The 57,671-nt window shown below is 59.0% G+C and carries 43 protein-coding genes and 2 pseudogenes (1 of these 45 running past the window's edge); 28 read left to right on the top strand and 17 right to left on the bottom strand.

Features of this window, described 5'->3' with window-relative positions:
* Positions 1-332: the 5' end (the start) of an alpha/beta fold hydrolase gene (locus FFS64_RS23270; protein ID WP_137807306.1), read on the bottom strand. 481 nt of this gene lie to the left of the window's left edge; 332 of the gene's 813 nt are visible here — the first part of the coding sequence; its start codon is at positions 330-332; its stop codon lies beyond the left edge, outside the window.
* Positions 333-698: 366 nt separating this feature from the next.
* Between FFS64_RS23270 and FFS64_RS23265 the strand changes: the two genes are divergently transcribed.
* The 5 genes from FFS64_RS23265 (at position 699) to FFS64_RS23245 (ending at position 7,385) form a co-directional block, all read left to right on the top strand.
* Complete coding sequence (locus FFS64_RS23265) at positions 699-2,741, top strand: type VI secretion system tip protein VgrG (RefSeq protein WP_137807305.1); 2,043 nt, start codon at positions 699-701, stop codon at positions 2,739-2,741.
* Positions 2,738-3,589, top strand: a complete 852-nt coding sequence (locus tag FFS64_RS23260; RefSeq protein ID WP_137807304.1) for a DUF4123 domain-containing protein — start codon at positions 2,738-2,740, stop codon at positions 3,587-3,589. The genes FFS64_RS23265 and FFS64_RS23260 overlap by 4 nt, the downstream gene beginning before the upstream one ends.
* Positions 3,571-4,356: a hypothetical protein gene (locus tag FFS64_RS23255; RefSeq protein WP_372242183.1), complete on the top strand. Its 786-nt coding sequence runs from the start codon at positions 3,571-3,573 to the stop codon at positions 4,354-4,356. Before FFS64_RS23260 ends, FFS64_RS23255 begins: the two co-directional genes overlap by 19 nt.
* A 75-nt stretch (positions 4,357-4,431) precedes the next feature.
* Entirely contained in the window at positions 4,432-5,226 is a 795-nt protein-coding gene (locus FFS64_RS23250) for a hypothetical protein (protein WP_137807303.1), read from the top strand.
* Positions 5,227-5,237: 11 nt separating this feature from the next.
* Positions 5,238-7,385: a lipase family protein gene (locus tag FFS64_RS23245; protein WP_137807302.1), complete on the top strand. Its 2,148-nt coding sequence runs from the start codon at positions 5,238-5,240 to the stop codon at positions 7,383-7,385.
* A 126-nt stretch (positions 7,386-7,511) separates the two neighbouring features.
* On the opposite strand, the gene FFS64_RS23240 is transcribed toward FFS64_RS23245, so the two are convergent.
* The gene (locus FFS64_RS23240) at positions 7,512-20,522 is read right to left on the bottom strand and encodes a non-ribosomal peptide synthetase (protein WP_137807301.1); all 13,011 of its coding nucleotides are present in this window, start codon (positions 20,520-20,522) and stop codon (positions 7,512-7,514) included.
* 417 nt (positions 20,523-20,939) lie between these two features.
* Between FFS64_RS23240 and FFS64_RS23235 the strand changes: the two genes are divergently transcribed.
* Positions 20,940-21,488, top strand: a complete 549-nt coding sequence (locus FFS64_RS23235) for an RNA polymerase factor sigma-70 (RefSeq protein ID WP_137807300.1) — start codon at positions 20,940-20,942, stop codon at positions 21,486-21,488.
* 82 nt (positions 21,489-21,570) lie between these two features.
* On the opposite strand, the gene FFS64_RS23230 is transcribed toward FFS64_RS23235, so the two are convergent.
* From FFS64_RS23230 to FFS64_RS23215, 4 genes are all read right to left on the bottom strand, one after another.
* Positions 21,571-22,584: a GNAT family N-acetyltransferase gene (locus tag FFS64_RS23230; RefSeq protein ID WP_137807299.1), complete on the bottom strand. Its 1,014-nt coding sequence runs from the start codon at positions 22,582-22,584 to the stop codon at positions 21,571-21,573.
* 171 nt (positions 22,585-22,755) lie between these two features.
* The gene (locus FFS64_RS23225; RefSeq protein ID WP_137807298.1) at positions 22,756-25,428 is read right to left on the bottom strand and encodes a hypothetical protein; all 2,673 of its coding nucleotides are present in this window, start codon (positions 25,426-25,428) and stop codon (positions 22,756-22,758) included.
* Positions 25,429-25,602: 174 nt separating this feature from the next.
* Positions 25,603-26,409, bottom strand: a complete 807-nt coding sequence (locus tag FFS64_RS23220) for an ABC transporter substrate-binding protein (RefSeq protein WP_137807297.1) — start codon at positions 26,407-26,409, stop codon at positions 25,603-25,605.
* A gap of 95 nt (positions 26,410-26,504) precedes the next feature.
* On the bottom strand, positions 26,505-27,128 hold the full coding sequence (locus FFS64_RS23215; protein ID WP_137807296.1) for a TetR/AcrR family transcriptional regulator: 624 nt from the start codon (positions 27,126-27,128) through the stop codon (positions 26,505-26,507).
* 163 nt (positions 27,129-27,291) lie between these two features.
* On the opposite strand from FFS64_RS23215, the gene FFS64_RS23210 reads away from it, so the two are divergent.
* The 8 genes from FFS64_RS23210 (at position 27,292) to FFS64_RS23175 (ending at position 36,637) form a co-directional block, all read left to right on the top strand.
* Complete coding sequence (locus FFS64_RS23210; RefSeq protein ID WP_137807295.1) at positions 27,292-29,094, top strand: acyclic terpene utilization AtuA family protein; 1,803 nt, start codon at positions 27,292-27,294, stop codon at positions 29,092-29,094.
* Between the two features lie 12 nt (positions 29,095-29,106).
* A complete protein-coding gene (locus tag FFS64_RS23205; protein ID WP_137807294.1) occupies positions 29,107-29,991 on the top strand; it encodes an SDR family oxidoreductase in 885 nt (294 codons plus the stop codon).
* Positions 29,992-29,994: 3 nt separating this feature from the next.
* A complete protein-coding gene (atuC, locus tag FFS64_RS23200; protein ID WP_137807293.1) occupies positions 29,995-31,611 on the top strand; it encodes a geranyl-CoA carboxylase subunit beta in 1,617 nt (538 codons plus the stop codon).
* A 26-nt stretch (positions 31,612-31,637) separates the two neighbouring features.
* Positions 31,638-32,795: a citronellyl-CoA dehydrogenase gene (gene atuD, locus FFS64_RS23195; RefSeq protein WP_137807292.1), complete on the top strand. Its 1,158-nt coding sequence runs from the start codon at positions 31,638-31,640 to the stop codon at positions 32,793-32,795.
* Positions 32,792-33,589, top strand: coding sequence for an enoyl-CoA hydratase/isomerase family protein (locus tag FFS64_RS23190; RefSeq protein ID WP_137807291.1), 798 nt, complete (start codon positions 32,792-32,794; stop codon positions 33,587-33,589). Before atuD ends, FFS64_RS23190 begins: the two co-directional genes overlap by 4 nt.
* Before the next feature lie 117 nt (positions 33,590-33,706).
* On the top strand, positions 33,707-35,668 hold the full coding sequence (locus FFS64_RS23185) for an acetyl/propionyl/methylcrotonyl-CoA carboxylase subunit alpha (RefSeq protein ID WP_137807290.1): 1,962 nt from the start codon (positions 33,707-33,709) through the stop codon (positions 35,666-35,668).
* A gap of 71 nt (positions 35,669-35,739) precedes the next feature.
* Positions 35,740-36,291, top strand: coding sequence for an exonuclease domain-containing protein (locus FFS64_RS23180; protein WP_137807289.1), 552 nt, complete (start codon positions 35,740-35,742; stop codon positions 36,289-36,291).
* A 61-nt stretch (positions 36,292-36,352) separates the two neighbouring features.
* The gene (locus FFS64_RS23175; protein WP_007940055.1) at positions 36,353-36,637 is read left to right on the top strand and encodes a pyrimidine/purine nucleoside phosphorylase; all 285 of its coding nucleotides are present in this window, start codon (positions 36,353-36,355) and stop codon (positions 36,635-36,637) included.
* A gap of 68 nt (positions 36,638-36,705) precedes the next feature.
* Here FFS64_RS23175 and FFS64_RS23170 read toward each other — a convergent pair whose 3' ends face one another.
* Together FFS64_RS23170 and FFS64_RS23165 are read right to left on the bottom strand one after the other, a co-directional pair.
* Positions 36,706-37,512, bottom strand: a complete 807-nt coding sequence (locus FFS64_RS23170) for an MOSC domain-containing protein (RefSeq protein ID WP_137807288.1) — start codon at positions 37,510-37,512, stop codon at positions 36,706-36,708.
* Positions 37,513-37,841: 329 nt separating this feature from the next.
* Positions 37,842-38,777, bottom strand: coding sequence for a chemotaxis protein CheV (locus FFS64_RS23165; protein ID WP_095196741.1), 936 nt, complete (start codon positions 38,775-38,777; stop codon positions 37,842-37,844).
* A gap of 465 nt (positions 38,778-39,242) precedes the next feature.
* On the opposite strand from FFS64_RS23165, the gene FFS64_RS23160 reads away from it, so the two are divergent.
* The 3 genes from FFS64_RS23160 (at position 39,243) to FFS64_RS23150 (ending at position 41,768) form a co-directional block, all read left to right on the top strand.
* Positions 39,243-39,713, top strand: a complete 471-nt coding sequence (locus tag FFS64_RS23160) for a hypothetical protein (protein ID WP_137807287.1) — start codon at positions 39,243-39,245, stop codon at positions 39,711-39,713.
* A 508-nt stretch (positions 39,714-40,221) separates the two neighbouring features.
* The gene (locus FFS64_RS23155; protein WP_137807340.1) at positions 40,222-41,115 is read left to right on the top strand and encodes a sensor histidine kinase; all 894 of its coding nucleotides are present in this window, start codon (positions 40,222-40,224) and stop codon (positions 41,113-41,115) included.
* Entirely contained in the window at positions 41,112-41,768 is a 657-nt protein-coding gene (locus FFS64_RS23150; RefSeq protein WP_137807286.1) for a response regulator transcription factor, read from the top strand. Before FFS64_RS23155 ends, FFS64_RS23150 begins: the two co-directional genes overlap by 4 nt.
* Here FFS64_RS23150 and yegS read toward each other — a convergent pair.
* Positions 41,752-42,669 (bottom strand): lipid kinase YegS, encoded by a 918-nt coding sequence (gene yegS / locus FFS64_RS23145; RefSeq protein ID WP_137807285.1) that lies wholly within the window; start codon positions 42,667-42,669, stop codon positions 41,752-41,754. The two genes, FFS64_RS23150 and yegS, sit on opposite strands and share 17 nt — an antisense overlap.
* 227 nt (positions 42,670-42,896) lie before the next feature.
* Here yegS and FFS64_RS31340 point away from each other — a divergent pair, with 227 nt between their 5' ends.
* Positions 42,897-43,211 (top strand): hypothetical protein, encoded by a 315-nt coding sequence (locus tag FFS64_RS31340; RefSeq protein WP_171017121.1) that lies wholly within the window; start codon positions 42,897-42,899, stop codon positions 43,209-43,211.
* A 61-nt stretch (positions 43,212-43,272) separates the two neighbouring features.
* Here the strand turns inward: FFS64_RS31340 and glp are convergent, their stop codons facing one another.
* Positions 43,273-44,499, bottom strand: coding sequence for a gephyrin-like molybdotransferase Glp (gene glp, locus FFS64_RS23135; protein WP_137807284.1), 1,227 nt, complete (start codon positions 44,497-44,499; stop codon positions 43,273-43,275).
* Positions 44,483-45,022, bottom strand: a complete 540-nt coding sequence (gene moaB / locus FFS64_RS23130) for a molybdenum cofactor biosynthesis protein B (protein WP_020796825.1) — start codon at positions 45,020-45,022, stop codon at positions 44,483-44,485. The genes glp and moaB overlap by 17 nt, the downstream gene beginning before the upstream one ends.
* 81 nt (positions 45,023-45,103) lie before the next feature.
* Here moaB and mobA point away from each other — a divergent pair, with 81 nt between their 5' ends.
* Both mobA and FFS64_RS23120 read left to right on the top strand, forming a co-directional pair.
* A complete protein-coding gene (mobA, locus tag FFS64_RS23125) occupies positions 45,104-45,706 on the top strand; it encodes a molybdenum cofactor guanylyltransferase MobA (protein WP_137807283.1) in 603 nt (200 codons plus the stop codon).
* A 78-nt stretch (positions 45,707-45,784) separates the two neighbouring features.
* Positions 45,785-46,006 (top strand): YgdI/YgdR family lipoprotein, encoded by a 222-nt coding sequence (locus FFS64_RS23120; protein WP_137807282.1) that lies wholly within the window; start codon positions 45,785-45,787, stop codon positions 46,004-46,006.
* Positions 46,007-46,076: 70 nt separating this feature from the next.
* Here the strand turns inward: FFS64_RS23120 and FFS64_RS23115 are convergent, their stop codons facing one another.
* The 5 genes from FFS64_RS23115 to FFS64_RS23095 all read right to left on the bottom strand — a co-directional run bounded on the left by FFS64_RS23115 (position 46,077) and on the right by FFS64_RS23095 (position 49,523).
* A complete protein-coding gene (locus FFS64_RS23115) occupies positions 46,077-46,358 on the bottom strand; it encodes a hypothetical protein (RefSeq protein WP_137807281.1) in 282 nt (93 codons plus the stop codon).
* A gap of 162 nt (positions 46,359-46,520) precedes the next feature.
* The gene (locus FFS64_RS23110) at positions 46,521-47,411 is read right to left on the bottom strand and encodes a pseudouridine synthase (protein ID WP_137807280.1); all 891 of its coding nucleotides are present in this window, start codon (positions 47,409-47,411) and stop codon (positions 46,521-46,523) included.
* A 72-nt stretch (positions 47,412-47,483) separates the two neighbouring features.
* Positions 47,484-47,801, bottom strand: a complete 318-nt coding sequence (locus FFS64_RS23105; RefSeq protein ID WP_137807279.1) for a transcriptional regulator — start codon at positions 47,799-47,801, stop codon at positions 47,484-47,486.
* Between the two features lie 168 nt (positions 47,802-47,969).
* Positions 47,970-48,206, bottom strand: a complete 237-nt coding sequence (locus FFS64_RS23100) for a glutaredoxin family protein (protein ID WP_137807278.1) — start codon at positions 48,204-48,206, stop codon at positions 47,970-47,972.
* Between the two features lie 108 nt (positions 48,207-48,314).
* A complete protein-coding gene (locus FFS64_RS23095; RefSeq protein WP_137807277.1) occupies positions 48,315-49,523 on the bottom strand; it encodes an ammonium transporter in 1,209 nt (402 codons plus the stop codon).
* A gap of 327 nt (positions 49,524-49,850) precedes the next feature.
* On the opposite strand from FFS64_RS23095, the gene FFS64_RS23090 reads away from it, so the two are divergent.
* The 7 genes and pseudogenes from FFS64_RS23090 (at position 49,851) to FFS64_RS23060 (ending at position 56,226) form a co-directional block, all read left to right on the top strand.
* Positions 49,851-50,165 carry a YqjD family protein gene (locus FFS64_RS23090; RefSeq protein ID WP_137807276.1) on the top strand — a complete coding sequence of 105 codons (315 nt, stop codon included), beginning with the start codon at positions 49,851-49,853 and terminating at the stop codon, positions 50,163-50,165.
* 2 nt (positions 50,166-50,167) lie between these two features.
* Positions 50,168-50,557 (top strand): phage holin family protein, encoded by a 390-nt coding sequence (locus FFS64_RS23085; protein ID WP_137807275.1) that lies wholly within the window; start codon positions 50,168-50,170, stop codon positions 50,555-50,557.
* On the top strand, positions 50,554-50,895 hold the full coding sequence (locus tag FFS64_RS23080; RefSeq protein ID WP_137807274.1) for a hypothetical protein: 342 nt from the start codon (positions 50,554-50,556) through the stop codon (positions 50,893-50,895). Before FFS64_RS23085 ends, FFS64_RS23080 begins: the two co-directional genes overlap by 4 nt.
* 123 nt (positions 50,896-51,018) lie before the next feature.
* Positions 51,019-52,182: an EAL domain-containing protein gene (locus tag FFS64_RS23075; RefSeq protein ID WP_137807273.1), complete on the top strand. Its 1,164-nt coding sequence runs from the start codon at positions 51,019-51,021 to the stop codon at positions 52,180-52,182.
* A gap of 424 nt (positions 52,183-52,606) precedes the next feature.
* Positions 52,607-53,935 (top strand): deoxyguanosinetriphosphate triphosphohydrolase, encoded by a 1,329-nt coding sequence (locus FFS64_RS23070; RefSeq protein ID WP_137807272.1) that lies wholly within the window; start codon positions 52,607-52,609, stop codon positions 53,933-53,935.
* Between the two features lie 180 nt (positions 53,936-54,115).
* Positions 54,116-54,545: pseudogene (locus FFS64_RS23065) on the top strand (response regulator).
* A 376-nt stretch (positions 54,546-54,921) separates the two neighbouring features.
* Positions 54,922-56,226 carry a site-specific integrase gene (locus FFS64_RS23060; RefSeq protein WP_171017120.1) on the top strand — a complete coding sequence of 435 codons (1,305 nt, stop codon included), beginning with the start codon at positions 54,922-54,924 and terminating at the stop codon, positions 56,224-56,226.
* Between the two features lie 506 nt (positions 56,227-56,732).
* Here FFS64_RS23060 and FFS64_RS23055 read toward each other — a convergent pair.
* Positions 56,733-57,341 carry a recombinase family protein gene (locus FFS64_RS23055; protein WP_137807270.1) on the bottom strand — a complete coding sequence of 203 codons (609 nt, stop codon included), beginning with the start codon at positions 57,339-57,341 and terminating at the stop codon, positions 56,733-56,735.
* A gap of 219 nt (positions 57,342-57,560) precedes the next feature.
* On the opposite strand from FFS64_RS23055, the pseudogene FFS64_RS23050 reads away from it, so the two are divergent.
* Positions 57,561-57,671, top strand: a pseudogene (locus FFS64_RS23050) (NAD(P)H-hydrate dehydratase); the annotation flags it as partial.

Here is a 57,671-nt window from a genome sequence, read left to right as displayed (position 1 = left end):
AGCCGCTGCGGTGCCGACAATGCCAGGCGCACGCCCCACATGCCGCCGACCGACAGGCCGACCAGGGTCACGCGATCAATGTCCAGATGATCGAGCAGCGCCAATGCCTGACGGGCGATATCGTCCAGTGACGTCGTACCGGCGGGCAACGGTCCCGATTCACCATGACCCCACAGGTCGAGGGCGATCACCCGATACTGTTGCGACAACGCGGCGATCTGCGGCGCCCACATGGCCTGGTCCCACAGGTAACTGCCGGCCAGCAGGACTGCCGGGCCGCTGCCTTGATCGATGTAATGAAGGGGTTGTCCGTCAATGGTTACGAAAGGCATCGGAGTGGCTCCGTGGGAAAAAGGAGCGGGAAGATTGAGCGGCTGACGGTTCGCAGTCAATCACACGATTGTATGCGTTCGCACCGCCGCCTTCGCGAGCGGGCTCGCTCCCGCAAAGGGATGAAAAGTACATCTGCAACGGTCAGGTCGGCCAGCCGTACGGCAGCCTGGACTGCAGCGTTTTAATTGATGGTTTGTAACGGCATTTTAGGAAGCGTCTGACATCAATTCATTGGCAGCCTTGATAGCGTTGCACCTGAACCTCGCTTTGGAACGTTTTACCGTAACGGGTCATGGATGACCTTTTTACCCGTGTTGCATCAACGTTCCGCAGTCCGTGCAACGCCGCAAGACAAGGAGTCATGCATGCTCAACGCGCCCCTCGATACCCGTTTCACTCTCACGATCATCGATTTCGAACACGACCTTCAGGTCCTTTCGTTCGTAGGCAACGAATCCATCAGCCAGACTTACACCTTCGATGTCGAACTGGTCAGCGACAGACCGAACCTGGACCTGGAAAACCTCCTGCACAAACAAGCTTTCCTGGCCTTTAACGATCGTGGCAATGGCATTCATGGCCAGATACATTGCGTTTCCCGCGGTGATAGCGGTCAGCGCCTGACCCGTTACAGCCTGACGCTGGTGCCTCGGCTGGCCTATCTCAAACACCGAATCAACCAGCGCATTTTTCAGCAACTGACCGTTGCACAGATCATTGCAAAGGTACTGGAAGACCACGGCCTCAATCGTGAATTTCACGAGTTTCACCTGACCTCGACTTATCCCCCTCGCAAATATTGCGTGCAATACCAGGAATCTGATTTGCACTTCATCCAGCGCCTCTGTGAAGAAGAAGGCCTGCATTACCACTTCAGCCATAGCCGCGAAAAACATCTGCTGGTGTTTGCCGATCATCAGACAATGTTCCCGCGGCTGGAAGGTGTAACGCCTTATCGACGGGACAACGGCCTGGTTGCCGAAGGGCCGGTCATCAAGCGATTCAAGCGGCAACTCAATACCCGCCCCAGTCGTACTACACGTCGAGACTACGATTTCAAGAGAGCCAGCAGACTGCTGGAATCCGACTGCCGATCCGCACCCGGGCAGGTTCAGCCGGATCTGGAAGATTATGCTTACCTCGGGGGTTTTGACCTGGGCGAGCGCATCAACGTGCCAAGTCAACGTTCCCTGGAACGTCACCGCGCCGATCACGACCGGGCAAAGGGTAAAAGCGATCAACCGACCCTGGTATCCGGGCACATTCTGCAGATGTCGGAGCACCCGACCCGTGAATGGAACGACTTTTGGTTACTGACCAAAGTGCGCCATGAAGGCAGGCAACCCGCCGTACTCGAGGAAAACTACAGCCACGACGCGACCGATCGAAAGGACGGATTTGTCCAGGGTTATCGCAACCGGTTTATTGCCATTCCCTGGGATGTTTTCTACCGCCCGCCCCTCGTCCACGAAAAACCGCGAATGCTCGGCAGCCAGACCGCGACGGTCACCGGTCCTGAAGGTGAAGAGATCTATTGCGATCAATACGGGCGGGTCAAGGTGCAGTTTCATTGGGATCGCGAAGGACAACACAACGATAAAAGCAGCTGTTGGCTGAGGGTGGCCTCCGGTTTGGCCGGCAATGCACACGGTAGCGTCAGCCTGCCGAGGGTCGGCATGGAAGTACTTGTCAGCTTTCTGGAAGGTGATCCCGACCAACCGCTGATCAGCGGCTGCCTGATCAACAGCATCAATCCACCGCCCTACGCATTGCCGGAGCATAAATCCCGCAGTGTGTTTCGCTCCCGCAGTACGCCGAACAGTACCGGCTTCAACGAACTGCACCTGGAGGATCGCGTCGGTCGGGAATTGATCTACCTGCGTGCCCAACGGGATATGGAACAGAAGATCGAAAACGACAGTCGCCTCGAAGTGGGTAATGAGCGGCGGGAAACCATCAAGGGCAACAGCTTTACGGTGCTGGAGGCTGACGACAATCGCACCGTTTTGGGGGATCACAAGGTACATGTGGCCAGCAACAGCCATACCCGTGTCGATCAAAACCTGGTCATTGAAGCTGACCAGGTTTGCATCAAGGTCAGCAAGTTTCTGATCCTGGAGGCCGCCGCGGGCGTCAGCATTCAGGGAGGAGACCAACACCTTGTGATTGGTCATGGCGGCATTTTCAGCAGCAGCGAACTTCAGCTCGGTGGCGCTCCGGTGCCAGGCTCTAGCCTATCGGCACCCGCGATGGTTGAAGCACTATCGGCACCAGCGGAACTGCGCCCCGTGCTGGCCCCCACCCAGAGGGAATTGATGACGCAAAGCAAAATTCTGGGCGCGGACTTCTGCCCCGTTTGCGAGGCGTGCCGCACGGGCATCTGCCTGCCACAAGGAGGCATGGCATGACTGACTTGTTTGTCCGTCGCTGGATGACCGACCAGCAAAGTGTGGGCCATTCATTGTGCTTGACTCTGGATTCTGAAAATGAAAGCGACGCCCACCAATTACTGTTGAACTCCAGCCCGTTCGAGTATCTGAGTGTCTACGAAGGCACTGCCATCGCCGACCTGGCAAATGTCGGGCCGCTCATTTTCACCCTCGACCAGCCCGGCGACAGACGCATTGATGGACTGCTCGAGCATCCGCAGCGCAACTGGGGATGGCTGGCCAGCCTGCCAAAAGGCGACTTGCCCAAACTGGTCAAACACTGGCACGAACGATTGCTCATCGGTACGCGCCCGCACCTAGCGCTGTATCGCTTTCATGACAATCGGGTATTGGCTCGGGCCCTCGAACAATTACCTGCCGACGCTTTTGCGGCTTACCTCGGGCCGCTGATCAGTGTGTGCTACTGGGATGGCACAGACTGGAAAATCACCAACAACCCGGCACCCGGCACCTATCCAGTGCCCGATGACCCCCTGTGGTTGCGCACATCGACTTGCGCTTCGCAGGCAACGCAAATTCGCCGTATCAACGCCCATCGCTACCTGCTGGCTGAACATGTAAAGGCCTACGCCGACCTCGCTGGGCAGCATGATCCGGATGCCTGGCTAGGCGATCGACTGGCCCAAGCGGATGCATGGAGCTGGCACGAGCCGGAACAAGTGGCATTTCTATTGGTACAGAGCCTGCAAGCACCGGCCTATACCCTCTCGGCGCACTGGCAGGCGCGTGCCGATGAAACGCCGGCTGAGCATTTTGAGCGGGTGTATTCGTTACAGGGGTTTGGCAAATGGAAAATGTCGTTATGAGTGGCCCATGGCGTGGCGCCGGCCTGGGGGGATGCCTGGTGTTAATGGTCGGCTGCGTCAGCCAGCCGAACACCTTCACTTTCACGGCGGAGTTACCGCCGAATTTCGCCTACGTCGCAACGGCCGTCTATACGCCGGCCGAAGGCGAAACCTGCAGTGTCAAAAACCGGCGCAACAAAAACATCATGTTCAACCGGGAGTGGCGAACCCAATACACACCTGATGCCGAAGTCACTATTCGAAGAACGATCGATGGATGCCCCTTGGTGATCCAGCGCATTGAGCTGGATATCAATGCGACCTATGGAAAAGACCGGGGAGATTTTAGCGGAGACAGCGCCAACGTCGTTTTTCGCGACGAGTTGGAAGAGCAATACAAGCGCACGTTCAGCGACGCGGGTGAAAGTACGTTTTACGGTGAATGCCAATGGCTGTTCCGCACCTCCGGCAAGCCTCGCATCCTTCGAAAAATTCTCGACTGCAAAAAAACCGACGCACAGGGCGAGCTGGGAAAGAGTCGTCCGTTCTCGGCGTACACCCTTGATCAACTGCCGGGCAAGACCGTAAAGATGAAGATCACACTGGCCAAGGAAGAAAGGCCTGGCTGGGGAGACACCTGGGTCGAAGTGCCCGGGGGTTGGAAGCGCTGCATGGGCAAAGGTTTAGAAGACCAACGCGCTTACTGCGATGGCAACTACACGGATTTTAGCCACTTCAAGATGCCGGATGGCCGCATTTGCACCATTTACCCCGGCTGCACGGAATAAGGAGATTTGGACATGGAAAGCCTTTCACATCCGGGTGCTGGAGCCTGTGCTACATCAACGGACAAGGAACACTGGATGTTCGACGCAACCCCGTACCACTTGAAGCACGCATTGCGCCTTGTATTTCCAGGCTGCTGCCTCGTACTGACCGCCGGCTGCGCCAGCCAGCCGAATACCTTCACCTTCACGGCGGAGTTACCGCCGAATTTCGCCTACGTCGCAACGGCCGTCTATGTGCCCGCCAAGGGCGAAACCTGTACCGTGGAAAACCGCGACAACATAGCGCCCATGTTCAACAGGGAATGGCGCACGCAATACCAACCGGATGCCGAAATCACCATTCGCCGAATCCGCAATGGCTGCCCCTTGGTGATTCGGCGCATTGAGTTGGATATCAACGCGTCTTACGGCAAAACCCGACGAGAATTTGGGAGCGACAGCGCCAACGTCGCCTTTCGCGACGAGTTGGAGGAGCAATACAAGCGCACGTTCAGCGACGCGGGTGAAAGTACGTTTTTCGGCGAATGCCAATGGCTGTTCCGCACCTCCGGCAAGCCCCGCATCCTTCGAAAACTCCTCGACTGCAAAAAAACCAATGCACAGGGCGAGTTGGGCAAAGGTCGCCCGTTCTCGGCGTACACCCTTGATCAGCTGCCGGGCAAGACCGTAAAGATGAAGATCACACTGGCCAAGGAAGAAAGGCCTGGCTGGGGAGACACCTGGGTCGAAGTGCCCGGGGGTTGGAAGCGCTGCATGGGCAAAGGTTTAGAAGACCAACGCGCTTACTGCGATGGCAACTACACGGATTTTAGCCACTTCAAGATGCCGGATGGCCGCATTTGCACCATTTACCCCGGCTGCACGGAATAAGGAGATTTGACGTGAAGTCCATGGACGAAGAACTGTCATCACGCTTGAGCAGCACAGTGCTGTCGTGCCCCATACAAGGCAGATGGACCAGTTTTCAATTGGTCGACGAGTTCGGCTCGGGTGAGCCCTATGCAGGACTGATCTACACAGTGATCGACTCAGAAGGTCAGAAATACAGCGGCTATCTCGATATCACGGGCACAGGAAAAGTCACCAACCATTTTGCAGGCCCGGTTGCGCTGATTTTCCATGAGAAGTATGAAGGCACAGAGCAACTGTATAGAGACTTACGAACCAGACCCCACTACCCTCTCCAAATAACAGAACTCCAGGTACGCGCCGAGCAAACCCGTTTCCTGAACCCGGACGCAGCGCGTCCCATAAGTAATCCAGCCAAAGCCTGCGCCGATGAGTTCGTCCAGATAGAAGTGCGTCATCTAGTCGAGCATGTTTCGCATCTCCCTCCAGAGTTGTCTTGCCCGAGTAGTAAAGGACGGGCAACCATCATGGGGGAGCATGGCAAGCTCGGCTTTGCCCTGCTGCCGCAACAGCACACCGTGCTTGAAGTGCGACCGCTGCGGGCCTTGCGCCCCATGCTGTCGACCGGTCCCGAATTCTGCGCACTGAACCTCTATCAACTCGCGCTGATGTCCACCCTGAGTTACTGCCCTTTTGGTCAAAAACCAGAAAAAGCGCCCATAGACTCTACCGTGAGCTTTTCGCTGCAACCGAGCGTGGGAAACTGGTTTGGCGATGCGTTGGCCGTTTCCGATGAAATCTGGAGGGTCAATTCAACACAGACCAAACCTTATTACCCATTGTATGAAGATGTGCCGTATTCCAAACGCCTGGAAATCGTCCCGTTTGACCCGGCGCTCTATGACGTCAACAGCCCTGAACTAGGCAGAGACCAGGAACATCCTGCCAAAGTGCACTTTCTCGATGATATCGAACATAAAGAAGCCACAGACACCCAAGCCTTCATCACCCACAACGATGAATTGATCCTGATTGCCGTGCGGGGTACTTCCGAGAATCCCCCCGATGCCCTTCGCGATGCCGATGCTTACCAAGTGCCGTTTGAAGGCACCGACAGCAAGGTCCACCGTGGTTTCTATGGAAGTGCACTGAGGGCTTACGACTTTGTACTGAACTACCTCGACAGATTCTATGCTGGACAAAAACTCCTGATCTGCGGCCACAGTCTCGGCGGTGCCGTAGCCTTGCTACTCGCGGAGATGCTGCGTCGCAGAACGGAAAACTACACCCTCCAACTCTACACCTACGGCGCCCCCCGAGCCGGTGACGCCAACTTCGTCAAAGGCGCGGAACCGTTGGTGCACTACCGCATCGTCAACCACAACGACCCGGTACCCAGCGTGCCTGGTACCTGGATGAACACCAAGGCCGACGTTTTCGGCACCGGGGCCGCGCTGACCTTTGTCAACGTTCCACTCGGCCTTTCGGTGTTTGTCGCGGGCATCACCAATTGGACCTGTGAGCCGTACGAACACCACGGCACCTTGCGCCACTTCATGCCCGTCCACTTCAACGACCGGGAAATGTCTTCGATTCTCTGGCAGCCGGGTTGCGACATCATCAACCAGCATGCCGCGTGCACAGTGGCGTTGCAGCAGCAAAACGGCCTGCCGCAGCGAGCCTCCTTGTTGTCGCAGATTTTCCAGGTCGGGGAGCATTTCATGGCCCCTGCCTACATTCCCGCATGCTGGGCCACCTTGCGACGTTGGCAGCAAGCATCGGAGTCGAATCTGCCTCTGATCACCCGCCGCGAGCTTCAATTTGTAAAAGGCGCATTGAACATCGTCTCGGAAGAAATGCGCCGCATACGACAGGATCTGATGGCCAGACCGGATGCCTATGTACGGAGCCAGGAAAAGCTCATCAATGCCCTCGAGCATGAGATTGGCAAGATCAAATCCACACAAGCGCGACTGACGCCCCTGTCTTCTCAGTATCTCAAACAGGAAGATGTCTACGGCGTGCTGCATGCGCAACCTGAGCAACTGGCGCTGAGCCTGGCCCGCTGGAAGGCGCACCCGCAAAACCGGGCCGCCGAGCAACTGGCCATGGCCCCCCGGTCAAGAGTGGACGACAGCCTGATGGCGCCGATTACCATCGATATCGATTCGATTGTTTAAATGACATTCGGCATCGACGGTGGCTGACACTTCGCGAGCAGGCCCGCTCCCACATTTGACCTGTATTCGCAGTCCAAATGTGGGAGCGAGCCTGCTCGCGAAGGGGCCGGTACAGGCGCTAGAGCATCAAAGCCCTTCCAGCTCCGCCATCAGATCATTCAACCGATCCACCTTGTCCTCGGTGATGTCGCTGGCTGCCAATCCGTCGATGTACCCCGCCAGCTCCTCCACCGTGCTGCACTCGAACATCGCCCGCAGCGGCACGTCCCGTTGCAGGGTTTTCTGCACGCGCGAGGCGATTTGCGTGGCCAGCAGCGAATGCCCGCCCAGTTCGAAGAAGTTGTCGCGGATGCCGACTTTTTCCACCTTCAGCACTTCGGCCCAGATCGCGGCCAGAGTCTGCTCCAGGTCATTGCGCGGTGCTGCATAGTCCTGGCTCTGCAACTGGCCGATTTCCAGCGCCGGCAGGGCCTTGCGGTCAAGTTTGCCGTTGGCGTTGAGCGGCATCTTGTCGAGCCACAGCCAGTGCAACGGCACCATGTATTCCGGCAGTTCGGCGCGCAGGCGCTGTTTGATGCGTTCCAGGCGCTCGGCCGGATTCAGCGCTGAATCCGCCGCGACCAGATAACCCACCAGGTGCTTGCCGTTCACCCCTTCCTGCACACCCACTGCCGCATCGCGGACCTCCGGCTGTTCATGCAGGCGCGCTTCGATTTCACCGAGTTCGATGCGATAGCCGCGAATCTTTACCTGATGGTCGATGCGCCCTACATATTCCAGAACACCGTCACTGCGACGGCGGGCCAGGTCACCCGTGCGGTACAGGCGATCCCCCGGCGCACCGAACGGGTTCGGCACGAACACCTGGGCGGTGCGCAGCGGGTCACTGACATAACCGCGCCCGACCCCGGTACCGGCAACACACAACTCACCCACCGCACCCAACGGCACCAGTTCCAGCGCGCCATCGAGCAGGTACAAACGGTTGTTATCGGTCGGCGTACCAATCGGCAGATAACTGCCGCGGGTCGAGGCCATGTCGACACGGAAGAACGCCACGTCATCCGAGCATTCCGCCGGCCCGTAGGCGTTCACCAGCCCGATATCGGGATAACGCAACAGCCATTGGTGCGCCAGTTCCGGCGGCATCGCCTCGCCGGTCGGCAGCATCCAGCGCAGGCCGTCAAGGCTCATGCGCTCCTGGGCGAGCATGCCCTGGATCAGCGACGGCACGCTTTCCAGTACGGTGATGCCCTGGTTCTGCACATGGGCCAACAGACCCTGTGGATCGTGGGCGATGGTATTGGGCACGATGTCCACCCGCGCGCCGAACAACGGCGCGGCGAGGAACTGCCAGACCGAAATATCGAAGCTTTGCGACGCGGTCTGGGCGATCACGTCGGCGTCGCTCAGGTTCAGGTACGGCACCTTGCTTAACTGGTTATTGAGCATGCCGCGCTGTTCGACCATCACACCTTTGGGCAAACCGGTGGAACCGGAGGTGTAGATCACGTAGGCCAGATTGTCCGGGCCACTGTAGATGCCCGGGTTGACCACCGATGCATCGCTCGCCTGCACCTCTTCCCACACCAGCAACTTCGGTCGATTGGCGCAACCGTACTCGTCCAGCAACGCCAGCGCTTGCTCACGGCAGGCCTGGGTGCAGACCAGCAATGGCGTGCGGCTGAGATCGATGATGCGGCTCAGGCGCTGGCTCGGCAGACCCGGATCCAGCGGCAGATACCCCGAGCCCGCCTTGAAGCTGCCGATGATCATGCCGAGCAGATCGAGATTACGCTCAGCCAGCAACGCTACCGGCTGATCCACACCAACACCCGCAGCGATCAAGGCGTGACCCAGTCGGTTACTGCGCTGGTTAAGCTCCAGGTAGCTGTGCTGCTGATCCAGGCAGCTCGCAGCCATGCGTTGTGGATGCGCGGCTACCTGCGCTTCGAACAACGCCACGTAGCTCTGCTCCAGCGGATAGTCATGCTCGCTCTTGTTGCAGCCAAGGACCAGGAAGTCCTGTTCCTCGACCCCCAGCAATGGCAGGTCGGCCATGTCACCGTGGAAGCCTTCGAGCAACGCCAGCAACAGGCGCTTGAACTCGCCGAGCAGGCGTTCGACCGTGGACTCATCGAAGTAACGCTGGTCGTAAGACAGGTGCAGCCCAAGGTCATCCCCCGGATAGCACACCGCCGTCAGCGGGAAGTTGGTGTGGGTGCGGCCCGAATCCGAGGTGGCGTTGAGGCTTTGTGCGCGGTCCAGCACCGAGACCTCCACCGGGGCGTTTTCGAACACGAACAGGCTGTCGAACAGTGGCTGACCTTTGGGCAGCTCACTCTGCTCCTGGATGTTCACCAGCGGCAGATACTCGTACTCGCGCAACTGCATGTTGCTGTCGATCAACCCCGTCAGCCACTGGCGCACGCTGCAACGCTGATCGTCCTCCGGCATCTTCACCCGCAGCGCGATGCTGTTGATGAACAGGCCGACGGTGCGCTGCATTTGCGGCATGTCCACCGGACGCCCGGCCACCGTGACGCCGAAGAGCACGTCTCGATCACCGCTCAAGCGTCGCAGCACCAAAGCCCACGCCGCCTGGGCGAAAGTATTGATGGTCAGTTGATGGGCCTGGGCCAGTTCACGCAATTGCGCACCGTCACGGGCGTCGAGTCTTGTGTAGCGGTCGCCGACGATCATGCCGCCGCTGTCACCGGCATGTTCGCGCAGGAACGGCCGGTCGCTCGGAATCGGCGTGGTCCGTTCGAAGCCTTGCAGATTGGTTTTCCACCACTGCCGCGCTTCGTCCAGGCTCTGGCGTTGCAGCCAGCCGATGTAGTCGCGATAACGCGGCGGTACGGCCAGCTGGGCTTCCCGGCCTTCGCCGAGGGCGCTGTAGATTTCGAAGAAATCGTTCATCAGCAGCGAACGGCACCAGGCATCGATGAGGATGTGATGGTTGCTCATCATGAACCAGTACCGCGCCGCACCGACCCGGATCAGGCGCAGGTGGAACGGTGCCTGGTTGAGCAGATCGAACCCGGCTTCGCGCTCGGTCTTGAGCAGGGTTTGCAGCCTGGTTTCCTGCTTTGCCTCCTGCTCGGCATCGGTAAGATCGCTCCAGTCGAGGTATTCAATCGGCGTGCTGCCCGGCTTGTGGATAACCTGCAGCATGTCTTCGCCGACGTTCCAGCAGAATGACGCACGCAAGGCTTCGTGACGGGCGATCACCGCTTGCCAGGCCTGGGCGAAGCGCTGCGGATCAAGCTCGCTGTTGATGCGGTAGCGGTCCTGCATGTAGTACAGGCCGGTGCCCGGTTCCAGCAAGGTGTGCAGCAACATGCCTTCCTGCATCGGGGTCAGAGGATAGACGTCTTCGATGACCGAGGCCGGCACCGGCAGCGCATCGAGTTGCGTCTGGCTCAGTTTCGCCAGCGGGAAGTCCGACGGCGTCAGGCCGCCCGCGTCATCCGCCAGGCAATGCTCGATCAGGTTCTGCAACTCGTCCACGTAGGCGTCGGCCAGATCGCGGATGGTTTGCGGATCAAAGCGTTCGGCGCTGAAGGTCCAGCGCAGTACCAGTTCACCGCCGTAGACCTGACCGTCGACGCTCAACTCGTTGGGCAACGGCGCCCGCGGATCGTGGGCTGCACCGATGGCTTCATCCAGCGGATGGAACAACGCCTCGGCACCGAAGCTCTGGTCGAACTGCCCCAGGTAGTTGAAGGTGATCGGCGCCATCGGCAACGCGGCCATGCTCTGGCGGCTCAGGTCATCGGCGAGATAACGCAGCACACCGTAACCCAGGCCCTTATGCGGCACGGCACGCAGTTGTTCCTTGATCGCCTTGATCGAGTCGCCCTGCTCTGGCGCGGGTGTCAGGCGCAGTGGATAAGCGCTGGTGAACCAACCGACGGTGCGGGTCAGGTCAATCTCGTCGAACAGCGCTTCGCGGCCATGACCTTCCAGTTGAATCAACGCCGATTCGTGACCACTCCAGCGGCACAAAACACGGGCCAGCGCGGTCAGAAACAGGTCGTTGACCTGGGTGCGATAGGCGCTCGGTGCCTGTTGCAGCAATTGCCGGGTGCGCTCGCTGTCGAGGCGCACGCTGACGGTTTGCGCATGGCGGTTCTGCCGGCCGCCCTCGGGGCGTTCGCACGGCAAAAGCGCATGCGGCCCTGCCAATTGTGCCTGCCACCAGTTCAGTTCTTCACGCAGGGATTCGCTGCCGGCATAGGCCTGCAAGCGTGCGGCCCAGTCCTTGAATGCGCTGGTTTTCACCGGCAGCCTCACCGACTGCTGCGCCTCGAGTTGGCGATACAGCGTTTGCAAATCGTCCAGCAACACACGCCATGAAACCCCGTCCACCACCAGGTGGTGAATGGCGATGAACAGCCGTTGCTGCCCCTCGGGGCCATCGACCAGCAGCACGCGCATCAGCGGTCCTTGTGCAAGATCGAGGCTGCGCTGGGCGTCGGCGAACACGGCGGCGCATTTGTCCATGGACGACACGCGCACTTGCCACAACACCGGTGTCTCGGAAATCGACTGATGCTCGGCATGCCATTGGCCGGCGACTGCGCTGAAGCGCAGGCGCAAGGCATCGTGTTGTTCAATCAGCGCCAACAGCGCCTGCTCGAGGCGATGGGGTTCCAGCGTCATGGTCGGTTGCAGCAACAACGCCTGGTTCCAGTGCTGGCGCTGCGGGATGTCGGTGTCGAAGAACCAGTGCTGGATCGGCGTCAGGCGCGATTGGCCAGTGAGCAAGCCTTGCTCTGCAATGACAAGCTCGGCCGTGACCTGATCGGTGCGGCCAGCCACGACCGCGAGGGTCTGTACGGTCTGGTGCTGGAACAGGTCCCGCGGGCTGAAGTGAATGCCTTGCTGCCGCGCACGGCTGACCACCTGGATCGACAGGATCGAGTCGCCGCCGAGTTCGAAGAAGTTGTCGTTGAGACCGACCTTTTCGACGTTGAGCACTTCGCACCAGATCTGCGCCAGGGTCAGTTCAAGCGCGTTGCTCGGCGCTACATATTGTTGACGGTTCAGCTCCGGGTCCGGTGCCGGCAGCACACGGCGATCAAGCTTGCCGTTGGCGGTCAGCGGCATGCTGGCCAGCAGGATCAGATGCGTGGGCACCATGTAGTCCGGCAGTTGCGCCTTGAGGTGTGACTTGAGGGCTTCGCGCAGTTCGGCCTGTTGCACTTCACCTTGCTCGAAAACGTCCGTTACCAGATAGCCAACCAGTTGTTTGCCGCTCGGTGCATCGAGTGCCAATACAACGGCTTCACGCACCGATTCATGGTCCAGCAGACGGGTTTCGATTTCACCCAGCTCAATGCGGAAACCACGGATCTTCACTTGATGGTCGATCCGGTCGAGGTATTCCACCAGGCCATCGGCACGCTGGCGCACCAGGTCGCCGGTGCGGTACATGCGCCCGCCATTGGCCGCGAACGGATCGGCAACAAAACGTTCGGCGGTGATGCCCGCCCGCTCGTGATACGCCTGGGCCAGACCCGCACCACCGATGAACAACTCACCCGTCGCGCCTTGTGGCACCAGGGCCAGATCGGCGTCAAGAATGTACGCCACGCGGGCGCCTATCACGCTGCCGATCGGCACGCTGCCGGCACCCTCTTCCAACACCTCGGGCGCGAGACTGGCCAATGGCATGACCACGGTTTCAGTCGGACCGTAGGCATTGAAGAACAGGCTCGGCTTGAACGCCGCGCGAATCCGCTGCAAGTGTTCCCCGGTCAGTGCTTCACCGCCGGTAATGATCATACGTACCGGCAGGATTTCGTTTTGCGTCGCCAACCACTGCGCCAACTGGCTGCCGTAGCTCGGGGTGAAACCGAGGATGTTGATGCGATGGGTGCGGATCAAGCCGCAGATTTCTTCCGCGTCCCACTGCCCTTGCGCACGCAACACTACCTGTGCACCGCTGAGCAGCGGTACCAGCAGGCGCTCGGTGGCGGCGTCGAAGTTGATCGAATAGAAATGCAGTTCGCAATCGTCCGGGCGCATGCCGAAGCGCTCGATCACGGCGCGGCAGTGCATGGCGATTTCGCCGTGGGACACCACTACGCCTTTCGGCTTGCCGGTGGAACCCGAGGTGTAGATCAGGTAAGCCTGATGTTGCGGCAGACTGATCAATGGCAGCTCGGTGGTCGGGTAATGGGCCAGTTCGGCGGCGTCCTCTTCAAGGCACCAACGGGCCACGGTGGATGGCAACTCACCCAGTGCTTTGAACATCGCCGCATCGCTGAGCAGCAAGCCAATGCCGCTGTCCCCGATCATGTAATGCAGGCGATCGAGCGGGTATTCCGGGTCCAGCGGCACGTAGGCGCCACCGGCCTTGAGGATCGCCAGCAGGCCGACCACCATGTCCAGCGAACGCTCCAGCGCCAGGCCCACGCGCACCTGCGGCCCCACGCCACGTTCGCGCAGCGCCCGGGCCAGGCGATTGGCGCGGCTGTCGAGTTCGGCATAGCTCAGGGTTTGTCCGGCGAAGGTCAGTGCCGGCGCGTCCTTGCGCACCAGCGCCTGCTCGGCGAACAGATGATGGATGCACTGATCGAGGCGATGCTCGCCCGGCTCGACACCGAGGCTGTCGAGCAGTTGTTGCTGTTCCGGCGCATCGAGCAGCGGCAGTTCGCTCAGACGTTGCTGCGGATCGGCGATCATCGCTTCCAGCAGGTTGCGCCAATGCCCGGCCATGCGCGCAATGCGCGGCTCGTCGAACAGATCGGTGCTGTAGGTCAGGCAGCAGCCCAGGCGATGGTCGAGGTCGGTGACTTCAAGGTTGAGGTCGAACTTGGTCGCGCGGGCATCGTTGGCCAGGTACTCCACCGTCATGCCGGCGAGCGTGCGGCTCTGCTGGAATTCCCAGCGTTGCACGTTGCACATCACCTGGAACAGCGGGTTGTACGCGGCGCTGCGCGGTGGCTGCAAGGCCTCCACCAGATGATCGAACGGCAGGTCCTGATGGGACTGGCCTTCGATCACGGTGTGGCGCACCTGCTCGAACAACTCGCCGACCGACATCTGGCCATCGAGCTGGCAACGCAACACCTGGGTGTTGAGGAACGCGCCGATCAGCCCTTCGCTTTCCGGGCGGATGCGGTTGGCCACCGGCGCGCCGATGCGCAGGTCGGTCTGGCCGCTGTAGCGGTATAGCAGCACGGCCAGCGCGGCGGTCATGGTCATGAACAGGGTCAGGCCCTGTTGGGCATTGAAGGCGCGGACCCGCGCCGCCAGATCATCGCTCAGGTCGAAACGGAACAGTTCGCCCTGATGGCTTTGCACCGGTGGGCGCGGACGGTCGCCGGGCAACTCCAGCAACGGATGTTCGCGGCCCAGCTGCGCAGTCCAATAGTCGAGCTGGCGTTGACGCTCGCCGGACTCCAGCCACTGGCGCTGCCAGACGCTGTAGTCCAGGTACTGCACCGGCAACGGCGCCAGCGGCGATTCGCGGTCGTCGATGAACGCTTCGTACAGCGCGCTGAGTTCCCGGGCAAAGATATCCATCGCCCAACCTTCGGTGACGATGTGGTGCAGGGTCAGCACGAAGTAGTGCTCTTGCTCCGCGGTCTTGACCAGACAAGCACGCAGCAGCGGACCGGTTTCCAGGTCGAACGGCAGGTGCGCTTCATCGTCAGCCAGTTGCTGCACGCGCTGCTCGCGGTCGTCAGCGGCCAACGTCGAAAAATCCTTCCAGTCCATGCGCACGCCCGTCTCGGCATGCACCTGCTGACGGGCCACGCCGTCGACGCTCGGGAAGGTGGTGCGCAGGGTTTCGTGGCGCAGGATCAGCGCTTGCAGCGCCGCCTCGAAACGCCCGACTTCCAGCACCCCTCTCAGACGCGCCATGCCGCCGACGTTGTAGGCCGGGCTGTCCGGCTCCATTTGCCAGAGGAACCACATGCGCTGCTGGGAATAGGACAGCGGCACCGGTTGGTGGCGGTCGACCTTTTCGATTGGCGGCTGTTTGTTGGTGTGGCCGCTGGCCTGGATCAGGCGGATCTGTTCGGCAAACGCGCCGAGTTCACTGTTCTCGAACAGCGCACGCAGCGGCAATTCGACGTCACAGGCCTGACGGGTACGGGAGATGATTTGCGTAGCCAGCAACGAATGACCGCCGAGGGCGAAGAAATCGTCGCGCAGGCCGATTTGTTCCAGCCCCAGCACTTCGCGCCAGATGCCGGCGATTTGTTGTTCCAGTTCAGTCACCGGTTCAACGTGTTCACGCACCTGCCACTGCGGTTCCGGCAGGGCGCGACGGTCGACTTTACCGCTCGGGCTGAGGGGCATTTGCGCCAGGCGCATCAGTTGCGCCGGGACCATGTATTCCGGCAATTCGGCCGCCAGCGCGGTTTTCAGGTGCGCGGTTTGAGCCTCTTCGGTTTCGGTGGCGTCAGTGGCGGTGTAGTAGCCAATCAGCTGTGCACCAGCCGCGGTTTCGCGCACCAGCACTACGGCCTGGGCGACGCCTTCCCGGGCCAGCAGACGCGCTTCGATTTCTTCCGGCTCGACGCGGAAACCACGCAACTTGACCTGCTGATCGAGACGGCCGAGGTATTCGATCACGCCGTCCGCCGTCCAGCGTGCACGGTCGCCGGTGCGATACAGCCGCGCACCCTGTTCACCCAATGGGTCGACCACGAAACGCTCAGCGGTCAGCGCCGGACGACCAAGGTAACCACGGGCCAGGCCAATGCCGCTGATGCACAGTTCACCCGGCACACCGACCGGCACCGAATTGAGTTCGCTATCCAGCACGCGGCAGACCACGTTGCCCAGCGGCCGGCCAATCGGCGAACGCTCGCCATCGGCGCTGCTGCAGTGCCAATGAGTGACGTTGATCGCGGTTTCGGTCGGGCCATAGCGGTTGTGCAGTTGCACCGCCGGCAGTTGTGCCAGCACGCGATTGCGCAATTCGGCGGGCAAGGCTTCGCCGCCGGAGAACACACGACGCAGGCTGGTGCATTCGGCGCTCAGCGGTTCGTCGATGAACAGTGAAAGCAGCGGTGGCACGAAGTGCAGCGTGGTCACGCCAAATTCTTGAACAAGCTGCGCGATGCGATGTGGATCGCGATGTTCACCGGGGCCGGCGATCAGCAGGCGCGCGCCGGTGATCAGTGGCCAGAAGCATTCCCAGACTGACACGTCGAAACTGATCGGCGCCTTTTGCATCAGCACGTCGCTGTCGTTCAGGCGATAAGTGTTCTGCATCCATTGCAGACGTTCGGCCAAGGCTGCGTGGGTATTACCGACACCTTTTGGTTGGCCGGTCGAACCGGAGGTGTAAATCACATAGGCCAGGTTGTCGCCGTGCAAATGCAGGCCTGGCACATGGTTCGGCCAGTTTTCCAGATGCAGGGCGTCCATGGCGATCACGCTGACGCCGTCGGTGGACGGCAAGCGGTCGAGCAAAGCGGTCTGGGTCAGCAGCAATTCGACGCCGCTGTCGCTGAGCATGTAGGCAAGGCGCTCGGCGGGGTAATCCGGGTCCAGAGGCACGTAGGCGCCACCGGCCTTGATGATTGCCAGCAGGCCGATCAGCAGTTGCGGCGAACGCTCGGCGGCGATGGCTACGCAGGTATCCGGACCGACACCTTTGTCGCGCAGGTAATGGGCCAGGCGATTGGCCTGGGTGTGCAGTTCGGTAAAGTCCAGACTGCCGCCGTCCCACAACAGCGCGGTGCGCTCCGGCGTCTGGCGTGCCTGTTCGTTGAGCCGCTCCGGCAGCCACTGTTGCGCCGGTTCGCACGGGGCAACGCTCCAGGTGTTTTGCTGATCGTATTCGGTCGACGTCAGCAACTGCAGATCGCCGACAGCAGTGGCCGGTTGCGCACAAATGGCTTGAAGCAGATGGCTGAAATGCTCGGCCAGACGCTCAATGGTCGCGGCGTCGAACAACTCGTCGGCATAGTCGAAGGACAACGTCAGGCGACCGTTGCGATCCTCTTCGCTGTGCAGTTGCAGATCGAACTTGGCTTCACGGCTGTGCCACGGCAGCTCTTCAGCGAGCAGCCCCGGCAGGCGCTTCAAGGCGCCGAGGTCACGCTGCTGATGGTTGAACATGACCTGGAACAGGCCTTGTTCACGCGCCTGCGGGAAGGCTTCGAGCAATTGTTCGAACGGCAGATCCTGATGCGCCTGCGCGCCCAACGCGGCCTGACGGGTTTGCCCCAGCAACTCGATGAATGGCAATCGCGAATCCACCTCGGCACGCAGCACCTGGGTGTTGATGAAGAAGCCGATCAGGCCCTGGGTTTCCAGGCGCGGACGGTTGGCATTGGGCACGCCGACGCGTATGTCGCGCCGACCACTGTAGCGATGCAACAGGGTCTGGAACGCGGCAAGCAACAACATGAAGGATGTCGATTGATGGGCCTGGGCAGTCTGGCGAACGGCCTCGCTCAGGGGCGCGCCCAGACGCACGGTGTGACGGGCGGCGCTGTGGGTTTGTTTAGCGGAGCGTGGGTGATCGGTGGCCAGTTCAAGCGTCGGGTGCTCGTCACCCAATTGCGCTTTCCAGTAAGCCAGTTGCCGCTGGCCCTCACCTTGCGCCAGCCATTGGCGCTGCCAGCTGCCGTAATCGGCGTATTGCGTGGGCAATGACGCGAGCGTTGCCTGCTGCCCTTGGGAGGCCGCTGCGTACAGCCGCGAGAACTCGTCGATCAGTACGTTCAGCGACCAACCGTCGGCGATGATGTGGTGCATCGTCACCAGCAATTGATGATCTTCGTCGTCCAGGCGCACCAGCGTTACCCACAGCAACGGGCCTTTTTCCAGATCGAACTGGGTGCGGGCCTCGTCCTCGCGGATTTGCCGAGCGCGAGCTTCACGCTCGGCGAGCGGCAGATCACTGATGTCGATCAGTTGCAGATTGAACGCGGCTGCGGCTTCGACCTGTTGCAAGGCCACGCCGTCGCGCTCGAAGAACCGCGTGCGCAGGGATTCGTGGCGCTCGATCAATTGCTGGAAGCTGGCGCGCAAGGCATCTTCGTCCAGCTCGCCACGCAGGCGCAAGGCACCGGGAATGTTGTAGGCGCTGCTTTGCGGATCGAGTTGCCAGGTAATCCACAGACGGTTTTGCGCCAGGGATTGCGGCATCGCGTCGGTGCGCGGCAACGCGGTGATTTCGCCTTGGGCGCTGCCGCCGTCTTGTTGTTGCTGTGCCACGGCGGCGGCGAACGCAGCCAGGGTCGGTGCTTCGAACAGCAGGCGCAGGTTCAGCTCCAGGCCCAGTTCATCTCGCACTCGGGCGATCACTTGCGTGGCGGCGATCGAGTTGCCGCCGAGCAGGAAGAAATGATCGTTGGCGCTGACCTGCTTGGCGTTCAATTGTTCGGCCCAGATCTGGCTGATCCGTGCTTCCAGTTCGCAGGCAGATGCCGTCGAGTCTTGGTTTTCAGTGGTGGCCGACGGGAACACCGCATAGCTGTCGAGGCTGCCGTCCGCCAGGCGATTGCGGCACGCCGAGCGTTGCAACTTGCCGCTGGAAGTCTTGGGCAATGCGCCCGGATTGAGCAGCACCACCACACTCGGTGCTTCCTGATATGCCTCGGCCACGGCCTGGCGGATGGCTTTGATCAGGGCTTCGGGTGGCAGGATTTTTTGCACGCTGCGGCTGATTTCCGCGGCGATGCCGATGCCTTCCTGACCGTCAATGTTCACCGCGAACGCGGCAACGCGCCCTTTGCGCACCACCTCCACTTCACGCTCGACGGTTTGCTCGATGTCCTGTGGATAAAGGTTGTGCCCGCGCACGATCAGCATGTCTTTCAGGCGACCGGTGATGAACAGTTCACCGCCCCGCTTGAAGCCCAGGTCACCGGTGCGCAGCCAGGTCCGGCCGGCGTGCTGGACGAAGGTTTTGGCGGAGGCCTCGGGGTTGCGCCAGTAGCCGTGGGCGATGCTCGGGCCGGTGGCCCAGACTTCGCCCACCGCGTTGTCCGCCAGCTCGCCGAGCGATGCAGGGTCGATGATCAGCACCCCATGATCGGGCTGGCTGATGCCGCAACTCATGATCGCGCTGCCCTCGCCCATTTGTGCACGGTTCTGCGCCAGGGCTTGATCGTCGACACGCAAGTTGCCGATGCCTTGGCCGCGTGGTGTACCGGCCACGAATAGCGTGGCTTCGGCCAGGCCATAAGAGGCCATGAAACTGTCTTCTGTGAAACCGCAGCTGGCGAACTTCTCGGTAAAGCGCTCCAGGGTGTCGAGGCGAATCGGCTCGGACCCGGAATACGCCACGCGCCAGCGGCTCAGGTCGAGCCGCTCCAGCGCCGATTCGCTGACCCGTTCGCTGCACAAGCGATAGGCAAAATCCGGCCCGCCGCTGATGGTGCCGCCGTACTCGCTGATCGCTTCCAACCAGCGCAATGGCCGGCCGAGAAAGTACGCCGGCGACATCAACACGCACGGCACACCGCTGAAAATCGGTTGCAACAGGCCGCCGATCAGGCCCATGTCGTGGTACAGCGGCAGCCAGCTGACGATCACGTCATCGGGGTTGATGTCGATGCCGAAACCGTGGCGGATCAGCAACTCGTTGGCCACCAGATTGCCGTGGCTGACTTGCACACCTTTGGGCAACGCGGTGGAGCCGGAGGTGTATTGCAGAAAGGCAATGTCATCGTCTTGCAGGTCCGGCGCGACCCAGCGCTCGGCCAGCGCATTGTCGAGCGTGTCGACACACAGCAGCGGCGGTGCACCTTCAATCTGCAGCAGTGCATCGCGCAGGCCGGCGCTGGTCAACAGCAGGCGCGGTTCGGCATCGCTGATGATCGACAGCAGGCGCTCCTGATGATGACGGCGCGTCGACTCCGGTGGGTAAGCCGGCACGGCGATGACCCCAGCATACAGGCAGCCAAAGAACGCCGCGACGTAATCCGGGCCACTGGGAAACAGCAGCACCGCGCGATCACCCAAACCGGCTTCGGCCTGCAGCGCACCGGCAATAATCCGCGCTCGCTGATCCAGCTCGCGATAACTGAGCACCACAGCCTGATCTTCGCTTTCGGCGAGAAAACGCAAGGCCAGCCGATCCGGCGTCAGGGCCGCGCGGCGCTGGAGGGCTTGGACCAGTGTGCTGGGGATTTCGAACGCGTCGGTCATGAGGTTTCCTGCCTGAATTCGGCTTGCAATTGGAATCGGTTTTCGTAGGTCACGAGATCCCTGTAGGAGCGAGCATGCTCGCGAAAAACCAGAGAACACCGCGGGGAGTCAGGTGCCCATCGTTATCGTTGGCGACCATCGCGAGTGAACTCGCTCCTACAGGGTTATGCGGGTTGCGCTGTGCCATTCCTCAATGAGAACGGATCGCGTCTTCAAATAATTAGTCGACTGGCATGAACGCCAATCGGAGCAGGGATGAATCAGCGTGTCGCAGTTCTAGCTCTGCACCTGCGCGAGCAATAGTTCTATTTCTCAATTGACAATCATTATCATTCAACATAATTTGTCGCTCGATGTGTAGGACAGCCCAGGTCTTCCAGGCGTCCGACCAACCTATTTGGCAGCAAGGTGATTTCCATGACGGAACAAGTGTCCACAAGCAGGTGCGATTCGCCGCTACTACAGGCCTTCGTCGACAATCGACTGATTCTGGTCAAGATTGCAGCCCGCATCACCGGCTGCCGCTCGCGTGCCGAGGATGTGGTGCAGGATGCATTCTTCCGCCTGCAATCGGCGCCGCAGATCACGTCCTCGTTCAAGGCTCAGCTCAGCTATCTGTTCCAGATCGTGCGCAACCTGGCGATCGATCACTACCGCAAGCAGGCACTGGAGCTGAAATATTCCGGGCCTGAAGAGGAAGGTCTGAACGTGGTGATTCAGGGGGCTTCACCGGAAACGTCGCACATCAATTTTTCCACCCTGGAAAACATCGCCGACGCGCTCACCGAACTGCCGAGCCGTACCCGCTACGCCTTCGAGATGTACCGCCTGCACGGCGTGCCGCAAAAGGACATCGCCAAGGAACTCGGTGTCTCGCCAACCCTGGTGAACTTCATGATTCGCGATGCGCTGGTGCATTGCCGCAAGGTCTCGGGCAATCGTGCGGATACCAATGCCCGTCGTTAAGATCTGACATTGGCGTCGCCCCCTTCGCGAGCCTGCTGGCGAAGATTGGCTCAAGACCGAAACTGATCTTGAGCCCTACCGTTCATGTCAACTCACACCGCTCAAAAAACCGCTCACGCCCCAACACCATCAACGCGGCGCGCTTGTGTGGAAAGTCGAACTCCTTTTCGCAATGGAATCGCTGCCCCTGCATGTACCCGATCATCTTGGCGTTGTCGGCACGAGGCTCGGCAACCACTCGCTGAGTGCGCGGATCGTCGAGAAACAGGTAATGCGTCAACGCCGATAACCAGCTCGCTACCTTGTGCGGGCCACGATGGTTTTCTTCACCCACCAGCATGTGAATGCCACGGTCGTAATCGCCGGCATCGTAGAACGGTGCGATGCGATCTTCCTTGGCCCAATAGGCTTCGAAATAGGCGAACGGCTGATCGTCGAAACAGCCGATCAGCATCACCGTGTGGGGATCCGCTTCGAGTTTTTTCAGGTACTCACGATGCTGTTCGAGACTGCCCTCCTCCTGCCAGAAACTTGCGACCCGTGGGCTGTTCTGCCAACGGTTAAAACGGGCAAGGTCTTGGTCGATGTCGACCGTGCGCAAGGAAATCCACGCCCCGAGTCGGGCATCGAAACGCCGATAGACCTCACCCTGCGGCTTCACCGGTCGCAGCGGATGGCGCTTGCCACCACTGATGACCATTTGCTGTGGATAACTGCTGGTCAGCGGCTGCACCAGCCAGGGCTGCGGCAACTGCCAGAACAAGGTGCGTTCGCTTCGATATTCGCCGCAGTTTTCCGTCGCGATCAGCAAGCCGCTGTGCAAGGCCTCGGTCGGCAGTTCATCGAGTTGCCAGGTCAGACGCTGGCAGGCCGGGTCTCGGGCAAACAACCAATAACAGGCTGACCAAATGGCCTGGCTGACAGGGTGATCGCTGCTCTCTTCCAATTGCAGTTGCAACTCGGAGTCGCGGGTCAGGCGCAGCTGGATCAGTGGTTGACCTTCAAGGCTGAGGCTCAGCCGGTTTTCGGTTTCATCGGCTACAAGACTGTTGCCTGTGGGTAAGGCCAGGGCAGTCAGGGCATTCGGATTGGACATGGATCGGGCTCACGATAATCGTCGACGGTTCAACAAGAGACGTAAATCATCGAGGAAAATTTAATCTTCGATTCGAGCGCCATCAATTACGCCCTAATCTTCAAACTAAAAAATCGGTTCGAAGATTAGGAAGAACACTCGCCAATACCCATGAAACAGCGAAACCCTACATCATTTGCTCAGCTCGAACTTATCTGCGAAGGAATAGTCGCTCTGCACAAACTCCATGTGCGCAATACGCCTTCCGGGTGGCGCAGAAAAATCAACCCAATGGTGTCGTAGCCCACCGTTATATTCCCCCTCAAAATGCAACTCATCTATTTTATTATACACTTCATCATAATATATAACGCTCGCGGGCCGGTGATTATAAGTCCAGGCAAATTTGACACTCTGATACGACACTCTAAAGTCCAACCACAAATGTTGTTTGGGGTTGGCATTATCTAAATTATGGGACATTGCAATGGCGGGTCCATCCAACATATCTGGAACCTGTCCCGAAGCAAATGTCCAAATCCCAGCCTGCCCAGCGCCCTTTTCCAGCCTTATCTTCATTTTCAAAACCGACAGATCAAGGCTCTGCCCGGCACTGATAAGTTGATTGGGTTGACCATCAAAGTTTTCGTAATGAACCTCAGGCAGCGCTTTAACTGTCAGATGGAGAGCAGGGAATTCAACTGTTTCAGTTCTACTATCACTGCCATCCAGCAAAACACAACAAGTGCACCTCAAGTCACTGAGATCCGATAATTCATCAAGATCAACACGTTTCACGGGACGGACTAAACCATCCATCTCTTCTTCCGCAGTCACCGACTCCCCACCAATGACCTCAAACGTATAAGCTGCACCATTCTTATCAGTGCCCGTGCCGATCAACCAGACCCTTTGCCCCCTTAAAATCCAAGGCGCCCACGGTTTGACCTTGATCGTGGCGTCGCCATCAAAGTTACCCAAGTCCAAAATGTCATGGGTCGCCTCAAGTACGTTTGGTGTCGGCCAGTGTTTCGGCACGAGAACTTTCAGGTTGAGGTCCAGAGAAGTTGCCTGCTTGCATTGACTTGTCACGGTATAACGCAGGGATACAGTCTTGCCGATACAAGCGATCACCTCCTCGAACGGGACGTGGAACCTGACACGACCTGGCACGCTATTACCCTGTTGGGCCTCGATCGGAAAAGTCATTCCATCCGGGCGTACCCAGTGAGGCTGGATCGTCTGGCGAGGGCTGATACCCTCATACGCCACTTGCACAATGACGCCTTGTCTCGCGTTTTCCGGGTTGAGGACATCCTTCACCGCCACGGTTACTGTCGGCACAATCAGGTTCAGGTCTTGCTGATGAACCGTCAGCTCCCGCAGCGGGAACTCGACCGCGCTGGGATGATCGATCTGGCCATTGAAGTTGACGGCGAAATGCACCTTGAACGTGCTGCAATCCGCCAGTTTTTCCAATTCATGACGTGGCAACCAACTGCTGACACCGTCCTCCTCGCCCGATGCGGGAAGCCCTTCCCCCATCAGGGCATCGAAGCTGTAAGGCGTGCCATCCTCCAATTCGCCCGTTACCCATAGCCAGGTTGGCTGGCCTTCGGCGATAAACAACCAGGGGGCCACTGTGCATTCAGCATTTCCCGAGAACGTTCTGAGATCCAACTCACCCAGCGTCGCTTGGGTCACCTCTGGCGTGGGCAAATCAGTGAGACAAAGTACCTTCAGGTTCAGCGGCTCGGACGACCACAATAGGGTGTCACGCAATACCGTGTAGCGCACTTTGACCGATTGGCAAAAGTTGGCTCTGATTGCAGAAGGCGGTACCGGGACATCGACAAAACCAACAGTCGATCCGTTCACACACGCCAGCGATGGTGTCCCGCTACCGGGACTCCCCTCGAAATACGCACACACCCAGTCGGTCTGTGCCATCCCAACGTAAGCCACACGAATCGTCGCGCCATGTTTTGCGTTGATCGGGTTGAGCAGGCAGCCCTCGGCCCCGCATTCGGTGGCCTCCAGCACGCTTGGCTTTTTCAAGTCCAGTTCCGGGTCACCCACTCGCAGGTTTTCAGAAGCGAACTTGAATTCAATGGAGTTTGACGGGAGCAAAGACTGTGCCGGATCAGCCGGCGGTGTTCCAGGGGCGCCGTCAAAAGTGACACCCGCGATCAAGCTTACTGAATCGTAGTCCTTAGATAAATCCAGCCAGGCTCGGGACAACACCGCCCGAATACCCAGGCGAACTTCCTTTGCCGTCACTTCATGATTTTCCAGCACCCACTGGAACCTGAACTTGCCGATATCGTGTTGATAGTTCATCGCCAATATCCACAACCGCTGACTTTCTGCGATTAGCGACCAAGGCGGAAGTTGAATGCGGGCGTCGCCGGAAAATTTGCGCAAGTCCAACCAACGCCCGCCCTCAATAGTCACGACATCAAGAAATTCCGCCGCCGGCAAATCATCCGGTCCGAAACTCTGCACCGTCAAATCAAGCGTCTTGGAGTTTTCAGTTTTACCATTGAGTGTTGCGGTGTACCTGACAGTCACGTCCGAGCCAACACAGGCACCGATTACCGGGACACCAATGTATATCTTGATGCTGCCACTGCTGCTTCCATCTTTGACGGGGATCGTTGGCCGGCCAGGACCTGGAGGACCTTCCCAGTACAATTGAATCTTGTGGTCATAACTCATGCCCTCAAAGGCAATCGTTACATCAAGGCCATGCTCCGCCCGCACTGGATCGAGCGTGTTGTCGGATGCAAACTCAACTTGTGCAAACGGCAGGTCCGCAACGGAAGGCAGCGTCTTGGGGACTTTTTTTAACAGTTTTTTTGCCACGTCGATTCTTCCTTGCAGATAGAGAGTTAACCGCTCCCGCTTCCCGGGACCACACGGTTATCTAATCTTCAGCAAGAGATTGCGGCTACTGTCAAAGTTGACAGTTGTGCTCTGAAAAAAGAACTTGTTCGACGAATGGTACGATCAAAAACCTATCCATGTTCCGGTGCCGCCTTACTCCCGATCCGCCGGTACGACGGCAATCTTGTAAGGGTCGAAAATCTTCATCATCTGCCCATTATTTCGCAGCCCTTGCAGCAAGTTCCCGAACGCCTCACCCGTGATCGGCGCTGCTGGACGGAGAATGGCGTAATGGTGATAAATCTGATCGACGCGATCAGACACCAGCAACTGATCGGCGACTTTCAGATTGCGTAAAAAGTAGTCGCTCAGGTAAGAGCGTGTGACCAGGGCGATGTCGGCGCGGCCGCGCAGTACCATCAGCAGGTTACTGTCGTGGGAGTAAGTCAACGTGGCGTTGTAGTGGGTGGCGAGGTATTTGGGCTCGGCGTTGAAATTGGCGAATTCGTAGTGGTAACCGCTGAACAGCGCCAGGCGCTTTCCCGTCAGCTCGGCAAAATAGTCTTGCTGGCGAGCTGGTTGCCCTTCGGGCTGGCGTTGCGCGACGAATATCTCGGCGTCTTCCAGGCCCATGTCGACAGTGGTGTGTGGAATATCTTTCCAGCCCCAGTCGGGGTTTTCGAAGATCGCCATGTCTACCCGGCCTTGCTTGAAGTCACCAAAGCGTCGGGGAATGGAGGTGGGCACCAATACGAATTGATAGTCGCTTTGCAGGGCGTTGAGCGCCTCGACCAGTTGCGGCAGCAGCCCCGTGTCGACACCGGTTTCCGGGCGCACGGTATACGGAGGAAAGTGTGCGGCACCGATGCGCACCAGTTGTGCTGCCTGGGACGGCAATATCGATAACGCCGCTAGCGCTGCCAGCAAAAGACGCGAAGCCGTCCGAATTGGCGAAGACATCAAAACGACCCACTCCCCAGAAATACCGCATCAATGCATTCAAGCTAGGCGGTTTCGCCCAGTTAGCCAGTTTCCTGCCGACCAACACAAACTTATTATTTTTCCTCCAGCACCAGAATCAGCGCCTCGTCGGCCAACTGATCGAGGCTCATGCTGCCATCGGCGCGAAACCAGGTGGTGGTCCAGGACAATGCTCCGGTGAGGAAGCGTCGGGTGACGAATACATCACCGCGTATGAATCCGGCGCTCTTGGCCTCACCCAGCACCTGCAACCAGATGTCTTCATAGATGTCCCGCAGCGCCAGGACTTTGGCCTGGCCGTCCTCGGACAGCGAGCGCCATTCGTAGACCAGCACCGCCATGGCCTCGCCGCTGCCGCCCATGATCGACTGCAATTCACAACGGATCAGCGCCAGCACCCGCTCGCGCACGCTGCCGGCTTCGGCGATGGCCGCGCGCATCAGCGCCGTGTTGTAGCGGATGGTCTCTTCCATCACTGCCCGCAGGATTTCGTCCTTGCTCTTGAAGTGATGGAAAATGCTCCCCGACTGGATACCCACGGCGCCGGCAAGATCACGCACCGTGGTGCGCTCGTACCCTTTATTGCGAAACAGGTGGGCCGCCACTTGCAGCAGCTTGCCACGGGCGCTGTCCGGATCGGTCAACTGGCCGTTGTCGACCAGTTCACGCATGACCCTCAGGGCTTTTTGCTCGTCCACCCGTTCTCTCCTACAGTCATGATCACCGCTAAAACAGCGGGGTTGCGCGGGCAATTTAAGCTGGCATTGGCAACCAAGCAAGCGCTCGGGCATAAGATATTTCAGCCGTTTACAAACCAAGCGCTTGCTTGGTAGTCTCGATACACATCTGCCGGAAGGGGTTATGGAATTGACTGCGCCCAAAACTATTCGCATCGGTTGCGCCAGTGCCTTCTGGGGCGACACCTCGACCGCCGCCGAGCAACTGGTGGAAGCCGGACGCCTGGACTACCTGGTATTCGATTACCTGGCGGAAATTACCATGTCGATCATGGCCGGTGCGCGGATGAAAGATCCCCAGGCCGGATATGCCAGCGACTTCGTTGAAGTATTGAGCCCCCTGCTCCCGCAGATCGCCGAGCAGAAAATCCGCGTCATCAGCAATGCCGGCGGGGTCAATCCACAAGCCTGCGCCGCCGCCCTGCAAGCGGCGTGCGACAAGGCCGGGATCGCCTTGAAAATCGCCGTGCTGCTGGGTGATGACCTGCAACCGCAGTTCAAACAACTGAGTGCTCGCGGTGTTCATGAAATGTTCAGCGGCGCCCCGCTGCCGCCGATGTGCATCTCGACCAACGCCTACCTCGGCGCGCCGGGCATCGTCGAGGCCCTGCGTCTTGGCGCGGACATCGTGATCACCGGGCGCGTTGTCGACAGCGCCGTGGTCAGCGCGGCGCTGGTGCATGAATTCGGCTGGTCGTGGCACGACTACGACAAACTGGCCCAGGCTGCGCTGGCCGGGCACATCATCGAATGCGGCGCGCAGTGCACCGGCGGCAACTTTACTGACTGGCGCGATGTGCCCGACTACGAACACATCGGCTTTCCCATCGTAGAAGTCAGCGCCGACAGTCAGTTCATCGTCAGCAAACCCGAAGGCTCCGGAGGCCTGGTCACGCCACTGACGGTGGGCGAACAGATGCTCTATGAGATCGGCGATCCGCGCGCTTATTTGCTGCCGGACGTAGTCTGCGATTTCACCCAGGTCAGACTCGTGCAACAAGGCAAGAACGCCGTTCAGGTGCACGGTGCAAAAGGCCTTCCGCCGACCGATCAATACAAGGTCAGTGCCACGTACCCGGACGGTTTCCGTTGCACCGCCAGTTGCCTGATCGCCGGCATCGATGCGGTCGACAAGGCCCGGCGCGTCAGCGAAGCGATCATCAACAAGACCTCGGAAATATTCACCCGACGCGGCTGGGCGCCCTACAGCGATGTGAGCATCGAACTGCTTGGCAGCGAGGCCACTTACGGCCCCCATGGCCAGCGCCAGGACAGCCGTGAGGTGGTGATCAAACTGGCGGTGCGACATCCGAACAAACAAGCGTTGATCCTGTTCTCCCGGGAAATCGCCCAGGCCGCCACTGGCATGGCACCGGGGCTGACCGGCATCGTCGGTGGACGGCCGACGGTGTATCCGCTGATCCGCTTGTTCTCGTTCCTCATCGACAAAACCACTTGCACGCTGGAAATTGATCTCATGGGCCAGCGCCATTCGTGCGCCCTGCCCGCCCTGGACGTGCTCGATACCCACGATTTGCCCGCGCCGTTCGAACCACCCAAACCCGACGGCCCGGCCGACGCCAGCGTGGCACTGATCAAGCTCGCCGTGGCGCGCTCCGGCGATAAAGGCAACCACAGCAACATCGGGGTCATGGCCCGCGAGCCCGAGTACCTGCCGTGGATCGCTGAAGCGCTGACCCCGGAAGTGATCGTCGACTGGATGAGCCATGTCCTCGACCCGGTCCACGGGCGCGTCGAACGCTGGTATTTGCCTACCACCCACAGCCTGAATTTTCTCCTGGAAAACGCCCTCGGCGGCGGCGGTGTCGCCAGCCTGCGCATCGACCCGCAAGGCAAGGCCTTCGCCCAGCAACTGCTGGAAATCCAGATTCCGGTGCCGCAACGCATCGCCGACCAGGTCAACTAGAGGATTGCCGCCATGGCTTACGATTCGATTTTCAAAGCCGACCTGTTTGCAGGCCAGACCATCATCGTGACTGGTGGCGGCAGTGGCATCGGCCGATGCACCGCCCACGAACTGGCGGCCCTCGGCGCCCATGTGCTGCTGGTGGGGCGCAAGGCCGACAAACTGAAAGCCGTTGCCGCGGAAATTGCCGAGGACGGTGGCAAGGCGGACTGGATCGTCTGCGACATCCGTGATGAAGATGCGGTCAAGGATCGCGTCGGCGACCTGATCAACAAGCACGGCCCGATTCACGGCCTGGTCAACAATGCCGGCGGGCAGTACCCGTCGCCCCTGGCCTCGATCAACCAGAAGGGTTTCGAAACCGTCATGCGCACCAATCTGGTAGGCGGTTTCCTGATGGCCCGGGAAGTGTTCAACCAGTCCATGAGCAAGCATGGCGGTGCCATCGTCAACATGCTCGCCGATATGTGGGGCGGCATGCCCGGCATGGGCCACTCCGGCGCGGCGCGTTCGGGCATGGACAACCTGACCAAGACCGCCGCTTTCGAATGGGGCTATGCCGGGGTGCGGGTCAACGCCGTGGCACCGGGCTGGATCGCGTCCAGCGGCATGGACACCTACGAAGGCGCATTCAAGGCGGTGATCCCGACCCTGCGCGAACACGTTCCACTCAAGCGCATCGGCACCGAATCGGAAGTCAGCGCGGCGATCGTTTTCCTGCTCAGCCCGGCGGCGGCGTTTATCAGCGGCAGCACCTTGCGCATCGATGGCGCCGCCAGCCTCGGCGGGCGGGCCTGGCCGATTCACAAGGCGCAGAACAGTGAGTCGTACAACGGCTTCCATCGCGCGTACTTACCAGACGTACTGCGGTCCGACGTGTTCAAGGACAAGGAATAATCCATGCCGGTGATTCAGTCGCAACTCGATCCCCAAAGCGAACAGTTCGCCTGCAATCGCGCGGCGATGCTGACGTGCATCGAGCAAGTCCGGGTACTCGAACAGAACCTGCTGAACAAGGCCGCAGAAGCCAAGGCAAAATTCGACAAGCGTGGGCAATTGCTGCCCCGTGAACGCCTCAACCTGCTGCTGGATCCCGGTGCACCGTTCCTCGAACTGGCGAGCCTGGCCGGCTACAAACTGCACGACGACAAGGACGGCAGCTCCGCCGGTGGCGGCTTGATCGCGGGCATCGGCTACGTGTCCGGCGTGCGCGTGCTGGTGGTGGCGAACAACAGCGCGATCAAGGGCGGGACCATTTCCCCCAGCGGTTTGAAAAAGTCCCTGCGCCTGCAACAGATCGCCATGGAAAACAAACTGCCGGTGATTACCCTTGCCGAAAGCGGCGGCGCCAACCTCAACTATGCGGCGGAGATTTTCGTCGAGGGTGCGCGCAGCTTTGCCAATCAGGCGCGAATGTCGGCCATGGGTCTGCCGCAGATTACCGTCGTGCATGGCTCGGCGACGGCGGGTGGCGCTTATCAGCCGGGTTTGTCGGACTACGTGGTGGTGGTGCGCGGCAAGGCCAAGCTGTTTCTCGCCGGGCCGCCGCTGCTCAAGGCTGCCACCGGCGAGGTCGCCACCGATGAAGAACTGGGCGGCGCCGAGATGCACGCGCAAATGGCCGGTACCGCCGAATACCTGGCCGAGAACGACGCCGACGGCGTGCGCCAGGTGCGCGAGATCGTCAGTCTGCTGTCCTGGAACGATCAACTGCCGTGGTGCCCGGAAGCGCAATGGGAAGAACCGCTCTACCCCATCGATGAACTGCTGGGGCTGATCCCGGATGATCCGAAAAAGCCGTATGACGTACGCGAAATCATCGCCCGTATCGCCGACGGCTCGAACTTCCTCGAGTTCAAGGCCGAGTTCGACCAGCAGACCGTTTGCGGTCACCTGAAGATCCAGGGGCGCACCTGCGGCTTCATCGGCAACAACGGCCCGATCACGCCCAAGGGTGCGAGCAAGGCGGCACAATTCATTCAGTTGTGCGACCAGAGCCAGACACCGCTTCTGTTTTTCCACAACACCACCGGATTCATGGTCGGCACCGAATCGGAGCAGCAAGGCGTGATCAAGCACGGCGCCAAGATGATCCAGGCGGTGGCCAACGCCCGTGTACCGAAACTCACCCTTGTGGTCGGTGGTTCCTATGGCGCCGGCAACTATGCAATGTGCGGCCGCGGCCTCGACCCGCGCTTCATCTTCGCCTGGCCCAACAGCCGCACCGCGGTCATGGGCGGCGCCCAGGCCGGCAAGGTGCTGCGCATCGTCACCGAGGCCAAACAGGCCAAGGACGGCCTGGTGCCCGACCCGAAAATGCTCGACATGCTGGAACAGGTCACCGCGCAGAAACTCGACAGCCAGTCCACGGCACTCTACGGCAGTGCCAATCTGTGGGACGACGGTTTGATCGATCCCCGGGACACCCGAACCTTGCTCGGTTACTTGCTGGATATTTGTCACGAGGCCGAGGTGCGGCCGTTGCAAGCCAACAGTTTTGGTGTGGCCCGGTTCTAGGCCGACTCTAAAGGAGAACAATAAAAATGATCTTCACCCAGGAACACGAAGCACTGCGCCGCACCGTCCGCCAATTCGTCGATCACGAGATCAATCCTCATGTCGAGGAATGGGAAAAGGCTGGACGCTTTCCGATTCACGAGATCTTCCGCAAGGCCGGCGACCTTGGCCTGCTGGGGATTTCCAAACCGGAAAAATTCGGCGGCATGGGGCTGGACTACAGCTACTCGATCGTCGCCGCCGAAGAGTTCGGCACCATTCATTGCGGCGGCATTCCGATGTCCATCGGCGTGCAGACCGACATGTGCACCCCGGCCCTGGCGCGTTTCGGCTCCGATGAATTACGCGACGAGTTTCTGCGCCCGGCGATCAGCGGCGAACAGGTCGGCTGTATCGGAGTTTCCGAGGTCGGTGCCGGGTCCGATGTGGCGGGGTTGAAAACCACCGCGCGCAAGGATGGCGACGACTACGTGATCAACGGCAGCAAGATGTGGATCACCAACTCGCCCAGCGCCGACTTCATTTGCCTGCTGGCCAATACTTCGGACGACAAGCCGCACATCAACAAGTCGCTGATCATGGTGCCGATGAACACCCCGGGCATCAGCCTCAGTTCACATCTGGACAAGCTTGGCATGCGCAGTTCGGAAACCGCCCAGGTGTTTTTCGACAACGTGCGCGTGCCTCAGCGCAACCGCATCGGTCATGAAGGCGCGGGATTCATGATGCAGATGCTGCAGTTCCAGGAGGAACGGCTGTTCGGCGCAGCAAACATGATCAAGGGCCTGGAGTACTGCGTCGACAGCACCATCGAATACTGCAAGGAGCGCAAGACGTTCGGCAGCGCGCTGATCGATAACCAGGTCATTCACTTCCGCCTGGCCGAATTGCAGACCGAAATCGAATGCCTGCGCGCACTGGTCTATCAAGCCACCGAGCAATACGTCAAAGGCCAGGACGTCACACGCCTGGCGTCCATGGCCAAACTCAAGGCCGGTCGGCTGGGTCGCGAAGTCAGCGACAGCTGCCTGCAATATTGGGGCGGCATGGGCTTCATGTGGGACAACCCGGTGGCCCGGGCTTACCGCGATGTGCGGCTGGTGTCGATCGGCGGCGGTGCCGACGAAATCATGCTGGGGATCATCTGCAAGCTCATGGGCATCCTGCCGGGGAAAAAGAAATGAGCAGCCTGCCGGTTTGCCAGACGCTGTTGCTGGAACCCCATAACGGCGTGCTGCACATCACCCTCAATCGCCCGCAAAGCCGCAATGCCATGAGCTTGCAGATGGTCAACGAACTGCGCGCAGTGCTGGCGGTGGTGCGTGATGACCGCACTGTTCGTGCCTTGGTGATCGGCGGTGCCGACGGCCACTTCTGTTCGGGTGGCGACATCAAGGACATGGCCAACGCCCGCGCCCAGGGCGCAACCGCGTACCGTGAATTGAACCGTGCCTTCGGTGCGCTGCTGGAAGAAACCCAGCACGCGCCGCAAGTGGTGATCACCGTACTGCAAGGCGCGGTGTTGGGGGGTGGCTTCGGGTTAGCCTGCGTCAGCGATATCGCCCTGGCCGATCATCAGGCGCAATTCGGTCTGCCGGAAACCAGCCTCGGCCTGTTGCCGGCGCAGATCGCTCCGTTCGTGGTCCAGCGCATCGGCCTGACCCAGACCCGCCGCCTGGCCCTGACGGCGGCACGCTTCGATGGCACCCAAGCGCGGCGCATGGGGTTGGTGCACTTTGTCGAGCATGACCCGCAAGCCCTGGCCGAGCGCCTCGATGAAGTGCTGGCTCATGTGCTGTGTTGTGCCCCGGGAGCGAATGCGGCGACCAAAAAGTTGTTGCTGGCGAGTGCGGTGCAGCCGTCAAGCGAACTGCTGGATGAAGCGGCCCAGTGGTTCGGCGAAGCGGTGACCGGTGCGGAAGGCGTCGAGGGGACCATGGCTTTTGTGCAAAAAAGAAAACCGGGGTGGGCCCCTTAAAAGCATCGCTGGCAAGCCAGCTCCCACAAGGATATGTGCCGGTCAACAAATCCTGTGGGAGCTGGCTTGCCAGCGATGAGGCCCTCACATTCACCGCAAAACCAAGGGAACAACCCGATGCCCGGACTCACAAAAATACTGATCGCCAACCGCGGTGAAATCGCCTGTCGCATCCAGCGCACCGCCCAGGCTCTGGGCTATCGTACCGTCGCCGTGTTCAGCGATGCCGATGCCGACGCGCTGCATGTGCAAATGGCCGACGAAGCCGTGCACATCGGCCCGGCCCCGGTGCAACAGTCTTACCTGAACATCCCGGCGATCATCGACGCGGCCCGCCGTACAGGCGCTGACGCGATCCATCCGGGTTACGGTTTTCTTTCGGAAAACGCCGGGTTCGCCCGCGCCTGTCAGCTCGCCGGCATCACCTTCATCGGTCCCAGCCCCGAAGCCATCGAACTGATGGGCAGCAAACGCCAATCGAAAATCGCCATGATCAACGCCGGCGTACCCTGCATCCAGGGTTATCAGGGCGCCGAACAGGATGACGCGACCTTGAGCCGTGAAGCCGAGCGCATTGGCTACCCACTGATGATCAAGGCCAGTGCCGGTGGTGGCGGGCGCGGCATGCGCCTGGTGCACGATGCCGGAGACTTTCTGGAGCAGGTTCGCACCGCCCGCTCCGAAGCCCTGCATGGGTTCGGCAGTGATGAACTGATCCTCGAACAGGCGTTGATCGAGCCGCGGCACGTCGAAGTCCAGCTGTTCGGCGACCAGCACGGCAACCTGATCTACCTCGGCGAGCGCGATTGTTCGATCCAGCGCCGCCATCAGAAAGTCATCGAAGAAGCGCCTTGCCCGGTCATGACCGCCCCATTGCGTCAGGCCATGGGCGAAGCGGCGCTCAAGGCCGGTCGTGCGGTGAACTACGTCGGCGCGGGCACCGTGGAATTCCTGCTGGATGCGCGCGGAGAGTTTTATTTCCTGGAGATGAACACCCGGCTGCAAGTGGAACACCCGGTCACCGAACTGATCACCGGCCTGGACCTGGTGGCCTGGCAACTGAACGTCGCCGAAGGCCAACCGTTGCCGCTGCGTCAGGAGCAGGTACAACTCAACGGTCATGCCATGGAGGTGAGGCTTTATGCCGAGGACCCGGCTCAGGAGTTTGTCCCGCAAACCGGGCACATCACGGCCTGGGAACCGGCGCTGCGCGATGGCGTGCGGGTCGATGATGGCCTGATCGAAGGTGGACACATCAGCCCCTTTTACGATCCGATGCTGGGCAAGATCATCGCCCATGGCGCCACCCGCGAAGAAGCCCGACGCAAGCTGCTGCGGGCAGTGCAGGACAGCGTGCTGCTGGGCATGCAGAGCAACCAGCGCTTGCTCGCCAGCCTGTTGCAGCACCCGCAATTCATCAGCGGCCAATTCAGTACCGGATTCATTACGCAGCATTTCGCCGACCATCCGTGCCTGCACCCTCATGTACCCGCCGCAGAAGAGTTGGCGATTGCCGCCGCCCTGCTCTACCAGGCCTCTGCCGATGCGCACAGAGGGCCGCTGGCGGGTTGGCGCAACAACGCCAGTGTGCCGCTGCACTATCGCCTGGGTCTGGAAGACCAGGAGTGGTCGGTGGCGTTGAACGCCGTGCCAGGCCAGGCGTACAGCATTCAAGTCGCCAGCCGCAGCCTTGAACTGAAAATCATCGAGTGCGACGCACGCCGGGCCACCCTGGAAATCGACGGCATCCGTCAACGCCATGCCTACCACCTGCAGGCCGGGCAAATCTGCCTGTTTACCCGTCCAGGCAGCCTGTGTTTGACGGATCGGACCCAGGCTTTGGTTGGCAGCCAGGTCAGTGCCAGCACCGGCACCCTCAAGGCACCTATGGACGGCGCAATCGTCGATGTGCTGGTCAGCGAGGGCAGCCCGGTGAGCAAGGGCCAACTGCTGGTGGTACTCGAAGCCATGAAAATGGAGCATCCGCTCAAATCGGGCATCGACGGCGTACTCAAGCGTTTGCAGGTCCGGGTCGGTGATCAGGTCAAGAATCGTCAGATTTTGTTGGAGGTCGAATAAGCCGCTAGGCGGAACCGCCGGGTTTGGCTACGCTCAAAGCCTATCAGGACGCGGATACCAGGAACCCTGCGATGCCTCAATGGCTGGTCATTGATCTGGAGGCCACCACCGATGAGGGTGGTTGGCCAGTAACGGAAATGGAAATCATCGAAATCGGCGCCACCCTGGTGGACCGCAAAGGGCGCGAAGTGGATCACTTCCAGTGCTTTGTGCGGCCATTGCGGCGGCCGCTGTTGACGCCGTTTTGCCGGCAGCTGACGCACATCACCCAGGCGGACGTTGATACGGCGCAAACACTGGGAGAGATCTGGCCCTCATTCGAACAATGGCTCGGACAACATCAAGCGTCACTGGAAAGTTGGGTCAGTTGGGGCGATTACGATCGCCAGCAACTGATTCAGGAATGGCAGCGTCTGCAACTCGACAGTGTCCTGAGCCGCACACCGCACATCAACCTCAAGCAACGTTTTGCCAAGGCCCGTCGCCTGGAGCGCCCGCTGGGACTCAATGGCGCGCTGCAACTGGCCGGCCTGCAATTTACCGGGCAGCAACACCGGGCGCTGGAGGATGCGCGCAATACCGCGCGCCTGTTACCGCAGATTCTCCCCCCTCTGGAGAGGTGACGACACCGGCCCCCTTGTGCATACTGGCCGGCCCTTTTTAGCCCTTTTCGAGGAATCGCCCATGTTTAAAGTCAACGAGTACTTCGACGGCACCGTCAAGTCGATCGCCTTTGGCACCGCTGAAGGTCCGGCGACCATCGGCGTCATGGCTCCGGGCGAATATGAATTCGGCACCAGCCAGCGTGAAATCATGCACGTGGTGTCCGGCGCCCTGACCGTCAAGCTGCCAGACAGCAGCGACTGGGAAACCTTCGCCGCCGGCAGCCAGTTCAATGTACCTGCCAACAGCAAGTTCCAGCTGAAAGTGGCCGTCGACACCGCTTACCTGTGCGAATACCGCGGCTAAAACCCTGGGTTTTCACGGCAAAAAAATGCCCGCGTCCTTGGACGCGGGCATTTTTTATTTATGGGTTTTCATTCAAGGATGGTCACCGGCATGCCGACTTCAAGCCGGCCATTGCTGTCATTGACCAGATTCTGGCCGAACATCGCGCCATCGGCCTCGGCACGGTACTTCTGCAAGGTGGCCAAGGGTTCGCGATCTTCGCTGCGTTCGCCAGTTTGCGGGTCGATGGTGGTCAGGATGCAGCGCGAACACGACTTGACCACCCGAAACTCGACATCGCCGATGCGAATGCGCTTCCAGCCATCCTCGGCATAAGCGTCACTGCCTTCGATCACCAGGTTCGGTCGAAAGCGCAGCATTTCCAGTGGTCGGCCGACCCGTTGCGACAGATCCTCCAGCGAGGCCTGGCCGATCAGCAACAGGGGGAAGCCATCGGCGAACGCCACCTGATCATCGTCCTTGCCGTAGCCAGCCTGGGTAGTCCGCGCCCGATCCAGTGGCACTTGCACCAGGCGCGTCGGCTTGCCGATGAATTCACTGACCCAGGCACCCGCTGCATCGCCGGCATCCGGCACGCGCAAGGTGTCGCGCCAGATGGTAACGCCGCGCAGTTCGGCATCACTGCCGGGCAACGCGATATCAATCGGTGAATGGCCGGGGGCATCAAGGGTCAAGCCGCCATCGGCATTCCACAACGCCGACAGCTGGCTCATCTGCGCCACCGCCCGCTGGGTCAGGAAGCGTCCGCTGGCCTCGTCCACCAGCATCCAGCGTCGATCCCCGTCCAGCCCCAGCTTGTCGAGACCGACCTGCTGCAAGGCCTCACCCTTGCCGGATTTCAACGGATAACGATAAAGCGCGCTCAGACGCAGCATGGCCAGCTCCCTGGTGGATAAAAAATGCCACCCTATACGAGCTTGATTGCTGAATCAAAGTGCAGACAACACTAACCCACAGACTGGCTTTGGCTTTGGACCTTGATCTTGATCCACCCGCCCCTTCGGGAGGCTGAGCGCAGGCGTTCATCCGGGGATGGGCGCGCAGCGCCGTTCGACGCAGTCGAACCCATTGCATGTAGGTGCAGCGAAGCCAACCGGAGGGCAATGCCCCCGGATGAATGCCGGAGCGAAGGAACGCCGAGCCCCAGCGAGGGGCCGGACGCCGGGGCGAGTGAAGGGATCAACCACATAGGTAACAGAAAAGTTCAGGCAGGCACTTCGTCCAGCATCAACCGCTGGCGCACCACGTCGACCAGTTTGTCCGGCTGGAACTTGGAGAGGAAGTTGTCGCAGCCGACCTTCTTGACCATCGAATCGTTGAAACTGCCGGACAAGGAGGTATGCAGTACCACATACAAGCTACGTAGACGCGGGTCGTTGCGGATTTCCGTGGTCAGGCGATAGCCATCCATCTCCGGCATTTCCGCGTCGGTGAACACCATCAACAGCTTGTCGGTCATGTTAACGCCGGTGTCGGCCCAAGCCTTGAGCATGTTCAGTGCCTTCAGACCATCACTGGCAATGTGCATTTTCACCCCCAACTGACCCAGGGTGTCACGCAACTGCGCCAATGCCACATTGGAGTCATCCACCAACAGCACTTCACGACCGCGGGCACGCTCGAGCACCGGGTCGTTGAGTTTGTCGCGGGACACCTTGGCGTTGTAAGGAACGATTTCAGCCAGGACTTTTTCCACGTCGATGATTTCCACCAACTGATCGTCGACCTTGCTGATGGCAGTCAAGTAGTGCTGGCGACCGGCGCTGGTCGGCGGTGGCAGAATCGCTTCCCAGTTCATGTTGACGATCCGGTCCACACCACCGACCAGGAACGCCTGCACGGAACGGTTGTACTCGGTGACGATGATCGTACTGTTCGGACCCGGCACCAGCGGACGCATGCCGATCGCCTGGGACAGGTCGATCACCGGCAGGGTCTGGCCACGCAGGTTGACCACACCGCAAACGAACGGATGACGCTGCGGCATCAGGGTCAGTTTTGGCAGTTGCAGGACTTCCTGCACTTTGAACACGTTGATTGCGAACAATTGCCGCCCGGCGAGCCGGAACATGAGAATTTCCAGGCGATTCTCACCCACCAGTTGCGTACGTTGGTCTACCGTATCGAGAATGCCAGCCATCAATGACTCCTGGGCTTGTACTGATGAATTCACTAATAGAGGGTTATCGGCTGTATTTGCCAGACCTTGACCCCTTGCAAAATGCCTCGCTCAAACATTGATGTCACATTAACATCATGCTTTACTGGCGCTGTGATTTCATCTGCTACATTCTCTTCGGCGCGACCATTGTTTGCGCAAGAGGTTCCGCTGCATAAGGGATTCCCCTAGCAACAATCAGGCACAACCTGATATTCGCGATATCCGATAGCCATTAATGTGACGCCATTCTCATTGCATGAATGGAGTCAGGCTTTTGTGTGCGATCGCAGGTCAGTGGCCATCCACCCTCTCAAGTAGTTCCCCAGCCTTGATTCAAGCCGGGCGGAACGCGATCTCACCACGAAACGTTTACGTCGGGACGCCCATCGTCCTCGTCGACACACACGACATCCCCTCATTAGTCATGACGTTGTGGAGATAAGCATGTCGAACAATCGTAAAGAGTGGGCAAAGCGGGTCCCGGAATTTCTCGTCGAAGCCGAATCACTCCTGGCCAAGACCGAAGAGTGCCTGAGTCATCTGCAATTGATCAGCAATGACAAGGACGCCATCGACTGCATGCTCAGCACCCTCCTCAAGCTGGCCAGCAAAGCGGATGCCCTTGCACTGGCGGCCGTTTCGGAGTTTTCGCTGCACATTCATGGCTTGCTCAACCACGCGCAGAATCACATGGAACTGCATGATGAAGCCCTGAGTGCGCTGAAAGACTGCCTGACACTGATCGCCTGGCAACTTGAACTGATCGACCAGAACACAGGCCAACTCAGTCTCGATGAAACCGAGCAGACGACCCTGATCGAAGCGTTTGCCTTTCAGGTTGGCCAGAGTCATTTTCAACCCCCGGTCAATTCCAAACCGTTCTCGCTCGTTCCCTACCTGGAACGGCAGGCCTAGACTCATGGAACCCATGCCGCGCACCCTATTTTATTGCCAGGTTTAGCAATAAACTTGAAGGTGCTCATGTCGCAATTGAATACAGCATATCCACTAACGACAACTTCAAATAATCAAACTATTTCCTCAGGCAATTGACTGCCTGAGTTACCTAGGGTTTTGCCTGGCACTAAACGACAAAAACCCTTGGACATTCGACCTTTCTCCGACAATGACAACCACACTTCCCCCACTGTGGAACTCACGCCGGAATGCCCTGCATCCTGACTCCCTGGACATATATCGCAAACGCGACCAACGGTATCTTAAGTGGTATTATGCCGCCCATTAGTTGACGTCAATTAATGGCAAGATGATTGCCGAGGCGACAGCCCGAACAAGTTTCAGGCTGAATTTCTTATACAAAAACCATCCGCCGCCGAAGTCGATGTACAACATTACAAAACAGAGACCTGTCAGCCAGCATGACCGGTCTGCCCGCAACGAACATCCATTGGCTCCATCCGCTATGTACGCCAGCCTCAAGTCAATCGCCACGTGGCCACCTTCCCGAGAAAACGCACGTCGGTTCACGCTTTTGTTGTGTGCCGGTTCCACGCTCGGCAGCCTGCTGACCTATTGCTTTTCCATTCGCCTGCCGCTCGGTCTACTGCTGCTCAACATTGCGGCCCTGAGCTGTGTCTGGGTGCAATATCGCTTGTCGCGCAAATCGATCAAGTTTCAACCGCAGGAACTGGCCGATCGCTTGCTCGAGGTCCAGGAAAACGAACGCCATCGGCTCAGTCGGGAACTGCATGACGACATCGGCCAGTTGCTGACTGCCGCCAAACTTCAAAGTGACTGGCTCAAGCGTCGAATGCCGGAAGAACTTCAGGCGCAATGTTCTGTATTGTGCGACACCCTGGAAGAAACCCTCGCCAAAGTCCGCGACGTATCGGCCATCCTCAATCCCCGGCAGTTGACCAGCCTCGGGCTGGAAGCCAGCCTGCGCGCGCACCTGATCAAGACGCTGGCAAATACCTCCGTACACTGGAGCCTGGAGTGCCACCAACGCCTGACCGGGATTCCGGAAGAAATGGCCGTGGCGGCCTATCGCATCACCCAGGAAGCAGTCACCAACATACTGCGGCACGCCCAGGCAAAGAATCTGCTGGTCTGCCTGCAGCGTTTGCCACAGGGCCTGTCACTATCGATCAGTGACGATGGCCAGGGTTTTGCGCCCGCCACGGACCCGGGTCGCGAGGGACAACGCGGCATGGCCGGGATGTCCGAGCGAATCAATCAGCTGGGCGGCACACTGACCGTGACCAGCGAACCGGGCAAAGGCACTCTAATCGAAGCTCTCTTCCCCTGGGCGCCTCGCGCGCTCGAACGGGCCAGTACGAATAAGGTTATGCATTGACTTGTAACTTACTTCTGGTGGATGACCACTCGCTGATCAGGGCTGGCGTGCGCGCCCTGGTGCTGGACCTTCCTGGCTACGCAGTGATCGGCGAGGCCAATGACGGCTCGCAGTTGCTCGCCATGGTCGAGCATCTGTCCCCGGATATCGTACTGCTGGATATTTCCATGAAGCAGACCGGTGGCCTTGAAGCCTTGCAGCAACTCAAGCGGGTCCGCCCGCAGAGCAAGGTACTGATCCTGTCGATGCACACCGACCCGGCCCTCATCATGCAGGCGCTGGAATCCGGGGCTCATGGCTATCTGCTCAAGGACACCACGGCGACCGAACTGGCACATGCCCTGGAAGCCTTGCGTAACAACGAGCGCTATCTGAGCCCGGCCATTGCCCATACCGTCATCACTCAGGCGCTGACCCGTAACCAGAAATCCCCCGACCCCGCGGACTCGCACAACCTGACGGCCCGTCAGCTGGAAATCCTGCGGCTGATTGTTCGCGGAAAGTCCACCCGGGAAATCGCCAACGGCCTGGGCCTGAGCGTCAAGACGGTCGAAACCCATCGTTCGCAGATCATGAAGCGATTGCAGATCTATGATGTGGCCGGCCTGGTGTTGTTTGCCGTGCGTGAGCAGATCATCAGTCTGGACGATTGACAGATTCCGTCGCACTCAACAGCGGCGAACCTTCAGGCAAATGCACACGCAGTGCCGCCGGCCGCGCCGAGAACCGCAGGCTGTCACCCTCCAGCGGTTCGCCATCAAGGTTGATATAGAGACCTTCGGATGCCTTGATCTCGACCCATGGCAAGCGGGCCCGTACGAACATGTTGTCGATGCCGAAGCCATCGGTCAGCAGATTCTTCAAGGTGCCGACCACTTCCTGCGGGGCCGGCAAAATGCTGATATCGAGCAAACCGTCGTCAGCCAGTGCCTGCGGGCATAACACGTGGCCGCCACCTGCCTGCCGGCCATTACCGATCCCCAGGGCCAACACATCGCCACTCCAGTGAAAATCCGGTCCCTGCAATTCGCCGTAGGCCGCATGCAACTCGCTGAAGCGTGACAAGCCAGTGAACAGATAAGCTGCGCCGCCGAGGACTTTTTTCAGCTCCTCGGAGGTATTGGCCGTGACCTGGCTGCCGAAGCCGCCCGTAGCCATGTTCAGGAACACTTGCCCGCCAACCTCCCCCAAATCAATGGCGCTCGGCTTTACGTCCAATAAATCCAGCGCCGGGGCGGGTTCCAGAGGAACACCGGCTGCGCGCGCGAAATCGTTGGCGGTCCCCAGCGGCATCAACACCAGACTGGCCTGTTTCGGGTGCGCTGCCATGGCTTCGGCAATATCGCGCAAGGTGCCGTCACCGCCACCGGCAATGATCTGCGTGTAGCCTGCCGCCAGCGCTTCAGCCACCAATCGCTGTGCGTCGCCAGCCTCCCATGTCAACCGAACGGCCAGCTCCCAGCCTTGCTCGCGCCGACCTTCGACGGCAGCACGAACCTCTTCGTTGAGCGCCTGCTTGCCATGCAGAATCAACAGCGCCTTGCGTTCGCTCATGTGTTGTCACTCCAAATTTGAATGGCGTATGGGAAATGTTGACCGCGCCATGCCCCCTAAAAGTCGCAAGAATTTGATTTTTTTGCTGTGGAGCAGCCTTGATTCCTAAACAACGGGATTTTTCTTACAAAACGTGAGGAATCGGCTCAATTGACCGTTAAGTGTGATTGGTCCACTTTGGTGTCCAGATTTTTCAGTCATCAGCAGGACAATCACAGGGATGTGCCATGCAACGCCACGACCTCAGGCGGCCAGTGATTCCGGGCGGATCACCCGCAGAAAAACCGGCCAATCATCAGAAGACTGAATTCAATATCAGCGAAAAACCCAATGGAGAAGTCGATATGGAACTCCGTGTCGTTGAACTGGAGAAACACCTCAAGTGCATCCGCAGGGATATGGAAGAAGCTCGCAGTGACGTCAGTGCCATCAAACACCGGCTTGCCTATTCCGCAGGCGGCACGATTGTGGTACTCGGCCTGCTCGGCTGGATCGCCAATAGCCGTTTCGACCAACTCGTGACACTGCTCCTGGCTCATTGAACCGTTCTGCACGCTGAACCCGGTCAGATCAACCGGGTTTGCGTGGCAAGACAGACAACGGTCAGCCCAGCACTTCACTCAGCGGAATGAAATGAACGGAGTCACCGGCAACCAGCGTGTGATTTTCCAGCACTTCAACCAATCCATCGGCCCAGGCGGCACTGCGTAACACACCGGAACTCTGATTTTTGTAAATAATGGCCCGGCCGTTTTCCAGGCGACCGCGCAAGTATTCACGTCGGTTACCGGCCGTGGGCCAATCAAACCCTGCTGGCACTTGCACCTTCAGCGGCTCGACTTTTTTGACACCCTGACGACGCAAAAGATAAGGCCTGGCCAACAAGGCAAAGGTCACCAGGGTCGATGCTGGATTGCCGGGCAAGCCAATGACCGGTACACCGCGAAAATGCCCGAATGTCAGAGGCTTTCCTGGTTTGATGGCGAGCTTCCACAGACTCAGCTCCCCCTCTTCACGCAAGGCGGTGCCCAGAAAATCAGCTTCACCGACCGATACGCCACCAGTAGAGAGGATCAGATCCACATCCTTCAGTTCGCCAAGTCGCGCACGGGTGGTGGCCAGATCATCTGGAAGAATGCCGGCGTCGATCACTTCACAGCCCAAACGCTGCAACCAGCTGCAGAGCAAAACACGATTGCTGTTATAGATCTGCCCTGGCCCAAGCGCCTGCCCTGGCTCAATCAACTCGTCCCCGGTCGACAGCACCGCAACGCGTACCTTGCGTACCACGTCCAGCTCCGCGCAACCGAGTGTGGCAGCCAGACCTTGCTCGATCGGCCCAAAACGCGTACCTGCCGGCAAAACCAGTTCGCCGACAGTGGTTTCCTGGCCTTGTGGACGAATGTTTTGCCCAAGGGTCAGGGTTTGGGTGAAACGCACTCGCCCATCCACCTGGACTTCGGCGTTTTCCTGCATCTCGACACAATCGGCTCCAGCGGGAACAGGCGCCCCGGTGAAGATTCGTGCACAGCTGCCCGGCGTCAAGGCGTCAGGTGCCTGACCGGCAAAAATCTTCTGGCTGACGACCAAGGGCTCTGCGGTCCAGTCAGCCATCCGCAGGGCGTAACCGTCCATGGCACTGTTGGGCCACGGTGGCAGATCCAGCGTCGACACCAGATCATCTGCCAGTACACGCCCCTGGACCTGCGCCAACGGCAAACGCTCACGTTCGACAACTCTGGAGGCGTCCGCCATTTCCAGCAGACGTGCCAACGCCACATCGACCGGCATCAGGCTGCTGGTCTTGCCCGGCTTACCCGCGGGATTCACAGGGAGCCGCCTGTTTCAGATGAGTCACGAAATTGCAGGGGCGATGCCGCGAATCCAGCTGCTCGCCAAGAATGCCGTCCCAACCGGTGCGTACGGCATTGGTCGAACCCGGCAAGCAGCAGACCAGCGTGCCGTTCGCCAGCCCCGCCAAAGCGCGTGATTGCACGGTCGATGTACCGATGTCCGCCACCGAAATCTGCCGGAACAGCTCACCAAATCCATCGACTTGCTTGTCGAGCAGGCAACTCACCGCTTCCGGTGTGCTATCACGCCCGGTGAAACCGGTGCCGCCGGTGATCAACACCACCTGTACGACATCGTCGGCAATCCAGTTGGCAACTTGCGCGCGAATTTTGTAGAGGTCATCTTTGAGCAATACCCGGCAAGCCAGGTTATGGCCGGCAGCCGTCAAGCGGTCGACGAAGACCTGGCCTGAGGTATCGGTTTCCAGGGTACGGGTGTCGCTGACTGTCAGCACCGCGATGTTGAGGGGTGCGAAAGGTACATCAGCCTTGGCTTTCATAGGCTCGTCCAGTTGTAGGAGAAACAGCCCGGTGTTATATCACAGCGCCCCATTTTCTCGCCGCCCCCATGGAGAACTGCCATGACCTCGAAATCGGTTTTGCCGCCCTGCTCCATTCTCCTCCTGGCCGGTGGACGCGGCCAACGTATGGGCGGTCAGGATAAAGGGTTGCTGGAGTGGCATGGCGAGCCGCTGATTGCACATTTGCATCGCAAGGCGCGCCCGCTGAGCGATGACCTGATCATCTCCTGCAACCGCAATCCGGAAAAGTATGCGCCTTATGCCGATCAACTGGTTCATGACGACGAAGGCGATTTTCCGGGGCCACTGGCGGGCATTCGTGCGGGCCTAAAAGCAGCTCGTCATACGCATCTGTTGGTCCTGCCTTGCGATGTACCGCGCATCGATGAGGCCCTGCTCGCCAGCATGCGCGAAACCGCCAGCCAACACCCTGACAAACCGTTGATGCTGCGCCATGACGACCATTGGGAACCGTTGCTGTGCGTGATCCCCGTGGCACTTCGCAGTGATTTCGAACGTGCCTGGAGCGACGGTGAGCGCAGTCCCGGGCGACTCATGCGCAAGCTGGGCGCTACTGCGCTACAGTGTCCTGACAACGATCCGCGCCTGGCCAACCTCAACACCCCGGAACTGTTAAGCACGCATAACACTGTGTCAGACTGACAGTACCCGAGGAACTTGCACGTGTCGTACACGTCTGAAGCTCAGCAACCAAAAGAATTCAATTTCGGAGACACACCCATGACTCAACGGACCCTGGCCACTTTCATGCTCGCACTGGGCCTTGCTGCCCTCGCCGGTTGCGCATCGCCTACAGTGATCACCTTGAATGACGGTCGCGAAATCCAGGCCGTCGACACGCCAAACTATGACAAGGATTCGGGCTTTTACGAATTCGAGCAACTGGATGGCAAACAGACCCGCATCAACAAAGATCAGGTTCGCACCGTAAAAGAGTTGTAATCTTCGCGGCGACTACCGGATACAAAAATGCCCCGACTTGTCGGGGCATTTGCATATCTGACACCGTCACTTACGGGCTCGGCTCTTTCGCAAGCTTGTCCACGCGCGTCAATGCTTGCGTGGCTTCGGTAATACATTTTTTATCGTCGTTCGCAGCGCTGGCCGCTTCCGCGCTGGCCTGCATCCGCTTGACTTCCATTGTGGTGTTTTCGGACGTCGCCGGCAGGGTCGTCACCTTGTCTCTGAGTTCCTGAAGCTTGATCGTGCAAAGGTCGTGTTCCCCTGCAGCAAATACCGGAGAGGCCAACATTGCAGCGCAAATGAACATTCCAGCGAAAACGGTACGTTTCATGGGTATCTCCTTGCATGGAAGGTCTCGGAGCCGCCGAACGATCTGACTGCTGTACCGAGGTCTTTGAACGCCACGTTGGTGGGGCCTGTTCAAATGACTGCAAACCTGGCCATAAATTCGATTTTCCCCACCATGCACTGAATGGGACGCTAACCCTCTCGATCACCATTGCAGGGTAATCGCGCTCTCGAATTCCCGTTCCTGTCCCGTTACCGGATCGACAAACTTCAGTTCTTGGGCCAACAACTTCAATGGATTGGCGTAGTCATCTTCCACATCCTTGAGTACCCGAGGATAAAACGGGTCGTTGCAGATGCTCGCGCCCAGCGCGGCCATGTGTACTCGCAGCTGATGTTTCTTGCCGGTTACCGGGTAAAGCCCATAACGCCAGAGATCACCATTCTTCTCCCTGACCTCGACAGCCGTTTCGGTATTAGGGGTGCCCGGCCCTTCCTGCATGCGGAAGAAAGGCTCGCCATCGACGAGTCGGCTTTTATGGACCAACGGGAACGAGTGTTCGGGCAACGCATGGGCAATGGCCTCGTAGCGCTTCTCGATCTGCCGCAACGGGAACAGCGACTGATACGCCGAGCGACTCTGGGGGCTGGCTGAAAACAACACCAATCCCGCCGTATGCCGGTCAATGCGATGCAAGGGCACCAGGTACGGATTGTCCAGACGCCGGATCAGCCGTCTCAGCAAGGTCTGTTCGACGTATTCACCCGCCGGTGTCACGGGGAGAAAATGCGGCTTGTCCGCCACCACCAGATGCTCGTCCGCGTACAGGATCGACTCGACCACCGGGATCGGCTTTTCGTCCGGCACCTCCCGGAAATAGTGAATACGCAGGCCTTCCTTATAAGGCAGATCAAGGGCGATCGGCACACCTTGCCCGTCAAGGACACGGCCCCGGGCGATTCGGTCCAACCATTGTTCCGGGCCTATGGTGCTGAAGTGTTCGCACAAGCAATCGAAAACGGTCTGCCACGAGCCAGGCGGCAAGTAGAGCGTACTGGCCTGGTTATGTGCAGCGGAAAAAGATGAACTGGACATACGAAAAGCTCGAACCCTCAATACAGAGCAGCATTATCCAACAGCACCGTGAACGAACCTAGCGGAGAATCCTCAGGCCGGTATCGGTGTACGCGCCGCCGCCTCGGTATACTCCTTGAGCCAGCGCAAAACATCGACCGCCTCCCAGCGACCCGGGTCATACAGCGCATACAACAAGCCCTGATAGCCCACGACGTCCAGTTGCCGGTGATAGCCCGCACGCTGGAACAAGGCTTCGATTTCAGCGAAACAGGTGTTGAAATGCAGCTTGTTGAAAGGCGTTTTCCCTTCCGTTACCAACCCATCCAGACGCAATTCGAGGACAGCCTCGCGTACCACATCAACCGACATCCGGTTCACGCTGCTCTTCAATTGTTCGACATTGACCACGATTCATCCCTCTCACGCCCGGACCCGCCTGCCCAACCCATGAATCAGGGACGGCAGCGCAGCAATCCGAATAACTGTATGCGCATACAGTATCTGAATCACCGCATTTAAGCCAAGGGGATCAATCGCAAAGTTCGACCGGCGGAACCCCGCCCTCACCAAAACCCGTTAACGCAGGAAAGCCACAACCTCGTCGGGCCCAAAGGGCCAACCCAGCTCAGCCCCCGTATCGACCCGACGCAACACCGGAATGCGCAGGCTGTAAGACTTGAACCATGTTTCGTCGTCAGCGATATCCACCAGTTCCACCAGCAGACCGCGCTCGACAAATTCCATCAGCATGGCTTCGGCGACTTCACAGAGATGGCACCCCAAGGTGCCGAACAGCTGACATTCAGGAAGCATGAGCGCTCAACCACAAAATTTGAGTGACTATTCTAGGCCCGCTCCGAAAAACCGTCGAGCGTCCGGGGGCGCCAGGATCGCCAATGATTAATCGACGACAGACCCGACTCAGTCCTGGCTGACAGCACCGATCTTGTGTACCGACAAGTCCGCTCCGTAATACTCCTCTTCCTGGCTCAGACGCAGACCGTGGAACGCCTTGATCGCGCCGTACACCGCAAAGCCGCCGACCAATGCCACGACCACCCCCAGCGCCGTGCCGATCAACTGGCTGACCAGGCTCACCCCGCCCAGCCCGCCCAGTGCGCCCTGCCCGAAGATGCCGCAGGCAATTCCGCCCCAAACACCACACAGACCGTGCAACGGCCAGACACCCAGCACATCGTCGATGCGCCATTTGACCTGGGCGGCGGTAAAACACCAGACAAACAGCGCCCCTGCGATCGCCCCCGTCACCAGCGCGCCCACAGGGTGCATCAGATCAGAGCCGGCACAGATCGCCACCAGCCCGGCCAGCGGGCCGTTGTGCAGAAAGCCCGGGTCATTGCGACCGACAATCAGGGCCGCCACCGTACCACCGACCATGGCCATCAGCGAGTTCACCGCCACCAGCCCGCTGACCCCTTGCAGGGTTTGCGCGCTCATCACGTTGAAGCCGAACCAGCCGACGATCAGGATCCACGAACCCAGCGCCAGAAACGGAATGCTCGACGGCGCGAACGCCACCAGGCGACCTTCGCGATAGCGACCATTGCGCGGCCCGAGCAGCAACACTGCCGCCAGCGCCAGCCAACCGCCCATGGCGTGGACCACCACCGAGCCGGCAAAATCATGGAACCCGGCACCGAAGCGTTCCAGCAACCAGGCTTGCAAACCCAGGTTGCCGTTCCAGATCATGCCTTCGAAGAAGGGGTAGATAAACGCCACGATCAGTGCCGTCGCGCACAATTGCGGAACGAATCGCGCACGCTCGGCGATGCCGCCGGATATGATCGCCGGAATCGCCGCGGCAAAGGTCAGCAAAAAGAAAAACTTCACCAACCCGTAACCGTGATCTGCATTGATCACCGCCGCCGGTTGCATGAAAGTGACCCCGTAGGAAATCCAATAGCCTATAAAGAAGTAGGCCAGGGTCGAAACGGCGAAGTCGCTGAGAATTTTCGACAGCGCATTGACCTGGTTTTTTTGCCTGACCGTACCGACTTCAAGAAAGGCAAAACCGGCATGCATGGCCAAAACCATGACCGCACCGATCAGAATGAACAACGTGTTGGAGCTATGGACCAGACTGTCCACAGCACTTTGCAGATTTTCCATGGATTAGGCAGACCTTAAGGCTGAAAAAGGCACCAAAGCAGTTCGCGCGGGCTATCCATGCACCATGTTGTGACGCCTCGGATCGAAAGCGTCACGATCGATGAACCGCTTTGGCGCACAAAATTCGTCAAAACCGATCACGACCGGGACTGTTGCTCGGGGCTTTGATTGTTTGAGTCAGGGTTTCAGGTAAATCATGCCCGGCAACAGCGCATCGGCGCAGGCTGGCGCACCACGACACAGCAAAAGTTGTACCAGTCATTTGTACTGAACCTTCGCACAAGGCTCATACTCGAACGTTTCAGACGCCACCTATGGAGATCACCAATGGCCAGTACCAAGGCAAAGACTGCTCAAGAAATCCTGATGAACGATTTTCAGACACTGGTCAGCGACACCGAACGGTTGCTGGAACACACCGCTTCCCTGGCCGGTGACCAAGCCGATGAGTTGCGCGACCAGATTCACGACAGTCTCCTGCGCGCACGGGAAACCTTGAAGCTGACCGAGGACTCCCTGCGCGAACGTGGCAAGGCTGCCGTGACCGCTACCGAGGACTATGTCCAGGCCAATCCATGGCAATCGGTCGGCATCGCTGCCGGTATAGGTTTTCTTATCGGCCTGCTGGCAACCCGGCGCTGATCATGGCGACCGACGAAATCGGCTCGTCAACGACGGGCGCAAGCTCCTCATCGCGACGCCTGGGTGCCGCCGTACTTGGATTACTGCACAGCCATGTCGAACTGTTCGGCATCGAATTGCAGGAACAGAAAGCCCGCACCGTCAGCCTGTTGCTATTCGCTGGCCTGGCGCTGGTGTTCACCCTGCTGTTGCTGGTGGGATTATCGACATTGGTGCTGATCCTGTTTTGGGACACCTATCGCCTGGCGGCTATCATCGGCCTTTGTGTGTTCTACACCCTCGCGGCAATCTTCTGCGGCATTCGCCTGAGAGCGGCGATTTTCGATGAGTCCTCGCCCTTCCACGGCACTCTGGAAGAGCTGGCCAATGACCGGGAGCGCTTGTTGCCATGAACCTGCCTGAACTACCTCGAAACAGTTCGCGCACGGAAATGCGCAAGGCGCTGATCCGCCTGCGCATGGAAATGCACCGCCAGGAAATCCGCCACGAATCTTCGCAACTGCTGCAACCCTTGCAGCGTGTTCGCGGCATAACGCAAAGCCTACATGACGGCCTCGGTATCAAGCACGCTCCACTCTGGGGCGTGGCGGCGGTGACTTTGCTGGGTTTCATCACAGGCAAAGGGGCAAAAAACGGCGGCATCGGCAGCCTGACCAGGCTGGTCCAACTCGGTACCACCTTGGGGCCGCTGATCAAACTGGTGATGCAAGGCTCTTCGCGCAAGCACTGAGCTGTCATTTCTGGCTACATTCTTGCAATAGCACGGGATGAACCTCTTTATCGAGGGGTTCAACCCTGCGTGCCTACCCGGTCAGCAGGCTTTATCCAAAAACAAGATCAACAAGGAGGCTTTGTGATCGACGGGCAACCGCTCGCCTGCTTTCAGCCGTTCATCGATACCGCCACCGGGCGTATCGCAGGTGTCGAGGCACTGGGGCGATTGCGTCAATCCGATGGTCAATTGGCATCGGTAGGGCCGCTGTTCGCCGACCCTCGAATCAATGCCATTGCCCTGCGTCACCTGGATCGTCAGCTGCGCGACAATGCCTTGAGCCGATTGCATGAGGCGCCCTCCGACTGGTTTCTCAGCCTGAACATTTCTCCGCGATGGATCAATCGCTTGCGCCCGGACCAACCCCTGCCGAGCCTCAAGCAAATAAGCAGACATGATGTCGACCCACGGCGAATCGTTTTCGAGATCACCGAACTGGGTGGCGATATCCAACGACTGGCTCAGGTGGTGGCTCGTTATCGCTCAGCCGGCGCCAGGATCGCCATCGATGACTTCGGCGCCGGGTACTCCCAGCTCGATCGCGTGCTGGCGCTGCAACCGGACATCCTCAAACTCGACATGCGTTTATTCCAGGCCGCAGCGCTGGGCGGACCCAGCAGCGATGTGGTCAAGGCTCTGGCGCAAATGGCAGAGAGGAGCGGTTGCTGGATCATCGCCGAAGGCGTGGAAACCGATGCCCAGCTAAATTTTGCACTGGAATGCGGTTCACGCTACGTGCAGGGCTTTCTGTTCGCCGGGGCGCAAGAAGATTTCTTTGTCACCGACGCCTTTGTCGAGCGCTTCGCACAACTGCGTCACCGCTATGTTCAGCAGAAACTGGCCGAACGCGGACGTCTGATGATCATGCGCCAGCAACTCAGTGAGCTGATGACGATCCTGCAGGCCTGGGCCCAGGCTCGCGCTCCGCTCAGCGCCTTGCCTCAACCGGACGCCTTCCCGTGGCTTTTACGCTTCTATGAGTGCGACCGTCACGGTACGCAGTTGACACCGAACCTGGAAAGGCGCAACAACGGCTGGGTCACAGACCATCGTTACCTGGGCCACAACTGGTCCTGGCGTCCGTACTTCTATCAGCTGCTGGCGGAGGGCTGGGATGAGCGGCGATTGACCCTTTCCAACACGTATCGCGATGCCACAAGCAATCAGTACTGCCTCACCGCCGGGCAGTTTTTTGACGATGGCGAACGGTTGCTGTTGATCGATATCGATGCGGTTGGGCTTTAGGGTAGTGCTGTTGATTGGGTGATGGCGGGTTACCTGGAACAGCCTGCAGGAACAAAACCAAAGCGTGGCGGCCTGATAGCCGACCTGACTTTCGCGGTCGCACCCAATCCCCTTTGGGAGCGAGCCTGCTCGCGAAGGACGTCAACGATAACGCGCCCTGTCTGAATGACCGCGTTGCCTGGGCGTTTTTCGCGAGCGAACTCGCGCCTGCAATTGGACGTCATGCATCCGTGAAATCAGGGCGGCTTTCAGACCGTCTTCGCGAGCAGGCTCGCTGCCACATTGATTAGTCCCGGCAAGATCAGTAACCCCGAGCCCCCCCAGCAAGACGTGGTACCCAAAAGAGAATCCCCTGCCCCCCTTGCAGCTCCTCGCGCGAACCGGGAAGCTAGAGCCTCAAGTCACCCGACGGAGAGAACCCGCCTTGGATTGGCACACCCTGCTTACTCGCGAACGTCTCGGAAAGCCTCTGCACAGCCCGCAAGAACTCGGCCGCAGTCCTTTTCACAAAGACCATGACCGCATCATTTTCTCGGGGGCGTTTCGTCGTCTCGGGCGCAAGACACAGGTGCATCCGGTCTCCAGCAACGACCATATCCACACGCGGCTGACCCACTCACTGGAAGTCAGTTGCGTCGGCCGTTCGCTGGGCATGCGCGTCGGTGAAACCATCCGCGGCGCCCTGCCTGACTGGTGCGAACCCAGCGACCTGGGCATGGTGGTGCAATCGGCCTGTCTGGCCCATGACATCGGCAATCCTCCCTTCGGTCACTCTGGCGAAGATGCGATTCGTCACTGGTTCCAGCAAGCCGCCGGCCGTGGCTGGCTGGACGCAATGAGCGAAGCCGAACGCAACGATTTCCTCAACTTCGAAGGCAATGCCCAGGGCTTTCGGGTACTGACCCAGCTGGAGTATCACCAGTTTGATGGTGGCACACGGCTGACCTACGCCACTCTCGGCACTTATCTGAAATACCCGTGGACGGCCAAGCATGCCGACTCGCTGGGGTACAAGAAACACAAGTTCGGCTGCTACCAGAGCGAACTGCCGCTGCTGGAACAGATCGCCCAGAAACTCGGCCTGCCGCAACTCGAAGAACAGCGCTGGGCGCGCCACCCGTTGGTGTACCTGATGGAGGCCGCCGACGACATCTGCTACGCGCTGATCGACCTCGAGGACGGTCTGGAAATGGCGCTGTTGGAATATGCCGAAGTCGAGTCCCTGTTGCTGGATCTGGTAGGCGACGATCTGCCGGAAACCTATCGGCAACTCGGCCCCGGAGATTCTCGACGACGCAAACTGGCCATCCTGCGCGGCAAGGCCATTGAACACCTGACCAATGCCGCAGCCCGCGCCTTTGTCGAACAGCAAGACATATTGCTGGCCGGTACGCTGCCCGGCGATCTGGTGGAACACATGCACGGCCCGGCCAAACGTTGCGTCCTGAATGCAAAAGACATGGCACGCAAAAAAATCTTCCAGGACAAGCGCAAGACCCTGCACGAAATCGGCGCCTACACCACATTGGAAATTTTGCTCAACGCCTTCTGTGGCGCAGCGCTCGAGCAACACAACGGTCGCACGCCCTCCTTCAAGAGCCGACGGGTTCTCGACCTGCTGGGAAATAATGCACCTGACCCCCATGCCCCGCTGCACACATCATTTCTGCGAATGATCGACTTCATCGCCGGGATGACGGACAGCTACGCCAGCGACATGGCGCTGGAGATGACGGGGCGTTCAAGTCACTGACGAGTGCCGTTGACCGGCCATTACACCGCCCGTGATGGTCGGTCAGCCCCCTGTCAAAGCAAGTGCATTCAACACCCGCTGAATCCCCCTACAGACAATGTCGAGCGAACTGATCGATTACCTGGCATTGACACGAAACAATCACGTCTACTTTGCTCAAATAAAAGAAGCGTGAATAATATGATCAAAGACAATCTGCGCATATTGCTGGTGGAAGATCATCCATTTCAGCTCAGGGCTACTCAATACCTGCTTGAGAGTTACGGTTTCACCCGGTTGACACACAACCAACTGTGCCCAGGGCGCCTTGCATCAAATGCTGGGTGCCGAGCAACCTTTCGATATTCTTTTGTGCGATCAATGTCTGCCCGATATCTCCGGCATTGATCTGGTCAGGTTCGCCAGTCGTCGCGGCATGATCAAACAAGCGATCCTTTTAAGTAGCCTGACACAGGCTGAACTGGATGGACTTGAAAACATGGCAAACATTCATGACCTTCCACTGCTCGGTTATCTGGTCAAGCCATTGAAACAAACCGAATTCATACAACTATTGACTTCAGCACCGTTGAAAAACCGCCAAACAAACAAAGTTCAACTTCAACAATAAAACCCAAAAACCACCCCACCAATATTCCAACCAAACAAAAACAACTTTCACCCTTTCTTATAAAAAACCTAGTTGATGCGTAAGCCTATTCCTCTTCGTTTGTAGGAACATTCCTATATTGCTGCTACAGGTACGTCAGTTCATACGTCCCATCAACTATCTGAGCTAAGGTGCGCCCTTTATTTCAGCTCGCATGGGATTTGATTATGAAGTCCACCTATCACCTGAAATTTTAGCCATCACCGACAAAATACCATATTTCATTGGGTGTTACGACTTCATTACGTATCAACATACCCCTTTTTTTCGTTGTCGACCACCAGAAAACGGGGTATTTTTGGGGTATCCACACCCTTTCGTCGCCTTCGGATACCCCATGACAACCACCCCAACCAAACGCAAAGCAGACAGTGACGAGAACATCGCACTCATTATCAAGGAGGGGAAACTTGGAAAACACTCCGAAGGAACTATTAAAGGCCTATTTCTCCAAGTTAGCAGCACTTCCCAACTATGGAGATTCAAGTTCTCACTGGATGGCAAAGAGGGATTGCTCGCCTTGGGCGTGTACCCCGACGTCTCCATCAGCAAAGCGCGTGAACTGGCGCAAGACGCGCGCACCGCTGTAGCCGCTGGAATTCATCCACTGAAGGCGAAGGCAGCAAAGGAACTTGCCGAGAGAGAAGCACAACGCGCCAAAGAATCGAATACCTTCAAGAAGGTCGCTGAGCAATGGCTTGAACTCAACTCGCACCTCAAACCCAAGACCCTGGCCGGCTACAGCGGTGCGCTGAAAAACCACCTGTTTCCTGTCCTGAGTGATCTTCCAGTCACCGACATCACAGTCCGGCACGTCAGGACGATACTCGAGCGCCTGGCCACCTCCCCCACGATGGCCCGCTATTCGTTGACCCTGCTGCGCACGATCCTCGGCCACGCCATGGACAACGAACTGGTCAGCCAGAACGTCGCCGTCGGGCGTCAAGGACTGCTGAAGAAGCACAAGACCAAGCACCACGCCGCACTGGAAACCCCAGGCGACCTGTCCGAGTTCCTGCGCCGCCTGAACAACTACGTCGCCTACAACGACCCGGTAGTCAGTGCGCTGTGGCTGCTGGTGCTGCTCCCGGTGCGCCCTGCCGAACTGACCGGCATGAAATGGGAGCAGGTAGACTTCGACAAAGCCGAATGGCGCTTTGTGGTGCCCAAGACCGACCAACCTCTCATCGTCCCCCTGCCCAACCAGGCTGTCGCCCAATTGCGTGCGCTACAAGAGCACAGCCAGGCGTTAAACAGGAAAGGGATGCCCAACACTGCGCCCTTCGGAAAGACCGCCGCCAGCGAAGCCGTGGACCCGCCGACCTGGGTCTTTCCATCATCGGGGAAGTTTGGCGTACCTATATCCGCCGACACGCTACTGGTGAGAATACGCAAAGGCCTGGGGTACGAACGCGGCGCCGTTTCAAGTCACGGGTTCAGATCTACGTTCCGCAGCTTGGGCCACGAAGAACTGGGGATTGACCCGATCGTCTTGGAGCTGTGCTTGGGGCACCGGATGCCGGGGGCACTGGGGGCGACATACGCCAGAGCACAGCTGCTGGATCAGCGCCGCGAGGCAATGCAGGCTTGGGCGGATTACGTCGAAAAACTATGGACTTTGGCCTGTCCGGGGGTGGGCTGACGGGCTGCCAATGATGGCACTTTCCAGGACCGGGGTACTTTTAACTCCGTTCTGAGCACATATGCTAAAAAGGCTTAAGGAATTAGTTCTTAGAACGCTGCACAAATTTTAATAGGGCGAGACCCATTAAGTAATAGAGTGGGTTTAGCACGGTGGATTAGGCTGGGAGCCTTGTAGGCACAGGGCTGGAGAGCCTTTTAATACGCTTAATATACTTATCTCTATATTCAGGGGTAAATAATAATAATGTACAGGATTGTACAGCTGTATATGCAGTGTGCAGGCTGTATATGTGCTCTACGGACAGAATGCAAAACGGTGCATTAAAAACGGCCTAAGTCCATTAGGACTGTGCCAGAACCGCTCTAAATCAATGCTTTCAGTCGTTAATGCCCTCAACGCCAAGTCTATCAACAACCCATTAAATCCCATTAAATCGCTGAAACCAGCGAGCTAGAGCGGCTGCTGCGGGTTTTCTGATTGATAGCTATATGCCTCCGTGGCCATCATTGCCGCATCGCCCGCTGTACTGTGCTGAGAGCGCAGCCGACAGTCGTCGCAGTAGTTCGTAAACTCATCCCGGCGACGCGGCACTCCTTGATTCGCTTGTGCAGCGCCTCGTCAATTGGTCGACCCTGATACTTCCCGTCAGCCTTGGCCTTCGCAATGCCTTGTGCCTGGCGCTCGCGACGCTGTTCGTAATCCTTCCGCGCTATGGCGGCCATCATCTCCACCAGCATCGAGTTGATTGCGCTGAGCATCCGCCCGGTGAACTCATCACCTTTGACGTCCTGCATGCCCTTGTGGCTCGTTGGCAGGTCGAGCGCGACGATGCACAGCCCCTTGCTGTCGATCACCTTCTTGAGCTTCTGCCAGTCCTCCACAGAGAGGCGCGTGAGGCGATCTATGGACTCCACAAGCAGTACGTCACCCTTGCGCGCATCCTTAAGCAGGCGACGCAGCTCAGGCCGCTCAGCGGTCGCTCCGCTGGCGTTCTCCAGATACTCGCTGGCAATTCCCTTACCGTGTGCTGCGACGAACTGCTCGAGAGAATCGCGGGCACGACTAGCGTCCTGATCCTCTGTGCTGGCCCGCAAGTAGGCGCGAATAAACATGGCAGCTCTCTCCTATACCGTTTTGGGTGTATTCAATATATGAGTACTCGTTAGGGTATGGAAAGCAGTATTTCGGTACAGGGTAAACTGTCCGATAAGCGGTACTCGTTGTACTATACCCTAATCGGTATAGGTTAAGCCCCAGGAAAAAGGCCACCCCCTCCCAAATCATCGTGCGTCGCGCACAAACATTTCATTCGCTGATCGATCGAGTCGACGGCGCGGTTGCTGGGCATGAGTACTGCCGAGGTTCAGGCTGATCGCCCTGCGGCGGTGCGTGCTTTGAGCAAAAAATATACAGCTGTCGTGGTGCTCAAGGGCGCTGGCAGC

This window comes from Pseudomonas sp. G(2018) (assembly GCF_005502415.1).
In the GTDB taxonomy this organism is placed as follows: Bacteria; Pseudomonadota; Gammaproteobacteria; order Pseudomonadales; family Pseudomonadaceae; genus Aquipseudomonas.
This window is presented reverse-complemented; position numbering and strand designations above follow the sequence as displayed.

Excerpts from the sequence above, each read along its gene's own strand:
- FFS64_RS23265 (WP_137807305.1), top strand. The coding sequence starts at position 699 with ATGCTCAACGCGCCCCTCGATACCCGTTTCACTCTCACGATCATCGAT.
- FFS64_RS23260 (WP_137807304.1), top strand. The coding sequence starts at position 2,738 with ATGACTGACTTGTTTGTCCGTCGCTGGATGACCGACCAGCAAAGTGTG.
- FFS64_RS23255 (WP_372242183.1), top strand. The coding sequence starts at position 3,571 with ATGGAAAATGTCGTTATGAGTGGCCCATGGCGTGGCGCCGGCCTGGGG.
- FFS64_RS23250 (WP_137807303.1), top strand. The coding sequence starts at position 4,432 with ATGTTCGACGCAACCCCGTACCACTTGAAGCACGCATTGCGCCTTGTA.
- FFS64_RS23240 (WP_137807301.1), bottom strand. The coding sequence starts at position 20,522 with ATGACCGACGCGTTCGAAATCCCCAGCACACTGGTCCAAGCCCTCCAG.
- FFS64_RS23235 (WP_137807300.1), top strand. The coding sequence starts at position 20,940 with ATGACGGAACAAGTGTCCACAAGCAGGTGCGATTCGCCGCTACTACAG.
- FFS64_RS23230 (WP_137807299.1), bottom strand. The coding sequence starts at position 22,584 with ATGTCCAATCCGAATGCCCTGACTGCCCTGGCCTTACCCACAGGCAAC.
- FFS64_RS23220 (WP_137807297.1), bottom strand. The coding sequence starts at position 26,409 with ATGTCTTCGCCAATTCGGACGGCTTCGCGTCTTTTGCTGGCAGCGCTA.
- FFS64_RS23210 (WP_137807295.1), top strand. The coding sequence starts at position 27,292 with ATGGAATTGACTGCGCCCAAAACTATTCGCATCGGTTGCGCCAGTGCC.
- FFS64_RS23205 (WP_137807294.1), top strand. The coding sequence starts at position 29,107 with ATGGCTTACGATTCGATTTTCAAAGCCGACCTGTTTGCAGGCCAGACC.
- atuC (WP_137807293.1), top strand. The coding sequence starts at position 29,995 with ATGCCGGTGATTCAGTCGCAACTCGATCCCCAAAGCGAACAGTTCGCC.
- atuD (WP_137807292.1), top strand. The coding sequence starts at position 31,638 with ATGATCTTCACCCAGGAACACGAAGCACTGCGCCGCACCGTCCGCCAA.
- FFS64_RS23190 (WP_137807291.1), top strand. The coding sequence starts at position 32,792 with ATGAGCAGCCTGCCGGTTTGCCAGACGCTGTTGCTGGAACCCCATAAC.
- FFS64_RS23185 (WP_137807290.1), top strand. The coding sequence starts at position 33,707 with ATGCCCGGACTCACAAAAATACTGATCGCCAACCGCGGTGAAATCGCC.
- FFS64_RS23180 (WP_137807289.1), top strand. The coding sequence starts at position 35,740 with ATGCCTCAATGGCTGGTCATTGATCTGGAGGCCACCACCGATGAGGGT.
- FFS64_RS23175 (WP_007940055.1), top strand. The coding sequence starts at position 36,353 with ATGTTTAAAGTCAACGAGTACTTCGACGGCACCGTCAAGTCGATCGCC.
- FFS64_RS23170 (WP_137807288.1), bottom strand. The coding sequence starts at position 37,512 with ATGCTGCGTCTGAGCGCGCTTTATCGTTATCCGTTGAAATCCGGCAAG.
- FFS64_RS23165 (WP_095196741.1), bottom strand. The coding sequence starts at position 38,777 with ATGGCTGGCATTCTCGATACGGTAGACCAACGTACGCAACTGGTGGGT.
- FFS64_RS23160 (WP_137807287.1), top strand. The coding sequence starts at position 39,243 with ATGTCGAACAATCGTAAAGAGTGGGCAAAGCGGGTCCCGGAATTTCTC.
- FFS64_RS23155 (WP_137807340.1), top strand. The coding sequence starts at position 40,222 with ATGTACGCCAGCCTCAAGTCAATCGCCACGTGGCCACCTTCCCGAGAA.
- yegS (WP_137807285.1), bottom strand. The coding sequence starts at position 42,669 with ATGAGCGAACGCAAGGCGCTGTTGATTCTGCATGGCAAGCAGGCGCTC.
- FFS64_RS31340 (WP_171017121.1), top strand. The coding sequence starts at position 42,897 with ATGCAACGCCACGACCTCAGGCGGCCAGTGATTCCGGGCGGATCACCC.
- moaB (WP_020796825.1), bottom strand. The coding sequence starts at position 45,022 with ATGAAAGCCAAGGCTGATGTACCTTTCGCACCCCTCAACATCGCGGTG.
- mobA (WP_137807283.1), top strand. The coding sequence starts at position 45,104 with ATGACCTCGAAATCGGTTTTGCCGCCCTGCTCCATTCTCCTCCTGGCC.
- FFS64_RS23120 (WP_137807282.1), top strand. The coding sequence starts at position 45,785 with ATGACTCAACGGACCCTGGCCACTTTCATGCTCGCACTGGGCCTTGCT.
- FFS64_RS23115 (WP_137807281.1), bottom strand. The coding sequence starts at position 46,358 with ATGAAACGTACCGTTTTCGCTGGAATGTTCATTTGCGCTGCAATGTTG.
- FFS64_RS23110 (WP_137807280.1), bottom strand. The coding sequence starts at position 47,411 with ATGTCCAGTTCATCTTTTTCCGCTGCACATAACCAGGCCAGTACGCTC.
- FFS64_RS23100 (WP_137807278.1), bottom strand. The coding sequence starts at position 48,206 with ATGCTTCCTGAATGTCAGCTGTTCGGCACCTTGGGGTGCCATCTCTGT.
- FFS64_RS23095 (WP_137807277.1), bottom strand. The coding sequence starts at position 49,523 with ATGGAAAATCTGCAAAGTGCTGTGGACAGTCTGGTCCATAGCTCCAAC.
- FFS64_RS23090 (WP_137807276.1), top strand. The coding sequence starts at position 49,851 with ATGGCCAGTACCAAGGCAAAGACTGCTCAAGAAATCCTGATGAACGAT.
- FFS64_RS23085 (WP_137807275.1), top strand. The coding sequence starts at position 50,168 with ATGGCGACCGACGAAATCGGCTCGTCAACGACGGGCGCAAGCTCCTCA.
- FFS64_RS23080 (WP_137807274.1), top strand. The coding sequence starts at position 50,554 with ATGAACCTGCCTGAACTACCTCGAAACAGTTCGCGCACGGAAATGCGC.
- FFS64_RS23060 (WP_171017120.1), top strand. The coding sequence starts at position 54,922 with ATGACAACCACCCCAACCAAACGCAAAGCAGACAGTGACGAGAACATC.
- FFS64_RS23055 (WP_137807270.1), bottom strand. The coding sequence starts at position 57,341 with ATGTTTATTCGCGCCTACTTGCGGGCCAGCACAGAGGATCAGGACGCT.